The 57515-nt window shown below is 62.8% G+C and carries 52 protein-coding genes (1 of these 52 cut by a window edge); 41 read left to right on the top strand and 11 right to left on the bottom strand.

The features are described 5' to 3' along the window. The 8 genes from prmA to BFP93_RS20220 form a co-directional block, all read left to right on the top strand. Window positions 1-382: the 3' end of a 50S ribosomal protein L11 methyltransferase gene (gene prmA, locus BFP93_RS20255; protein ID WP_065894597.1), read on the top strand. 497 nt of this gene lie to the left of the window's left edge; 382 of the gene's 879 nt are visible here — the last part of the coding sequence; its start codon lies off the left edge, out of view; its stop codon occupies window positions 380-382. 30 nt (window positions 383-412) lie between these two features. Then, the gene (locus BFP93_RS20250) at window positions 413-1660 is read left to right on the top strand and encodes a DUF3426 domain-containing protein (RefSeq protein WP_065894595.1); all 1248 of its coding nucleotides are present in this window, start codon (window positions 413-415) and stop codon (window positions 1658-1660) included. Between the two features lie 185 nt (window positions 1661-1845). Further along, window positions 1846-2859 (top strand): tRNA dihydrouridine synthase DusB, encoded by a 1014-nt coding sequence (gene dusB / locus BFP93_RS20245; RefSeq protein WP_065883448.1) that lies wholly within the window; start codon window positions 1846-1848, stop codon window positions 2857-2859. Further along, window positions 2856-3176: a DNA-binding transcriptional regulator Fis gene (fis, locus tag BFP93_RS20240; RefSeq protein ID WP_007250933.1), complete on the top strand. Its 321-nt coding sequence runs from the start codon at window positions 2856-2858 to the stop codon at window positions 3174-3176. Before dusB ends, fis begins: the two co-directional genes overlap by 4 nt. A gap of 81 nt (window positions 3177-3257) precedes the next feature. Beyond that, window positions 3258-4865, top strand: coding sequence for a bifunctional phosphoribosylaminoimidazolecarboxamide formyltransferase/IMP cyclohydrolase (gene purH, locus BFP93_RS20235; RefSeq protein ID WP_065894593.1), 1608 nt, complete (start codon window positions 3258-3260; stop codon window positions 4863-4865). A 144-nt stretch (window positions 4866-5009) separates the two neighbouring features. Next, window positions 5010-6302 (top strand): phosphoribosylamine--glycine ligase, encoded by a 1293-nt coding sequence (purD, locus tag BFP93_RS20230; RefSeq protein ID WP_065883445.1) that lies wholly within the window; start codon window positions 5010-5012, stop codon window positions 6300-6302. A gap of 101 nt (window positions 6303-6403) precedes the next feature. Beyond that, entirely contained in the window at window positions 6404-9175 is a 2772-nt protein-coding gene (locus BFP93_RS20225; RefSeq protein ID WP_065894592.1) for a hybrid sensor histidine kinase/response regulator, read from the top strand. A 177-nt stretch (window positions 9176-9352) separates the two neighbouring features. Further along, window positions 9353-9949, top strand: a complete 597-nt coding sequence (locus BFP93_RS20220) for a MarC family protein (RefSeq protein WP_065883442.1) — start codon at window positions 9353-9355, stop codon at window positions 9947-9949. Here BFP93_RS20220 and BFP93_RS20215 read toward each other — a convergent pair. The 5 genes from BFP93_RS20215 to cobG form a co-directional block, all read right to left on the bottom strand. Next, entirely contained in the window at window positions 9946-10725 is a 780-nt protein-coding gene (locus BFP93_RS20215; RefSeq protein ID WP_065894591.1) for a hypothetical protein, read from the bottom strand. The two genes, BFP93_RS20220 and BFP93_RS20215, sit on opposite strands and share 4 nt — an antisense overlap. 238 nt (window positions 10726-10963) lie before the next feature. Beyond that, window positions 10964-12601, bottom strand: coding sequence for a precorrin-3B C(17)-methyltransferase (gene cobJ / locus BFP93_RS20210; protein WP_065894590.1), 1638 nt, complete (start codon window positions 12599-12601; stop codon window positions 10964-10966). Continuing rightward, the gene (locus BFP93_RS20205; RefSeq protein ID WP_065883437.1) at window positions 12601-13332 is read right to left on the bottom strand and encodes a precorrin-2 C(20)-methyltransferase; all 732 of its coding nucleotides are present in this window, start codon (window positions 13330-13332) and stop codon (window positions 12601-12603) included. Before BFP93_RS20205 ends, cobJ begins: the two co-directional genes overlap by 1 nt. Beyond that, the gene (locus BFP93_RS20200; RefSeq protein ID WP_065894588.1) at window positions 13332-13958 is read right to left on the bottom strand and encodes a precorrin-8X methylmutase; all 627 of its coding nucleotides are present in this window, start codon (window positions 13956-13958) and stop codon (window positions 13332-13334) included. The genes BFP93_RS20205 and BFP93_RS20200 overlap by 1 nt, the downstream gene beginning before the upstream one ends. Then, window positions 13951-15297, bottom strand: a complete 1347-nt coding sequence (gene cobG, locus BFP93_RS20195; RefSeq protein WP_065894586.1) for a precorrin-3B synthase — start codon at window positions 15295-15297, stop codon at window positions 13951-13953. The genes BFP93_RS20200 and cobG overlap by 8 nt, the downstream gene beginning before the upstream one ends. Before the next feature lie 38 nt (window positions 15298-15335). Here cobG and BFP93_RS20190 point away from each other — a divergent pair, with 38 nt between their 5' ends. From BFP93_RS20190 to ureC, 24 genes are all read left to right on the top strand, one after another. After that, entirely contained in the window at window positions 15336-16541 is a 1206-nt protein-coding gene (locus BFP93_RS20190; protein ID WP_065894584.1) for a bifunctional cobalt-precorrin-7 (C(5))-methyltransferase/cobalt-precorrin-6B (C(15))-methyltransferase, read from the top strand. After that, window positions 16538-17263, top strand: a complete 726-nt coding sequence (locus BFP93_RS20185; RefSeq protein ID WP_065894582.1) for a cobalt-precorrin-6A reductase — start codon at window positions 16538-16540, stop codon at window positions 17261-17263. Before BFP93_RS20190 ends, BFP93_RS20185 begins: the two co-directional genes overlap by 4 nt. Before the next feature lie 56 nt (window positions 17264-17319). Further along, window positions 17320-17652 (top strand): type II toxin-antitoxin system RelE/ParE family toxin, encoded by a 333-nt coding sequence (locus BFP93_RS20180; RefSeq protein ID WP_065894581.1) that lies wholly within the window; start codon window positions 17320-17322, stop codon window positions 17650-17652. A gap of 5 nt (window positions 17653-17657) precedes the next feature. Further along, complete coding sequence (locus BFP93_RS20175) at window positions 17658-17981, top strand: helix-turn-helix domain-containing transcriptional regulator (protein ID WP_065894580.1); 324 nt, start codon at window positions 17658-17660, stop codon at window positions 17979-17981. A 282-nt stretch (window positions 17982-18263) separates the two neighbouring features. Continuing rightward, window positions 18264-18656, top strand: a complete 393-nt coding sequence (locus BFP93_RS20170; protein WP_065894578.1) for a DUF2946 domain-containing protein — start codon at window positions 18264-18266, stop codon at window positions 18654-18656. Between the two features lie 47 nt (window positions 18657-18703). Beyond that, on the top strand, window positions 18704-19186 hold the full coding sequence (locus tag BFP93_RS20165; RefSeq protein WP_065894576.1) for a copper chaperone PCu(A)C: 483 nt from the start codon (window positions 18704-18706) through the stop codon (window positions 19184-19186). A gap of 10 nt (window positions 19187-19196) precedes the next feature. Further along, window positions 19197-19586 carry a DUF2946 domain-containing protein gene (locus BFP93_RS20160; RefSeq protein ID WP_065894574.1) on the top strand — a complete coding sequence of 130 codons (390 nt, stop codon included), beginning with the start codon at window positions 19197-19199 and terminating at the stop codon, window positions 19584-19586. Between the two features lie 93 nt (window positions 19587-19679). Further along, window positions 19680-21740, top strand: coding sequence for a TonB-dependent copper receptor (locus BFP93_RS20155; protein ID WP_065894571.1), 2061 nt, complete (start codon window positions 19680-19682; stop codon window positions 21738-21740). A gap of 140 nt (window positions 21741-21880) precedes the next feature. Beyond that, window positions 21881-23260, top strand: coding sequence for a PepSY-associated TM helix domain-containing protein (locus tag BFP93_RS20150; RefSeq protein ID WP_065894570.1), 1380 nt, complete (start codon window positions 21881-21883; stop codon window positions 23258-23260). A 158-nt stretch (window positions 23261-23418) separates the two neighbouring features. Continuing rightward, window positions 23419-25527 (top strand): TonB-dependent receptor, encoded by a 2109-nt coding sequence (locus tag BFP93_RS20145; protein ID WP_065894569.1) that lies wholly within the window; start codon window positions 23419-23421, stop codon window positions 25525-25527. Beyond that, window positions 25527-26315, top strand: a complete 789-nt coding sequence (locus tag BFP93_RS20140) for an ABC transporter ATP-binding protein (protein ID WP_065894568.1) — start codon at window positions 25527-25529, stop codon at window positions 26313-26315. Before BFP93_RS20145 ends, BFP93_RS20140 begins: the two co-directional genes overlap by 1 nt. Continuing rightward, window positions 26312-27259, top strand: a complete 948-nt coding sequence (locus tag BFP93_RS20135; RefSeq protein WP_065894567.1) for an ABC transporter substrate-binding protein — start codon at window positions 26312-26314, stop codon at window positions 27257-27259. Before BFP93_RS20140 ends, BFP93_RS20135 begins: the two co-directional genes overlap by 4 nt. Then, window positions 27256-28266, top strand: a complete 1011-nt coding sequence (locus tag BFP93_RS20130) for a FecCD family ABC transporter permease (protein WP_065894565.1) — start codon at window positions 27256-27258, stop codon at window positions 28264-28266. The genes BFP93_RS20135 and BFP93_RS20130 overlap by 4 nt, the downstream gene beginning before the upstream one ends. Before the next feature lie 183 nt (window positions 28267-28449). Next, entirely contained in the window at window positions 28450-29715 is a 1266-nt protein-coding gene (gene urtA / locus BFP93_RS20125; RefSeq protein ID WP_065894564.1) for an urea ABC transporter substrate-binding protein, read from the top strand. A gap of 138 nt (window positions 29716-29853) precedes the next feature. Next, window positions 29854-31356: an urea ABC transporter permease subunit UrtB gene (gene urtB / locus BFP93_RS20120; RefSeq protein WP_065894563.1), complete on the top strand. Its 1503-nt coding sequence runs from the start codon at window positions 29854-29856 to the stop codon at window positions 31354-31356. Beyond that, a complete protein-coding gene (gene urtC / locus BFP93_RS20115; RefSeq protein WP_065894562.1) occupies window positions 31356-32423 on the top strand; it encodes an urea ABC transporter permease subunit UrtC in 1068 nt (355 codons plus the stop codon). Before urtB ends, urtC begins: the two co-directional genes overlap by 1 nt. Continuing rightward, entirely contained in the window at window positions 32420-33253 is an 834-nt protein-coding gene (gene urtD, locus BFP93_RS20110) for an urea ABC transporter ATP-binding protein UrtD (RefSeq protein ID WP_163032567.1), read from the top strand. The genes urtC and urtD overlap by 4 nt, the downstream gene beginning before the upstream one ends. 47 nt (window positions 33254-33300) lie before the next feature. Next, the gene (gene urtE / locus BFP93_RS20105; RefSeq protein WP_065894560.1) at window positions 33301-33999 is read left to right on the top strand and encodes an urea ABC transporter ATP-binding subunit UrtE; all 699 of its coding nucleotides are present in this window, start codon (window positions 33301-33303) and stop codon (window positions 33997-33999) included. Window positions 34000-34030: 31 nt separating this feature from the next. Further along, window positions 34031-34870, top strand: coding sequence for an urease accessory protein UreD (locus BFP93_RS20100; protein WP_065894558.1), 840 nt, complete (start codon window positions 34031-34033; stop codon window positions 34868-34870). 144 nt (window positions 34871-35014) lie between these two features. After that, window positions 35015-35317: an urease subunit gamma gene (ureA, locus tag BFP93_RS20095; protein WP_003171437.1), complete on the top strand. Its 303-nt coding sequence runs from the start codon at window positions 35015-35017 to the stop codon at window positions 35315-35317. Between the two features lie 9 nt (window positions 35318-35326). Then, the gene (locus tag BFP93_RS20090) at window positions 35327-35839 is read left to right on the top strand and encodes a GNAT family N-acetyltransferase (protein ID WP_065894556.1); all 513 of its coding nucleotides are present in this window, start codon (window positions 35327-35329) and stop codon (window positions 35837-35839) included. A gap of 5 nt (window positions 35840-35844) precedes the next feature. Further along, the gene (locus BFP93_RS20085; protein WP_065894554.1) at window positions 35845-36378 is read left to right on the top strand and encodes a GNAT family N-acetyltransferase; all 534 of its coding nucleotides are present in this window, start codon (window positions 35845-35847) and stop codon (window positions 36376-36378) included. Further along, on the top strand, window positions 36375-36680 hold the full coding sequence (locus BFP93_RS20080) for an urease subunit beta (RefSeq protein ID WP_065894552.1): 306 nt from the start codon (window positions 36375-36377) through the stop codon (window positions 36678-36680). The genes BFP93_RS20085 and BFP93_RS20080 overlap by 4 nt, the downstream gene beginning before the upstream one ends. Before the next feature lie 118 nt (window positions 36681-36798). Further along, entirely contained in the window at window positions 36799-38499 is a 1701-nt protein-coding gene (gene ureC, locus BFP93_RS20075; protein WP_065894550.1) for an urease subunit alpha, read from the top strand. Between the two features lie 66 nt (window positions 38500-38565). On the opposite strand, the gene BFP93_RS20070 is transcribed toward ureC, so the two are convergent. After that, on the bottom strand, window positions 38566-44607 hold the full coding sequence (locus BFP93_RS20070) for an NEL-type E3 ubiquitin ligase domain-containing protein (RefSeq protein ID WP_065894548.1): 6042 nt from the start codon (window positions 44605-44607) through the stop codon (window positions 38566-38568). A 79-nt stretch (window positions 44608-44686) separates the two neighbouring features. Beyond that, window positions 44687-45625, bottom strand: a complete 939-nt coding sequence (locus BFP93_RS20065) for a DnaJ C-terminal domain-containing protein (protein ID WP_065894546.1) — start codon at window positions 45623-45625, stop codon at window positions 44687-44689. 238 nt (window positions 45626-45863) lie between these two features. On the opposite strand from BFP93_RS20065, the gene BFP93_RS20060 reads away from it, so the two are divergent. Further along, entirely contained in the window at window positions 45864-47132 is a 1269-nt protein-coding gene (locus tag BFP93_RS20060) for an Hsp70 family protein (RefSeq protein WP_065883383.1), read from the top strand. A gap of 124 nt (window positions 47133-47256) precedes the next feature. Here the strand turns inward: BFP93_RS20060 and BFP93_RS20055 are convergent, their stop codons facing one another. Together BFP93_RS20055 and BFP93_RS20050 are read right to left on the bottom strand one after the other, a co-directional pair. Next, the gene (locus BFP93_RS20055) at window positions 47257-48270 is read right to left on the bottom strand and encodes an AI-2E family transporter (protein ID WP_065883382.1); all 1014 of its coding nucleotides are present in this window, start codon (window positions 48268-48270) and stop codon (window positions 47257-47259) included. Between the two features lie 177 nt (window positions 48271-48447). After that, on the bottom strand, window positions 48448-48747 hold the full coding sequence (locus BFP93_RS20050) for a PsiF family protein (RefSeq protein ID WP_065883380.1): 300 nt from the start codon (window positions 48745-48747) through the stop codon (window positions 48448-48450). 138 nt (window positions 48748-48885) lie between these two features. Here BFP93_RS20050 and BFP93_RS20045 point away from each other — a divergent pair, with 138 nt between their 5' ends. Both BFP93_RS20045 and BFP93_RS20040 read left to right on the top strand, forming a co-directional pair. Then, window positions 48886-49776: a DMT family transporter gene (locus BFP93_RS20045; protein WP_065894545.1), complete on the top strand. Its 891-nt coding sequence runs from the start codon at window positions 48886-48888 to the stop codon at window positions 49774-49776. A gap of 97 nt (window positions 49777-49873) precedes the next feature. Continuing rightward, window positions 49874-50404, top strand: coding sequence for a ferritin-like domain-containing protein (locus BFP93_RS20040; RefSeq protein ID WP_065883376.1), 531 nt, complete (start codon window positions 49874-49876; stop codon window positions 50402-50404). 131 nt (window positions 50405-50535) lie between these two features. Here BFP93_RS20040 and BFP93_RS20035 read toward each other — a convergent pair whose 3' ends face one another. Next, on the bottom strand, window positions 50536-52602 hold the full coding sequence (locus tag BFP93_RS20035) for an AsmA family protein (RefSeq protein WP_065894543.1): 2067 nt from the start codon (window positions 52600-52602) through the stop codon (window positions 50536-50538). A 358-nt stretch (window positions 52603-52960) separates the two neighbouring features. Here BFP93_RS20035 and BFP93_RS20030 point away from each other — a divergent pair, with 358 nt between their 5' ends. After that, window positions 52961-53332, top strand: coding sequence for a hypothetical protein (locus tag BFP93_RS20030; protein ID WP_065894541.1), 372 nt, complete (start codon window positions 52961-52963; stop codon window positions 53330-53332). Between the two features lie 150 nt (window positions 53333-53482). Next, a complete protein-coding gene (locus BFP93_RS20025; protein WP_065883368.1) occupies window positions 53483-54115 on the top strand; it encodes a TetR family transcriptional regulator in 633 nt (210 codons plus the stop codon). A 5-nt stretch (window positions 54116-54120) separates the two neighbouring features. On the opposite strand, the gene BFP93_RS20020 is transcribed toward BFP93_RS20025, so the two are convergent. Continuing rightward, window positions 54121-54618: a C40 family peptidase gene (locus tag BFP93_RS20020; protein ID WP_065894614.1), complete on the bottom strand. Its 498-nt coding sequence runs from the start codon at window positions 54616-54618 to the stop codon at window positions 54121-54123. 349 nt (window positions 54619-54967) lie between these two features. Between BFP93_RS20020 and ureE the strand changes: the two genes are divergently transcribed. The 4 genes from ureE to BFP93_RS20000 are packed head-to-tail and all read left to right on the top strand — an operon-like array spanning window position 54968 to window position 57368. Then, window positions 54968-55468 carry an urease accessory protein UreE gene (gene ureE, locus BFP93_RS20015; RefSeq protein ID WP_065894539.1) on the top strand — a complete coding sequence of 167 codons (501 nt, stop codon included), beginning with the start codon at window positions 54968-54970 and terminating at the stop codon, window positions 55466-55468. Continuing rightward, a complete protein-coding gene (locus BFP93_RS20010; protein ID WP_065894537.1) occupies window positions 55465-56139 on the top strand; it encodes an urease accessory protein UreF in 675 nt (224 codons plus the stop codon). The genes ureE and BFP93_RS20010 overlap by 4 nt, the downstream gene beginning before the upstream one ends. Before the next feature lie 21 nt (window positions 56140-56160). Further along, window positions 56161-56775: an urease accessory protein UreG gene (gene ureG, locus BFP93_RS20005; RefSeq protein WP_017849719.1), complete on the top strand. Its 615-nt coding sequence runs from the start codon at window positions 56161-56163 to the stop codon at window positions 56773-56775. Window positions 56776-56795: 20 nt separating this feature from the next. Next, entirely contained in the window at window positions 56796-57368 is a 573-nt protein-coding gene (locus tag BFP93_RS20000) for a HupE/UreJ family protein (RefSeq protein ID WP_065883363.1), read from the top strand. The last annotated feature ends 147 nt before the right edge of the window (window positions 57369-57515 follow it).

Genomic DNA, 57515 nt, shown 5'->3' with positions numbered 1-57515 from the left:
CGGCTCGGGGATCCTGGCGATCGCCGCCCTGCTGCTGGGCGCCAACGAAGCCGTGGGCACCGATATCGACGTGCAAGCACTGGAAGCTTCCCGCGATAACGCCGGGCGCAACCACATTCCTGAAGGCAAATTCCCACTCTATCTGCCTGAGGACTTGCCGCAGGTACAGGCCGACGTGCTGGTCGCCAATATTCTCGCCGGGCCGCTGGTGTCACTGGCGCCGCAGTTGTCGAGCCTGGTCAAGCCGGGCGGGCGCCTGGCGCTGTCGGGCATCCTCGCCGAGCAGGGCGAAGAGGTCGCTGCCGCCTACGCCAGGGATTTCGAGCTGGACCCCATCGCCAACCGTGACGGTTGGGTGCGCATCAGTGGACGTCGGCGCTAGAATGAGCGCTTGCCTGAATCGGATGGCCGCATGACCGACAGTTTCGTCACCCAGTGCCCGCATTGCCAGTCGCGCTTTCGCGTCAGCCACGCTCAGTTGAACGTGGCCCGCGGCGTGGTGCGCTGCGGCTCGTGCCTGCAAGTGTTCAATGCCGCTCGCCAGTTGCTGGAGCAACGGGCGCAAATGCAACCTGGCCACGCTCCTGACCAAGCTCCTGACTATGCTCCCGACCACGCCCCGGTGCTTGAGCCTGCCGCCGAAGCCCCACGCGCCATCAGCCAGAAGCAGTGGACGGCCGAAGAACTGGACCTGGACAACCTGGACCTGGACGAAGAGCTGGCCAAACTCGAGCGCCGCGAGATTCAGCACACCCAGCCCGTCGGCGCAGAACGGCGCCAGCCGGGGGCCGACCGTCGGCACAAGGACGACGCCCTCAGCGCCAGCCGCCATACGGTCAAGGCCGAGGAAGAAAAATGGGCCGCCAGTCTGTTCAGCGAGCCGCCGCAGGAACGCGACCTGCCCGCCGAAGCGGAATCTGCGCCGAGCGCCCGCACCGAACCGTCCATGTCCTTTCACACCGACGATATCGACGACGAGCCGCCACTGCGTGAGACCCCGCCCGACGATGATGATCCGGACCCACCGTTCACACCCCTGACCCCGGCGGCGAACGCAGTCGACGAGCGTGCGCAATCGCGGCGCAAGCGAGTGCGCGCCGATTCCAGCGCCCACGACGACCTGTTCCAGGAGCTGGAAGACGATCCGCTGCACCTGTATGCGCACAAGCGCGCGTCAGGCTGGGGTCGCCGCCTGATCTGGATCGTGCTGGTACTGCTGGCTGCCGCCGGCCTGGCAGGCCAGTACATCGCCTACCAATTCGACGAACTGGCCCGCCAGGACACCTACCGCCCGTGGTTCCAGCAACTGTGCCCGACCTTGGGCTGCACCGTGCCATCGCGGGTCGACATCGCCCATATCAAGAGCAGCAACCTGGTGGTGCGCAGCCACCCGGAGTTCGCCGGGGCCCTTGTGGTGGATGCGATCATCTACAACCGCGCAACCTTCTCCCAGCCCTTCCCGCTGCTGGAACTGCGCTTTGCCGACCTCAACGGCGGCCTGATCGCCAGTCGGCGCTTCAAGCCCGCCGAATACCTCAGCGGCGAATTGGCCGGGGTCAGCGAAATGCCGTCGCAGGTGCCGATCCACATCTCCCTGGACATCCTCGACCCCGGCAACAAAGCCGTGAATTACAGCCTGACCTTCCATTCGCCCGAATGAAGCCACGCCGCAACCGTGGTTTGACGACGGATTATTGACTGCACCGGCGTCAACCAAACCGATGGCGATAAAAAAATAACTGTTCAGATTTTATCCAATTCAGCCTTTATCCAGTCATCGAGAGCGGGTATCATGCCAACCCTTTTTCGAACTCTAATGATCCGGCCCCACAACAGGGAAGTCCTATGTCGGCGGTACGCATCGGCCCATATACATTGCACAACGGCTTGATCCTCGCCCCGATGGCGGGCGTCACGGACCAGCCCTTTCGTCAGCTCTGCAAACGTTTGGGCGCGGGTCTAGTAGTCTCTGAAATGGTCACCAGCGACATGAGTTTGTGGAACACCCGCAAGTCGCGGATGCGCATGATCCACGAAGGTGATCCCGAGCCGCGCTCGGTGCAGATCGCCGGGGGAGATGCGCAGATGCTGGCGGATGCGGCCAGGGCCAATGTGGAGCTGGGCGCGCAGATCATTGATATCAACATGGGCTGCCCGGCCAAGAAGGTCTGCAACAAGGCCGCCGGTTCCGCCCTGTTGAAAGATGAGCAGTTGGTTGCCGAGATCCTGCAGGCCGTTGTCGCCGCAGTCGATGTGCCGGTGACCCTGAAGATTCGTACCGGCTGGGACCGGGACAACAAGAATGGCCTGACGGTGGCGAAGATCGCCGAACAGGCGGGTATTGCAGCGCTGGCGGTGCATGGCCGCACCCGCGCCGATCTTTATACCGGGGAAGCCGAGTACGACACTGTTGCCGCGATCAAGCAGGCCGTGTCGATGCCGGTGTTTGCCAATGGCGATATCGATTCAGCCGAAAAAGCCCGGCGCGTGCTGCACGCCACCGGTGCCGACGGCTTGTTGATCGGCCGGGCCGCCCAGGGGCGGCCATGGATTTTCCGTGAAATCGAGCATTTCCTGCGTACCGGCGACGTGTTGCCGGCACCGGGACTGACCGAGGTGGAACGTATTCTGCTGGAGCATCTGGCCGCCCTGCACGCCTTCTATGGGGACGTGATGGGCGTACGTATTGCTCGCAAGCATGTCGGCTGGTACCTCGCCACCTTGCCGGGCGCCAAGGAATTGCGCGCTCAGTTCAATCGTTTGGATGAAACGCAGGCACAGGTCGCCATCGTTCGTGAATTCTTCGCCGAACGTGACAAGAGCCTGGCAACAGGGGATGGAGAAGGGGTGGCCGCATGACCTTGATGACCGAGACTTTAGTGAGTGGAACAGCACCCGTGAGCGACAACGTCAATTTGAAACAGCACCTCAACACGCCGAGCGAAGAAGGCCAGACCCTTCGCGGGAGTGTCGAGAAGGCGCTGCACAATTATTTCGCCCACCTCGAGGGTGCTTCCGTCACGGACGTGTACAACCTGGTGCTCTCCGAAGTCGAGGCGCCCCTGCTCGAAAGCGTGATGAACTACGTCAAGGGCAACCAGACCAAAGCCAGTGAGCTGCTGGGCCTCAATCGTGGGACCTTGCGCAAAAAGCTCAAGCAGTACGATTTGCTGTAAGCATTCAATCAAACCAGAAAGGCGCCCGCGTAAAAACGGTCGCCTTTTTTGCTGACTCCTTTGCTTTTGATGGAAATTGAAATGACCGACCAGACTACCCGCCTGCCGATCCGCCGCGCCTTGATCAGTGTTTCCGACAAGACCGGGATCCTCGAATTTGCCCGGGAGCTGGAAGCCCTGGGCGTGGAAATCCTCTCCACGGGCGGGACCTTCAAACTGCTGCAGGACAACGGCGTGGCCGCAGTAGAAGTCGCGGATTACACCGGTTTCGCGGAAATGATGGACGGTCGGGTCAAAACCCTGCACCCGAAAATTCACGGCGGCATCCTCGGCCGTCGCGGTATCGACGACGCCATCATGAACGAGCACGGCATCAAGCCGATCGACCTGGTCGCCGTCAACCTCTACCCCTTCGAAGCCACCATCAACAAGCCAGGTTGCGACCTGCCGACCGCCATCGAAAACATCGATATCGGCGGCCCGACCATGGTCCGCTCGGCCGCCAAGAACCATAAAGACGTGGCCATCGTGGTCAATGCCGGCGACTACGCCAACGTCCTGGAAAGCCTGAAGGCCGGTGGCCTGACCTACGCCCAGCGTTTCGACCTGATGCTCAAGGCGTTCGAACACACCGCCGCCTACGACGGCATGATCGCCAACTACATGGGCACCGTGAACCAGGCGGCCGAGACCTTGAGCACAGAAGGCCGCAGCCAGTTCCCGCGCACCTTCAACAGCCAGTTCATCAAGGCCCAGGAAATGCGCTACGGCGAGAACCCGCACCAGAGCGCGGCGTTCTACGTGGAGGCAAAACCGGCCGAAGTCGGCATTGCCACTGCGACCCAGCTGCAAGGCAAGGAGCTGTCCTACAACAACGTGGCCGACACCGACGCCGCGCTGGAATGCGTGAAGAGCTTCGTCAAGCCGGCCTGCGTGATCGTCAAGCACGCCAACCCGTGCGGCGTGGCGGTGAGCCCGGACGCTGAAGGCGGGATTCGCCAGGCCTACGAACTGGCCTACGCCACCGACACCGAATCGGCGTTCGGCGGCATCATCGCCTTCAACCGCGAACTGGACGCCGAGACCGCCAAGGCGATCGTCGAGCGCCAGTTCGTTGAAGTGATCATCGCGCCAAGCGTCAGCGAAGAGGCCCGCGCCATCGTCGCGGCCAAAGCCAATGTGCGCCTGCTGGCCTGCGGTGAATGGTCAGCTGACCGCGCCGCTGCCTGGGACTACAAGCGCGTCAACGGCGGCCTGCTGGTACAGAGCCGCGACATCGGCATGATCGGCAGCGAAGACCTGAAAGTCGTGACCAAACGCGCGCCCACCGAGCAAGAGATCAACGACCTGATCTTCGCCTGGAAAGTGGCCAAGTACGTCAAATCCAACGCCATCGTCTACGCCAAGAACCGCCAGACCATCGGTGTCGGCGCCGGCCAGATGAGCCGTGTGAACTCGGCGCGTATCGCCGCGATCAAGGCTGAACATGCCGGTTTGCAGGTGGTGGGCTCGGTGATGGCGTCCGATGCGTTCTTCCCGTTCCGTGATGGCCTGGACAATGCCGCGAAAGCCGGCGTGACCGCCGTGATCCAACCGGGTGGTTCGATGCGTGATGCTGAAGTCATCGCGGCTGCTGATGAAGCCGGTATTGCGATGGTCTTCACCGGCATGCGCCACTTCCGCCACTAAACACCACTGCTTGATCGTTCCCACGCTCCGCGTGGGAATGCCTCTTGTGACGCTCCGCGTCACGCTTGGGACGCAGAGCGTCCCGGACTGCATTCCCACGCAGAGCGTGGGAACGATCAGCCCACAGAATTTGAGGTTTTTGAAATGAATGTTTTGATCATTGGCAGCGGTGGCCGTGAACACGCCCTGGCCTGGAAAGTTGCCCAGGACCCCCGTGTGCAGAAAGTCTTCGTTGCGCCCGGCAACGCCGGTACCGCCATTGAAGCCAAGTGCGAAAACGTCGCCATCGACGTGTTGGCGCTCGAGCAACTGGCGGACTTTGCCGAAAAGAACGTCTCCCTGACCATCGTCGGTCCGGAAGTCCCATTGGTTGCCGGCGTGGTCGACCTGTTCCGCAGCCGTGGCCTGGATTGCTTCGGCCCGACCGCCGGCGCCGCTCAACTGGAAGGCTCGAAAGCCTTCACCAAGGACTTCCTGGCGCGCCACAAGATCCCGACCGCCGACTACCAGAACTTCACCGAGATCGAGCCGGCCCTGGCTTACCTGCGTGAAAAAGGTGCGCCAATCGTGATCAAGGCCGACGGCCTGGCCGCCGGTAAAGGCGTGATCGTCGCCATGACCCTGCAGGAAGCCGAGGACGCCGTACGCGACATGCTCGCCGGCAACGCCTTTGGTGATGCCGGTTCGCGCGTGGTCATCGAGGAATTCCTCGACGGCGAAGAAGCCAGCTTCATCGTGATGGTCGACGGCAAGAACGTCTTGCCGATGGCCACCAGTCAGGACCACAAGCGCGTCGGCAACGGCGACAGCGGCCCGAACACCGGCGGCATGGGTGCTTATTCCCCGGCGCCGGTGGTCACCGCCCAGGTGCACCAGCGCGTCATGGACCTGGTGATCTGGCCGACCGTGCGCGGCATGGCCGACGAAGGCAACGTCTACACCGGTTTCCTCTACGCCGGCCTGATGATCGACAAAGCCGGCAACCCGAAAGTCATCGAGTTCAACTGCCGCTTCGGCGACCCGGAAACCCAACCGGTGATGCTGCGCCTGCAATCGAGCCTGGTGCTGCTGGTGGAGGCCGCGCTGGCCCAGGCCCTGGACAAGGTCGAAGCACAGTGGGACCCACGCCCGAGCGTCGGCATCGTGCTCGCGGCCGGCGGTTACCCTGCCGATTACGCCAAGGGCGATGTGATTGAAGGCCTGGACGCCGCGGCTGCGCTGGAAGGCAAAGTGTTTCATGCCGGCACTGCGCTGCAGGACGGCAAGGTCGTCACCGCCGGTGGCCGCGTGCTGTGCGCCACCGCGATGGGCGCCAGCGTCGACGCCGCGCAGCAGCAAGCGTACAAGTTGGCCGCGAAAATCGACTGGAAAGGCTGCTTCTACCGCACCGATATCGGTTACCGCGCCATTGCCCGTGAACGCGGCGAGAACCACTGAGTAGCTATCCGTTCGGGTAGGTAAGGGCCTCTGGCCCTTGCCGTACTCATGCCGCCCCGCGCATAGTTAACCCGTGCATTCACCTACGAAGGGACTTCGCCGTGCGCTGGCTCAGGATCGCCTTAGGTTTTACCGTCAGTCTGCTGACCCTGCTCTGCCTGGTCCCGGCTCAAGCCGCGGCGCAAGGCAGTGGTTGGGCAGTCTTGCTCGATGATCAGGCCGACCTGCAACTGAGCGACATCCGTTCCTCGCGCTACACCAATCAATTCAGCCCCATCGAACTGGACCGGATTACCGCCGCGCCGCCGGACGGTGCGTTGTGGGTACGCTTCAAGCTGCAACCCGGCAAGCATGAACAGGTGCTGCGGGTGTTCGCCCCGGACTTGTCGAGCCTGAGCCTGTATGTGCTGGACGGCAACAGCCTGGTGGAGCAGCAGACCACCGGCACGCGCCAACCCCAGGCCGAGCGCCCGCTGCCCAGCAGTGACTTCATGCTGCCGATGCCACAGAGCCAGCGCCCGCTCGAGGTTTACCTGCGCCTGGTGTCGGAACACGAGCTGCGCCCCTATATCACCCTGGAACCCGCCGTACTCGCCGCCGCCAACCAGAACCAGACGCTGGTCTACGGCTTGCTGTTCGGCGTCCTGCTGATGCTGATCCTGCATAACCTCACGCGCTTCGCCTACCACCGCTCGCGCAGCAGCCTGTGGCTGGCCGCGTGTGAGTTCCTGCTGATGCTCAGCCTGGCGCTGTTGCTCAACGTGGTGGGGCCGTGGTTGCCCAACTGGCACGCGATCCAGACCCCCGGCGCCTACCTCGCCCTGCTGCTGACCGCGCCGTGCGGGCTGATGTTTGCCTATCGCTTCTTCATGCCGCTGGGCCCGCACCCGCTGAACAAACTGTTGATGGCCGACATATTGGTGATCGTGCTGTGTGGCCTGCTGCTGTTGTTCGTCAACACCCTGCCGCTGAACATCATCACCTATGCCCTGGTGGCGCTGGCCGGCCTGAGCATGCTGTTTGTCTCGGCCTATCACTGGCAACGGGGCTATCGTCCGGCGCGCCTGTTCGTGGCGGGGATGGTGGTGTTCAACATCGGCACGCTGATCATTCTTCCCGCCCTGCTCGGCCTCACGTTGTTGGCACCGCAAGGCCTGATCATCACCCTGCTGAGTTTCATCTGCATCAGCGGCCTGCTGATGAGCCTGGCCCTCGGCGAACGCCAGCGCGCCATTGTTGAAACGCGCTTCAGCCTCAGCCGCGACCTGGCCGCGAGCAATGCCGAAATCGCGGCCAAGGCCGAGTTCCTGGCGAAGATCAGCCACGAAATCCGCACCCCCATGAACGGCGTGCTGGGCATGACCGAGTTGCTGCTGGGCACGCCGTTGTCGGTGAAACAACGCGACTACGTGCAGACCATTCACAGTGCCGGCAACGAATTGCTCACGCTGATCAACGAAATCCTCGACATCTCCAAGCTCGAATCGGGGCAGATCGAACTCGATGATGTGCAGTTCGACCTCAACGCGCTGATCGACGACTGCCTGAGCATCTTCCGCGCCAAGGCCGAGCAGCAGAATGTCGAGCTGATCAGCTTTATCCAGCCCCAGGTGCCGCGCGTGATCAGCGGTGACCCGACACGCCTGCGCCAGGCGCTGTTGAGCCTGCTGGAAAACGCCCTGCATAAAACCGACGAGGGCGAAGTGCTGATCGTCGTTGCCCTCGACGAGCGCAGCACCCAGCCACGCCTGCGCATTGCCGTGCAAGACAGCGGCGTGCCCATGGACGCCGCCGAGCGCGACGCCCTGATGCACAGCGAACTGCACAGCAAGAACTTCCTCTCGGCCACACGCTTGAGCGGCCACCTGGGCCTGGTGATCGCACGCCAGTTGATCCTGTTGATGAACGGCGAATTCGGCGTCAAGAGCGGCAGTCACCAGGGCAGCACCCTGTGGCTGACCCTGCCGTTGGACCCCGAACGCCTCGAGCACCCGACCTCCGATCTCGACGGCCCGCTCAAGGACGCACGGGTACTGGTGGTGGACGACAACGACACCTGCCGCAAGGTGCTGCTGCAGCAATGCTCGGCCTGGGGCCTGAACGTCAGCGCCGTGGCTTCGGGCAAAGAGGCCCTGGCCCTGCTGCGCACCAAGGCGCACCTGCGCGATTACTTCGACGTGGTGTTGCTGGACCAGAACATGCCCGGCATGACCGGCATGCAACTGGCGGCCAAGATCAAGGAAGACCCGAGCCTGAACCACGATATCCTGCTGATCATGCTCACCGGCATCAGCAACGCGCCGAGCAAGATCATCGCGCGCAACTGCGGGATCAAGCGCATCCTCGCCAAGCCGGTGGCCGGTTATACGCTCAAGACCACCCTGGCCGACGAACTGACCCAGCGCAGCAAAGGCGCCCCCCACCCTCGCCTCGCTCCCGCCGCGCCGGCAGCCATTACCGTGCCCAGCGACTTCCGCATCCTGGTGGCCGAGGACAACAGTATCTCCACCAAAGTGATACGCGGCATGCTCGGCAAGCTCAACCTCAACCCGGATACCGCCAGCAACGGCGAAGAAGCGTTGGAGGCGATGAAAGCCCAACGCTATGACCTGGTGCTGATGGACTGTGAAATGCCGATCCTCGATGGTTTCTCCGCCACCCAGCAGCTGCGCGCGTGGGAGGTCAGCCACCAACGTGTGCGCACGCCGGTGGTGGCGCTCACGGCGCATATTCTCTCGGAACATAAAGAACGCGCGCGCCAGGCGGGGATGGACGGGCATATGGCCAAGCCGGTGGAACTGTCACAGCTGCGCGAGCTGGTGGATTACTGGGTTGTGCAGCGCCAGCAACGCCCGGAACACGCGCCGTCCTGATTGAAATCCAATCAAATGTGGGAGGGGCGGTGCGACGATTCGACTTGCCCCCGATAGCGGTGGGTCAGCCACAGATGTATCTGCTGACACTCCGCAATCGGGGGCAAGCCCCCTCCCACATTTGACGCGCGTCGCCTGATAGACTCCTCCACACTTCCACCGCCCGCGAGTCCCCCCATGCTCCACGTGTTATTCAGCGTTTACCTGAAGATGCTGGTGCTCTACAGCCCGTTCTTCGTGCTGTCCTGCTTTATCAGCCTGACCCGTGGCTATTCCAGCAAGGAGCGGCGGCGCCTGGCCTGGAAAGTCGCGTTGGCGACGCTGGTGTCGAGCGTGCTGCTGTACCTGTTCGGCCGGGTGATATTCAGTGTGTTCGGCATCACCGTGGACGCGTTCCGCATCGGCGCCGGCAGCGTGCTGTTTATCTCCGCCCTGGGCATGGCCCAAGGCAAGTCGGCGGTGCAAACCGATAACGTGCAGCAGGACGTGACCATCGTACCGCTGACCATCCCGCTCACGGTCGGCCCCGGCACCATCGGTGCATTGCTGGTAATGGGGGTGAGCCAGCCCCATTGGGACGACAAGCTCACCGCCATCCTCAGCATCGCCCTGGCCAGTCTCACGGTGGGGGTGGTGCTGTACCTGTCCAATCGGATCGAACGCATTCTTGGCGACCAGGGCTTGCAGATTGTCAGCCGGTTGATGGGCTTGTTCGTGTGCGCCCTGGCCGCGCAAATTATCTTTACCGGGGTCCGTGGCTATCTGGTGACCTAGATCCGGTATTTGGCGATGGCCGACTGCACGTTGTCACCCGCACTGTCGCGCATCAGTTGCAGGGTCTGTTCATTGACCACCGAGGTGTTGAGCACCAGGCAGGTCTGCCCGCTGAAGGCCTCGAACGATGAGCTGTCCCATTCAAGGAACGGCAACCCCACCTGCTTGCTCACGCCATGGCTGCTGTAGGTCACCAGGACCATCATCACTTCGCCATTGGTTTCAGCGCAGGACGCCACGCCGAAGTCACCGCCCTGGTGCACGCTGCTGTTGCGTTTGAACAAATCGAAAGATGCCGGCAGTTGCTTCAAGGTCTCCAGCGCATCGGCGGCCAGTTTCGGCAGCAGGCTGAGCAACGGCCCCGACATGGACATCGAGGCGAGCATTGCGCCGATGATATTCAGCGCTGTCAGTTGCACCGTCAGCCCCCTGCCCGCGCGCGAGACGCGCTCGAAGCTGCTGCGCACCGGCAGCCAGCCGAGGCTGACCATCACTTTGATAAATTCGTCGTACCAGGCCTCGGTGCCCCGATGCACCTTCAATACATCGCTCACGTAACTGCTGGCCAGCAGGTAGCTTTTACGGATGTATTCGCGGTTAAGCCCGGACAGCCCCTCGGCAAAGGAAATCACACCGTTGTTGACCACCGCCGCATTGCAGTCATCTTCGGTGTCCAGCGGTAACGTCGCGGGCGTGCCCGGCGCGCCCGGCAATTTGTAGGCGGCAATCAGCTTGCGCCGTTTTGTACTGTTGATCCTTCTGTGGTGTCGCTCCATTTCCCAATTCTCCACGTACACCCCGACTCGGGGCTTGTAACCACACTAGTCCACTCAGCGACGGGCTTTCCAGGCAACAAACATCCCTTGGCGCGGCCCGGCAAAACGCGCCGACCCGCAATAACGCGGCATGCACGATGAGCCTCGTGGTTTCGTCGTGAAAAAAAGAAAAAGCCCCGAACGACAACAGAAAAATCCTGGAGTCATTCGGAGCTTTCGGGCCACTGCCGAGCTGTTTTCAGCCGGCGGGTTTATCGCCGTACCAGCGCGGGGTGTACACCCACTCACCGCCACCGGCACGCGCAAAGGTGCAGGTGGTGGACGAGCCGATCAGCACCATGGTGCGCATGTCCACCTGGTCCGGGGTGAGTTGCCCCAGGGTGGTGACGCACAGCGTCTGGCCCGGGCGACCGATATCGCGGCCCAGCACCACCGGCGTTTCAGGGGTGCGGTGCTGGGCGACGATCTCCAGCGCACGCCCCAGTTGCCACGGCCGCGCACGGGAAATCGGGTTGTAGAAGGCCAGGGCCAGGTCGGCCTGGGACGCGAGGTCCAGACGCTTTTCGATGATCGACCACGGCTTGAGGTTATCCGACAGCGACATCACACAGAAGTCATGCCCCAGCGGCGCCCCGGCCTGGGCAGCGGTGGCCAGGGACGCCGAGACGCCCGGCAGGATTTGCAGGTCGACCTGGTGCCAGGCCGGGTCGCTGGACTCATGCAACGCCTCGATCACCGCAGCGGCCATGGCGAATACACCCGGGTCGCCGGACGACACCACCACCACCGAGCGCCCTTGGGCGGCCAGCTCGAAGGCGTGCCGGGCGCGCTGCATTTCTTCGCGGTTGTCCGTGCAGTGCTGCACCTGATCTTCACGGAACGGCCCGGCCATGCGCACGTAGGTTTCGTAGCCCAGCACATCGGTGCAGCGCGCCAACTCGGCCTTGACCGCCGGCACCATCAAGTCAGCGGCGCCCGGACCGAGCCCGATCACGGCAAGGCGCCCACGTGGGCGGCCGACCTGTGACACGTCCAACGGCTGTTCAGCCACGCTGAGGGTGATGTCCGCCGGCGGCTCGACCTTGTCAAACCGCAGCGGTACGCGCAGTTCCAGCGCAGCCTCATGCAGCGACGCTTCGGCCATCTGCAGGTCGCTGGCAAGCAGGCACGCCAGCGACTGCACGGCAATGCCTGCCTCATGCAAGGCGGTGCGCACACGTGCGGCCAGGTGCGCGCCCGGCTTGCAGGTGGCGCAGACGGTTTTCGGATAGATCACTAATTCGTTGGCGGCCGGCACGCGCTCGGCACTGCCCACATGAATCGCCAGGCGCGCCTGTGCGGCCTGTGGCAAGTTGGCCTGCGCCAGCCAGGGCGCTTCGCCTTCAATGCGCACGCTTTCACCGGCGAGCAGGTCCGAGACGAAGCGCTTGCCCAACTCCAGGTCCGCCAACTCATAGCCCCTGGGCGGGTTGAGCAGGCAGGTGCCGAAGCGCAATTCGCCGCTGGTGGTGATCGCCGCCGCCACCCCCAACGCGGCGGCAATCTCCCGCGCCATCACATTCACACCGCCCAGCCCGCCCAGCAGGGGCACCACGGCGCTGCCGTCTTCGGCAACGGCCAGCACGGCCGGCTCCTCACCTTTTTCGAGCAGCAGCGGCGCGAGGGTACGGATGACGATGCCGGCGGCGCACAGCGCAATCAGCGGTGTTCCCTGTTGGTAGAGCTGGCGCAGTGTGGCGCCGAATTCGCTGTAGACCAGGTCCGCGCCGTCGACCCGACCGGTCAGGCCATGGATCTGCGCCGCCGGGTAAAGCTGCTGGATCCTGCGCGCAGTCGCCAGGCTGCCCTGGCCCAGAATGACAATCGCCGGGCTCATCAACCTTGCCACCGTTCACCGGGCACGATGATCAAGGAAAAATACGGTGACGACATCGGCTCCACCTGGTCCAGCGGCACGATTTTCTGATTGGCCATGGTGGCGCGTTCCACGTACAGCGCACGCCCGGCCAGACCGAGTTCCTCCAACACTTGGCGCACCTTGTGGAAGTTGCGCCCCAACTTCATGATCACCGCCGCGTCAGCGTCCGCCAGCCGGCGCTTGAGGTCGTCGTGCGGCAACACCCCCGACAGCACCGACAGGCTCTGGTTGCGATACACCAGCGGCGCACCCAACACCGAAGCGCCGCCCAGCATCGAACACACGCCCGGGATGACCTGCGCTTCATAGCGCTCGGCAAGGCGGTCATGCAGGTACATATAGGAGCCGTAGAAGAACGGGTCGCCTTCACAGATCACCGCCACATCGCGACCCGCATCCAGGTGCGCCGCCACATCGACGCTGGCGGTGTCGTAGAAGTCGCTGATCACTTGCTCATAGGACAGCGGCGCCGGCAGCGCCTCGGTGGTCACCGGGTACACCAGGGGCATCAGGGTTTGTTGCGGCACCAGATGGTCCTCGATGATGCCGAACGCATTGCCCTTCTTGCCCTTGGCCACGAAGTACGCCACCACGGGCGACTCGCGCAGCAGGCGCAGGGCCTTGAGGGTGATCAGCTCCGGGTCGCCGGGGCCCACGCCCAGGCCGATCAGACGTCCGCGTGGGTGCATTATTCGACCTCCGTGGCGAGCGCATTGACGGCGGCGGCGGCCATGGCACTGCCGCCCAGACGGCCCTGCATGATCACGAACGGCACGCCACGGCTGTCGGCGGCAAGCATCGCCTTGGATTCGGCGGCGCCGACAAAGCCCACCGGGAAACCGAGGATCAACGCCGGTTTCGGCGCGCCGGCGTCGAGCATTTCCAGCAGGTAGAACAAGGCGGTCGGCGCGTTGCCGATCACCACCACGCTGCCTGCCAGGTGCGGACGCCACAGCTCCAGGGCGGCAGCGGAACGGGTGTTGCCCAACTCCCGCGCCAGCTCAGGCACGCTGTCATCACGCAGGGTGCAGATCACCGCGTTATTGGCCGGCAGGCGCGCGCGGGTCACGCCTTCGGAGACCATCCGCGCATCGCATAAAATCGGTGCGCCCGCCGCGAGCGCATCGCGCCCAGCCTTGCCCGCGCCTTCGGAGAATTGCAGGCCGTCGATCGCCTCGACCATGCCGCAGGCATGAATCACCCGCACCGCGAGTTTTTCCAGGTCGGCCGGGATGCGGTCCAGGTTGGCTTCCGCGCGAATAATGGCGAAGGAGTTGCGATAGATCTCCTGACCGTCGCGGATGTAATCAATCATCGGTGTTGCTCCGTGGGCGAGCGCGTAACAGGGCGCCCGCCGCTTCAATGGAAAGAGTGCGCGCGTGCAGCCGGCCAAAACCTGGATGGGCGGCGTCGCGAAAATAAAGGTCGTAATGGCCGGGACTCACCGCCAGCAAGGTGACCGGCGCGGTGTGCGCGGCGGCGCAGGAGCGCGGGCAACCGGACAGGTGCACCTCCACGCCGGGTTGCAGGGTGGCCAATTGCACTGCGTCGGCCTTGGTATCGGCCAGGCCCTTGCCGCAACCGCTGGAACCGGTGCAGGCAATCATGCGCGCAAGGGGTTGCTCGATTGAACAGAGAAAGCCCAGTTGCCCCAAGCGGTCGGTGACGGCGCCAGGGCGTTCAATGTTGGGCAGCAGCACGCCTTGCCAGGGCGTGAAGCGCAACGTGCCATCGCCGTACTCGCTGGCCAGTTGCGCGGCGCCCTGAAGCATCCGCGAATCCAGACGGCCCAGAGGCGCGACTGCCGCGACGTAGAACTGATTCTTCCGGGGTTGGGGATAACTTCCGATGTGCAGCAGCGCACCACCGGCCGGGCGTTTGAAGCCCTGGGCCGACAGCAGCGGCAGGCTCAGGCGGCTCAATAACTTATCCACAGCCAGATGACGCATGCGCGTTTGCTCGGGCGTCGCCAGGTCGAGAAAGGCCTCCAGCACCGCCACCACCAGCGCATGGCCCTGGTCCAGCGGCACGGCCGCCACGGGCGCATTCAGGCCGGGGCAGCCGGCCAGGCCGAACGCCAGCAGCGTTTGCCCCTCGCGCACAAACGCCGACAGCCACAGGTCATGGTGATGCTCGAGCATCGCCAGGGCTTCACCGCCGTCCAGCTGCACGGCGAACTTGGCCGACAACTGATGAAGACGCGGATGACTGTCCAACGTGGCGAGAATCTGCGCGGCCAGCGGGCGGGTGTCGAACAGCATCTGCGGATCGATGCCGGCGCTGGGGCTGAGCATCAGGTTGCGCACGTCATCACCGGCCGCGTTGCTCGGGCCGAGGCCGGCCGCCAGCAGCATTGCGATCAAGGCGTCCTGCTCGGCGCCGATCCCGCGAATCTGCAGGTTGGCGCGGTTGGTCGCCTCGATCACCCCGCCCGCATACGCCTGGGCAGCGTCCGCCACGGCGTTGGCCTGGGCCGCGGTAAGCGAACCACCGGCCAGTTTGACCCGACAGATACCGCCGTCCAACGCCTGGACAATACGCAGCAACCCCGGACAGGCCGAGGGGCGCAAGGTATTTACAGCGGGCGTTGGGTTCACGGGGCTACCGGTTGACGGGTAAAGGCGCGGTATTATGCCTGCTTTGTCCGGCGGCATGAAAAGCCTGCCCGTCGGATGTCGTTCAAGGAATTGCTATGTCGCCCTGGCTGACGGTTGTAGGCATCGGTGAAGACGGCTTCAAGGGCCTGGGCAGGAATGCCCGGCACGCCCTGTTGCGCGCTACGCGGATTATAGGCGGCCAACGCCAGTTGGACCTGTTGCCATTGTGTATCAGTGGCGAGCGCCAGGCGTGGCCGAGCCCGTTTTCCCTGGAGCCGGTGTTGTCACGGCGTGGGGAGCCTGTGTGCGTATTGGCCAGTGGTGACCCGATGTTCTATGGCGTCGGCGCCAGTCTGGCGCGCCAGATTGCGGCGGATGAGCTGCTGGTTATACCGGCTCCGTCGTCGGTGTCCCTGGCGGCGGCGCGTTTGGGCTGGCCGTTGCAGGACGTGGTGACGGTGTCCGTGGTGTCCCGCCCCTTCGCGGCAATCAACGCGCACCTGGCCAGCGGTGTGCGCTTGCTGGTGCTGAGCAATGATGGTGGCAGCCCTGCGTTGATTGCCGCGTTATTGACGCAGGCAGGGTTCGGGCCCAGCCGATTGACGGTGTTTGAACACTTGGGCGGCGCGAACGAGCGGCGCTTGGACGGCCTGGCCGCAGACTGGCATCACCTCGGCACTGCCGATCTGAACCTGGTCGCCATCGATTGCCTGGCCTGCAGCGACACGCCGCCCTTGTCGCGCCTGGCAGGCCTGCCGGACTCGGCGTTCCAGCACGACGGCCAACTGACCAAACGCGATGTGCGCGCCATGACCCTCGCCCGCCTCGCCCCGATGCCCGGCGAACTGCTGTGGGATGTGGGCGCGGGCAGCGGTTCCATCGGCATCGAATGGATGCGCACGCACCCCAGCTGCCGTGCCCTGGCGATCGAGCACGACCCGGGCCGCCAAGGCCTGATCGAACACAATCGCGACGCCCTCGGCGTGCCCGGCCTGCACCTGATTCGCGGCAAAGCTCCGGACGCGTTGCACGGCCTGCCGGTACCCGACGCCATCTTCATCGGCGGCGGCGTCACCCGCGACGGCGTGCTCGACACCTGCTGGCAACACCTGCGCCCCGGCGGGCGCCTTGTCGCCAACGCCGTGACCCTGCAAAGCGAAATGACCTTGATGAACTGGCGCGCCGAGCACGGCGGCGAACTGACCCGCATCCATGTCGCCCAGGCGCAGCCACTGGGCGAGTTCGACACCTGGCGCCAGGCGTTGCCGATCACGCTGCTGGAAGTGATCAAGCCGCTATGAACAGGATTCTGTTGCTGGGCGGCGTGACGGAAGCGCTGGCCATTGCCCGCACCCTGGGGCCGGAGCATATCTACAGTTTGGCCGGCGTGGGCCGCGTGCCGACCGACCTGACCTGCCAGGTGCGCGTCGGCGGTTATGGAGGCGCTGAAGGGTTGGCGCAGTTTGTTCGCGATGAACGCATCAGCCTGATCCTCGATGCCACCCATCCGTACGCAGCGCAGATCAGCCACAACGCGGCCCGGGCTGCACGGTTGTGCGCTGTGCCGTGCTGGGCATTGCGACGTCCGGCGTGGCAGCCGCAGGCCGGGGATGATTGGCGCGAAGTGTCTGACTGGGCTGAGCTGATCCAAGCGTTGAAGCCCTTCAAGCGCCCGCTGTTCACCTTGGGTCGCGAACCCTTGCAGCATCTCGATGAAATCCCCGCCGACCAGTTCTGGACGTTACGCGCGCTGGACGTGTACCCGGGCAACGAGCGCTGTGAAGTGATCGGCGCACGCGGGCCGTTTCTGATCGAGGATGAGCGGGCGTTATTCGAACGACGCCGGATTGATGTGCTGATCAGCAAGAACAGCGGCAGCACCGCCACCGAACCGAAGCTGGAAGTGGCGCGGGAATGTGGGGTGCCGGTGTTGGTGTTGAAGCGGCCGGTGTTGGCTCATGTAGACCGTGAACTCTTGTCGCCTGAAGAAACACTCATCGCGTTGGCAAATTTCATTCGATAAGTCAGGATCTCTCGCTTGCTTGATAAGTAACCTATTTGTTACCTTCAGGACGGCGAATGATCGAGATTGAAGAATACCGACGTGACAACCTGTCCAGCCCGTTCGATGAGTGGTTTTCATCCTTGAGTGTGCCGGCGGCAACCAGAGTTACGACCGCTCTGGTTCGACTTGAAATGGGCAACACCAGCAACATCAAGTGGTGCGACGGGTTCGGTGAATACCGCATCGATTGGGGGCCAGGCCTGCGAATCTATCTGATACAGGAAGGCCTACGATTAATCATCCTGTTCGGTGGCGGGGACAAGTCCAGTCAAAAGCGCGATATCAAAGTCGTTAAGTCGCTGATCAATGAGCATCAGCGTGACAAGAAATTGAAACAAAAGAGGTAACCAGCATGGCGTTAACCCGTAGCTACAAGCACACCATCGCTGAACGTGCCAAGCGCGACCCTGCATTTGCCCAAGCTCTTCTCGACGAGGCCGCTACGCTGTTTCTCAACGGTGAGCCGGAAGTTTCCCGCGTGATTCTGCGTGATTTGGTCAACGCCACGGTGGGTTTTGAAGGACTTGCGAAAGAAACTGCCAAACCGAGTAAAAGCCTGCACCGAATGCTCTCAGCCAGCGGTAATCCAAGCATGGATAACCTCGCCGCGATTTTTGCAGTGATCAGAAAAGCCTTAGGTGTCGACATGCAGGTGCACGGAGTTCCCGCTGCATAATTGGTACAACAACCAGCATCAGCGATGCTACAGGCAATGTGGGAGGGGGCTTGCCGCCGATAGCGGTGCGTCAGTCACTGATTTTCTGGCTGATCCTCCGCACTCGGGAGCAAGCCCCCTCCCACAGTTGACCTGCGCAGCCTTGAAGTTCGGCACCCACTCAATTCCCCGTCTATCCTCAAACCCGACACTGCGACACCACACCACACCACGCGTTTTTACTTATCTCCCCCGATCAGGCTAAATACCCGCCTGATCGTTTAACCCTACGGATTATCCGCCATGGCCCGTCAACGCTTTGCAATTGCCTGGATCGCCTGCCTTGCAGTGCTGTTCAATGCGTTTGCCATGCCGCTGGCCAGTGCGATGCAGCAGACCGATGACCCGGTCAAGCGCCTGCTGTTGGGTGGGTTCTGTTCGTCCAATGGCGCCAGCCTGCAGGCCATTGCCCTGGGCCAGTTGGAAATCCCGGCAGCGCCGGACGATCACTCCGCCATGCAGCATTGCTGGTGTTGCTCGGGCTCGGCGCCGTGGGTGGCGTTGCCGGGGCATGCGCCGCAGTTGTATGTGACGCGCCAGCAAGCGCTGCAGAGCCTGCCGCCGCGCGTGTTGCGCAATCCCGCCCCGCGCCGGCAATGGCCGAGCCTCAATCCCCGCGCCTCTCCAACGGTCTGATCTTCTTCGCAAGTGAACTGCGTTTAGAACCGTTCCGGAGAACTGCCATGCTCAAATCTTCCCTGCTTCTGGCGGCGTTGCTGCTGCCGGTGTTCAGTGCTGCCAATGCCGAGGACTACAAGGCCGGTGACCTGTTGGTCAGCGACCCTTGGTCCCAGGAGTTGCCACCGAATGCGCCCACCGTCGCGGCGTACTTTGTGATTCATAACACCGGGACTGCCCCGGATCGCCTGCTCGGCGTTGAAACCAGCGTGGCCGAGAAAGCCGAGCTGCACGAGCATGTGATGCAGGGCGACCTGATGAAGATGCAGCAAGTGCCCAGCGTTGCCGTACCGGCCAAGGGCGAGCTGACGTTCGCGCCGATGGCCTATCACGTGATGCTGCTGGGCCTCAAGGACCGCAGCCTGTTGGCCGATGGCAAGCGATTCCCACTGACCCTGACGTTTGAAAAAGCCGGCAAGGTCGAGGTGAACGTATCGGTTCAGAAGTCGCCGCCGATGACCGCTCACGAGCATAAGCACGCCCAGTAGGACTCCCCCGATGGGCGCCCGCAGCGCCAGGTTGTCTCCACGCCGCCGCTTGATGCGCGGCAGTTGGGTCAGCCTGTTCGCCATGTTGATGATCTTTATCGGTCCGCTGATTTCCCAGGCGATGCCGATGGATCATCACGCCGGTATGTCCATGGACATGCCCGCGTGCCACGGCGAGCCCAAGCCGAGCAAAGCCCCCGACGAACATCATGTCCTCTGGGAAAAATGCGGCTATTGCAGCCTGCTGTTCAGTTGCCCGGCCCTGCCCGGCAGCGTCTCCTACATCACCCTCGGCACCCCGCCGCCCGCCAACGCGCTCATTCCCACCCCGCGCCTGGGTCATGCCCGGCAGAGCATCTTCCCCGGCGCGCGCAGTCGTGCGCCGCCCATCGCGTCGTAAGCCCTTCACCGCGCTACTTCACCCCGGCCGACTTCAAACAGACAGCCGCAGGCTGCTGGCCGTGTTGTTTACGACTGATTGATGGAATTTTTCATGTCCAGGTTTTCTGCTGACACCCGATTGGGCGCTGCCCCGGTTTTCGCCGTTCTGTGCGGCGCGCTGCTTGCGCCACACGCCCATGCTGACGAACACGAGCTGAGCCCCACGGTCGTCACCGCGATCGCCCCCAGCTCGCCGCTCACCGTTGTCACCCACCCCAAGGATCCACGCCAGCCGGTGCCCGCCAGCGATGGCGGCGATTACCTCAAGACCATCCCAGGCTTCGCCCTGGTGCGCAACGGCGGCACCAACGGTGACCCGGTGTTGCGCGGCATGTTCGGTTCGCGCCTGAATATCCTTACCAACGGCGGCATGATGCTCGGCGCCTGCCCGGGCCGCATGGATGCGCCCACCTCGTATATCTCGCCGGAAACCTACGACAAGCTCACCGTGATCAAAGGCCCGCAAACCGTGCTCTGGGGCCCCGGCGCGTCAGCCGGTACGATCCTGTTCGAGCGCGAGCCCGAGCAGTTCGGCGAGCTGGGTACCCGGGTCAATGCCAGTGTGCTGGCCGGCTCCAACGGGCGTTTCGACAAGGTCATCGATGCCGCTGCCGGAGGGCCGTTGGGCTATGTGCGGGTGATCGGCAACCAGGCCCATGCCGACGACTACAAGGACGGCAACAACGACCGCGTGGCCTCGCGTTATGACAAGTGGAATGGCGATGTGGCCGTCGGTTTCACCCCCGACGCCGACACCCTGCTGGAACTCACCGCCGGCCGTGGCGATGGCGAAGCGCGCTATGCCGGGCGCGGCATGGACGGCTCGCAGTTCCTGCGCGAAAGCCTCGGCCTGCGTTTCGAAAAGTCCAACATCGGCGAGGTGCTGGACAAAGTCGAGGCCCAGGTCTACTACAACTACGCCGACCACGTCATGGACAACTACAGCCTGCGCGTCCCCTCGGGCACCGGCATGATGGCCGGGCCCATGGCCTCCAACGTCGATCGGCGCACCCTCGGTGGGCGGATCAAGGCGACCTGGCGCTGGGCCGATGTGCAACTGATCGGCGGCCTGGACGCGCAGACCAACGAGCACCGCGCGCGCAGCAGCATGGGCATCGACACCTACAAGGACCTGCCGCGCAGCAAGGACGCCGACTTTCACAACTACGGCGTGTTCGGTGAACTGACCTGGTACGCCGCCGACACTGACCGCCTGATCACCGGCGCCCGCCTGGATCGTGCCTCGGCCAGGGATTTTCGCCAACGCACCGGCTCGGCAATGATGAGCCGCGCCAACCCCACCGCCGACGCCACCCGCGCAGACACCTTGCCCTCGGGCTTCGTGCGCTTTGAGCATGATCTTGCGGACACGCCCACTACCGTTTATGCGGGTCTGGGTCACGCTGAACGCTTCCCGGACTACTGGGAACTGTTCTCCCCCAACACCGGCGCGGCCGGCTCGGTGAATGCCTTCGACGGCGTTAAGCCGGAGAAGACCACCCAGCTGGATGTTGGCGCGCAATACAAAACCGCCAACCTTGACGCCTGGGCCTCGGCTTATGTCGGCCAGGTGCGCGACTTCATCCTGTTCGACTACCGGCCCGGGATGATGGGCACCACCTCCCAGGCGCGCAATGTCGACGCACGCATCATGGGCGGTGAACTGGGCGCGGCGTACAAGCTGACCACTCACTGGAAAGCCGATGCCAGCCTGGCCTACGCCTGGGGCAAGAACAGCAGCGACGGCAACGCCCTGCCGCAGATGCCGCCGCTGGATGCGCGCCTGGGCCTGACCTACAGCCAGGACGATTGGAGTGCCGGCGCGTTGTGGCGCGTGGTCGCGGCGCAGAACCGCATCGACCCGAACAAAGGCAACGTGGTCGGTAAGGACTACGACACAAGCGGCGGTTTTGGCGTGTTCTCGCTCAACGCCGCGTACCGCATCAATAAGCACTTCAAGGTCAGCAGCGGGGTCGACAACCTGTTTGGCAAGGCATACGCCGAGCATTTGAACCTGGCGGGGAATGCCGGGTTCGGTTACCCGGCAAGCGACCCGCAGGCCATCAAGGAACCGGGGCGTACGCTCTGGACCAAGGTGGATATGAGCTTCTAACAGCATCGGGGGCAAGCCCCCCTCCCACACTTGACCGGGTTCCCAAATCCAACTATGTGAACCCAATCCAATGTGGGAGGGGGCTTGCCCCCGATAGCGGTGTAACTGACACAAAAAATCAAAAGCCTTGCGGAGCCCTGATGAGCACTCAACAAAAAGTTTCCTTCTACAACCTGGCCTGGCGCTGGCACTTCTACGCCGGTCTCTTCGTCGCCCCCTTCATGGTGCTGCTGGCCCTGACCGGCATCATCTACCTGTTCAAACCCCAGCTCGACCCGTTGCTGTACGGCCACCTGCTCAGCGTTCCCGCCGCCGAACACGCGCTGAGCGCCGACGAGCAGCTGCAACGCGCCAGAGCCGCCTACCCCCAGGCTGCGATCAGCAAGTACCTGCCGCCTGCCAATGCCACCAGCAGCGCACAGTTTGTGATGCATAACCAGGGCCGCGAAATCAGCGTATTCGTCGACCCGTATCGCGGCACCGTCCTGGGTGAGCAGGACGCCAAATACAACCTGCAAGCCATCGCCCGCGCCCTGCACGGCGAGTTGATGATCGGCACCACCGGTGATCGCCTGATAGAGCTCGCCGCCGGCTGGGGCGTAATGCTCGTGGTGTCAGGCCTGTACCTGTGGTGGCCGCGCGGCAAGTCATCGGCCGGCATATTGTGGCCCCGACTCAACCGCCGTGGCCGCGTGTTCTGGCGCGACCTGCACGCCGTCGCCGGTTTCTGGGGCGCAGCGTTTTTGCTGGTGATGCTGCTCAGCGGCATGACCTGGACGGGCTTCTGGGGCAAGCAATACGCCGCCCTGTGGAACACTTTTCCGGCGGCGATGTGGAACAACGTGCCGCAGTCCGACCAGCAGGCACGCGTGCTCAACACGGCCACCCAACAGACCGTGCCCTGGGCCCTGGAAAACACGCCGATGCCGATGTCCGGCGACCACGCCGAACACATGAACCACGGCGCCATGCATGCAGGCCCCGCCGCGCCGACCGTGCGCCTGCAACAGGTGGTCGACCTGGCCAATGCGCGCAAGGTCGAGCCCGGCTACAGCATCACCTTCCCCACCACCGCCACGGGGGTATTCACCGTCGCGGTGTTCGCCAACGACCCGCGCAATGACGCCACCCTGCATGTGGACCAGTACACCGGCAAGGTCCTGGCCGATGTGCGTTGGGCGCATTACAACCTGGTCGCACGCGCCACCGAGACCGGCGTGATGTTGCACGAAGGCAAGATGTTCGGCTGGATCAATCAACTGATCGTGCTGGTGATCTGCCTGATGATTCTGCTCAGTGCGGTGAGTGGCGTGGTGATCTGGTGGAAGCGTCGGCCACAGGGCGGGTTGGGTGTGCCGCCGCTGCGTCATGACGTGCCGAAGTGGAAAACCGCGATGGTGATCATGCTCGGGCTGGCGATCATTTTCCCGTTGGTGGGCGCATCGTTGATTCTGGTATGGGCGCTGGATCGCCTGGTGCTGTCACGCTTTTTTGCCCAAGGTGAATCTGCCTCAGGTTAAGCATGAAACAGGCGAGATGCCCGACGCTGCGGGCTTGTGTAGCCTTGCGCGACTGTTGTCGCGCAGCCAATAAATGTTAACTTATAACACTTTCTGCGTTATCGTTGCTCGCCGCGCCCTGCGGCGAGCCCCCCTTCAAGAAGCGATTGAATCGACCGATGAACAACTCTCTAGCGTGCGGCCTGTGCCTGCTCGCCCTGCATACCAACGCCCAGGCCATGACCCTGCCCGAGAGCGCCATCACGGCACCGGCAGTGGATAACGAACGCGTCGAGCTCAATACGCCGACTACCGCCGGTTCGCGCCTGAACCTGACGGCGCTGCAAACTCCCGGCAGCGTAGAAAGCCAGACCGGCGCGCAGATCCGAGCACGTGGCGACGCCAGCGTGCAGGACGCCATCTCCCGCGCCACCGGCATCACCCGCACCGGCACCCCGGGCGACGGTGGCACCTCGCTGCAAGCCCGTGGCTTTACCGGCCAAAGCTCGGTGATGCAACTGTACGACGGTAACCGCATGTACACCGGCATGGGCACCTCGACCTTCCCGGTGGACACCTGGGCGGTGGAACGGGTGGACGTGCTGCGCGGCCCGGCCTCGGTGCTGTACGGCGAAGGCGCTACCGGCGCGGTGGTCAATACGGTCCCGAAAAAGCCTTTCACGGGCGCGATCGAAAACCGCATCCGCCTCGGCTACGGTTCCTACGACCGCCAGCAACAAGCCCTGGACAGTGGCGGCTCACTGACCGATACCCTGAGCTACCGCCTGAACCTCAACCGCCTGCGCAGCAACGGTTTCATCGACCGTGGCGACGCCAGCAGCGACTTCATCAGCGGTGCCCTGCGCTGGCAGGCGGCCGACAACCTGAGCTTCACCCTGGCCAGTGACTACGGCGACCAGCGCCCACAAAACTACTTCGGCACGCCCCTGATCAACGGCCAGTTGCACAAGGGCCTGCGCGACAAGAACTACAACGTCAGCAACGACACCCAGCACTACAACGACCAGTGGACACGCCTGACCAGCGAGTGGCAACCGAGCGATAACGTCAGCGCCACCAACGAGCTGTACTACCTGAAAAACCAGCGTCGCTGGCAGAACGCCGAGAACTACAACTTCACCAACGGCCAACTGACCCGCAGCGGCAACTTCGGGATCAAGCACGATCAGGAACAGGTGGGCGACCGCCAGACCTTCACCTTCAAGCACACCCTGTTCGGCCTCGACAGCCAGACCGTGGCAGGCGTGGAATACAACCGCATCCGCTTCCGCCTGGCGAGCAACACGCCGTTTAATGACGTGGCGCAAACCGGCCAACCCGTCGACCTGTATCACCCGGCGCCTGCGCCATTTGCCAGCCAGGACCCGTTCAAACCGGTGTTCGCCACCACCACCAGGACGGTGGCCGGCTTCGCGGAAAACCGCCTGCAACTCACGGATAAACTCGCGCTGGTCACCGGCGTCCGCCGCGACTACGCGCACATCGACCGCGACGATCTGCGCACCGGTGGCCAATCCGACAAAACCCTCACCGGCAATAACTGGAAAGCCGGCCTGGTCTACGCGATCACCCCGCAGACTTCGGTCTACGGCCAGTACGCCACCAGCACCGACGGCGTCGGCGGGCTGATTTCCCTGAGCCCGAGCCAGCAGCAGTTCGACCTGTCCAGCGCCAGGCAGACCGAGGTCGGTATCAAGCAAGCATTCTGGGACGCACGGGGTGAATGGACCCTGGCGGCCTACCACATCGTCAAGGATAAGCTGCTGACGGACGTGCCGGGCGTCCCGGGGTTCAAACAGCAAGTCGGCCAACAATCTTCCAACGGCCTGGAGGCCAGCCTCGACCTGCAACTGCCTCACGCCTGGCAGTTGCAAGCCAACGCCGCCATCGTGCGAGCGCAGTATGACGACTTCAAACAGGACGTCGGCGGCGTGCAGGTGTCGCGCGACGGCAACCGCCCAGTGGACGTGCCGCGCCGCACCGCCAACCTGTGGCTGAGCAAGGCCGTGACCGACAACGTGCGTGCCGGTGCCGGTGTGCGTTATGTCGATGCACGGTATGCCGACATGGCCAACCAGAACGAGTTGCCGAGCTACACCGTGGTCGATGCAACGCTGTCGTGGAACGCCATGCGCAACACCACACTGGGCCTGCAACTCAACAACCTGTTCGATCGCACTTACGCAGTCAGCCAGTACAACGATGGGCAGCAGTGGATTCTGGGTGTACCTCGTTCCATGTTCATTACTGCCGACTACACCTTTTAATGACCTCGCTCACCCTCACCGACCTGGCCTGGACTCCACCCGGCCACGACCACTGCCTTCACCGGTTCCAACTGCGTGACGCCGGCCTGCAGGTCGCTGCCGGGGAGTTTGTCGGCCTGATCGGGCCTAACGGCAGCGGCAAGACCAGCCTGTTGCGTTGCGCCTATCGATTCACCCGGCCGGAGCGCGGCGAGGTAATGCTTGAGCACCAGAACGTCTGGAAGCAAAGCGCCAAGTGGTGTGCGCGACGCATCGCGGTGGTGCTGCAGGAATTCCCCGACGCGTTCGGCTTGCGCGTGGATGAAGTGGTCGCCATGGGCCGCACGCCCCACAAGGGTTTGTTCGACAGCGACACCCAGCACGACCAGCAACTGATCCGCAACGCACTGCAGTCGGTGGGGATGCAGGGTTTCGCAGACCATGCGTTCGCCACCCTCTCGGGCGGTGAAAAGCAGCGCGTCATCCTGGCTCGCGCCCTGGCCCAGCAACCGCAACTGCTGATCCTCGATGAGCCGACCAACCACCTCGACCCGCGCTATCAGCTGGAGCTGTTAAGGCTGGTCAAGCAGTTGAACATCGGCACCCTGGCGAGCATCCACGACCTGAACCTGGCCGCCGCGTTCTGTGATCGCCTGTACGTGATCCATCATGGGCGCATCGTCGCCAGCGGTACGCCCCATGAAGTGCTGACCGCCGCGTTGCTGCGCGACGTGTTTGGCGTCCAAGCCCTGATCGACACCCATCCCTTGTCCGGCTACCCCCGAATCACCTGGATAACCCAACCATGATCCTGCGCGCCCTGCTGTCTCTCGCCCTGATGTTCGCCACTGCCCAAGCGCTCGCCGAAGCCACCCACTACCCGCTGACCATCAAGAGCTGCAACCGCGACGTGACCTTCCAGCAAGCCCCGCAACACGCGGTCAGCCACGACATCAACATGACCCAGATGATGCTCGCCCTGGGCCTCAAGCCACACATGGCCGGCTACAGCGGCGTGACGGGCTGGAAGTCAGTGCCGCCGGACATGGCCGCGATCCTCGACGGCCTGCCGGAGCTGGCGAGCAAGTACCCATCAGTGGAAACCTTGCTCAATGCCAACGTGGATTTCTTCTTCGCCGGTTGGGACTACGGCATGCGCGTGGGCGGCGACCTCACGCCGCACACCCTGCAACCCTTGGGTATCAACGTGTATGAGCTGACCGAGTCGTGTGCGTTCGTGATGAAGCGCCCCGCTGCCACACTGGAAGACACCTATAACGACCTGCGCAACCTGGGCAAGATCTTCGACGTACAAGACCGTGCCAACGCGCTGATCGCCCAGATGCAGGCGCAGGTGGCCGAGGTACAAAAAGACCTGCCCGCCGACAAGCCACGGGTGTTTCTTTACGACAGCGGCGAAGACCGCGCCATGACGTCAGGACGCCTGGGCATGCCACACGCGTTAATCGACGCCGCTGGCGGGCGCAATATCCTCGACAACGTCGACGCCAGCTGGACCCGGGTCAACTGGGAAACCGTGGTGGAACGCAACCCGCAGGTGATCGTGATCGTCGACTACAGCGAAATCACGGCCAAACAGAAAGAGCAATTTCTGCTCGATAACCCGGCCCTGCAATCGGTGGACGCCATCAGGAACCAGCGCTTTATCGTGATCCCGTACGTGCAGGCCACGCCGGGTATCGACAACGTGCTGGCGGTGCAAGCCCTGGCCAAGGGGTTCCACGGCGAATGATCGACCGTCGCTACGCCTTGCTGCTGAGTGCCATGGGCGCGTTTTTGCTGATCTCCTGCGTGATCTCGCTGGGGTTCGGCTCGGCGCGGGTGCCCGTGGACGTGGTGTGGCGGATCCTGCTGCACAAGACGTGCGGCATCGGTGAAGTGGATTGGAGCGCGGGCCAGGAACATATCGTCTGGCTGATCCGCGTGCCGCGCATGCTGCTCGGTGCCCTGGTGGGCGCCGGGCTGGCGTTGATCGGCGCGGTGTTGCAGGCCGTGACGCGTAACCCGTTGGCCGACCCACATTTGCTCGGCGTGACCTCCGGCGCCACCCTCGGCGCGGTGATCGTGGTGCTGCATGTGGGCGAAGTCATCGGCCTGCTGACCCTGCCCATTGCGGCCTTTATCGGTGCGCTGCTGAGCATGCTGGTGGTGCTGGCCGTGGCCAGTCGCAATGGCCGCCTGGAAAGTGATCGCCTGCTGCTGTGCGGCGTGGCGGTGTCATTCGTGATGATGGCAGTGGCCAACCTGCTGCTGTTCATGGGCGACCACCGCGCCGCCTCAGCAGTGATGTTCTGGATGCTCGGCGGCCTGGGGCTGGCGCGCTGGGAACTGCTGGCGATTCCCGCCGCCACGGTGGTGCTTGGGTTGGCCCTGCTATCGGGCATGGCGCGCCCGCTCAATGCCCTGATGGCCGGCGAACAGACCGCCGTGACTCTGGGCCTGAACGCACGCAACGTGCGGCTCAAGGTGTTTTTGATCGCGTCGCTGATGACCGGCGTGCTGGTGTCGATCAGCGGCTCCATCGGCTTTGTCGGCCTGATGGTGCCGCACATCGCCCGGCGCCTGGTAGGAGCCGAGCACCGGCGCTTGCTGCCGGTGTGCGTGCTGCTGGGCAGTGTGTTCCTGGTGTGGGTGGATGTTGCGGCACGCACCCTGATCGCCCCCGAAGACCTGCCGATTGGCGTAGCAACGGCGGCCATCGGCGGTCTGTTTTTTATCGGCTTGATGCGCAGGCGCTGAGCACGCCCCGTTGTAGCGCACCGCCACGCACCGACACTTGCGCCTGCCATTTTCTGGTGCGTCACGCCTGCAAAAGCGCGGGCAAACCAGGCATTTCATGGGGTTTGGCGACTCGGCACAGCGCTTGCAATCCCCTGCTCAACTTGTCCCTCACCCCCTTGTTGAGTTCACGGAGATCGCACTATGAAGCGTCGCAGTTTGATCAAGGCATTCACCCTGTCGGCATCCATTGCGGCCATGGGCTTGACCTGGACCGTGCAGGCCGCCGAGACCATCAAGGTCGGCATCCTGCACTCGTTGTCCGGGACCATGGCGATCTCCGAAACCTCGCTTAAAGACATGGCGCTGATGACCATCGACGAGATCAACGCCAAGGGCGGTGTGAACGGCAAGATGCTTGAGCCGGTGGTGGTGGACCCGGCGTCCAACTGGCCGCTGTTCGCGGAAAAAGGCCGGCAGTTGCTGACCCAGGACAAGGTCGCGGTGGTGTTCGGCTGCTGGACCTCGGTGTCGCGCAAATCGGTATTGCCGGTGTTCGAAGAACTCAATGGCCTGCTGTTCTACCCGGTGCAATACGAAGGCGAGGAAATGTCGCCGAACGTGTTCTATACCGGTGCGGCACCCAACCAGCAGGCGATCCCGGCGGTTGAATATTTGATGAGCGAGGAAGGCGGCAGCGCCAAGCGTTTCTTCCTGCTCGGCACCGACTACGTGTACCCGCGCACCACCAACAAGATCCTGCGCTCGTTCCTGCATGCCAAAGGCGTGGCGGACAAGGACATCGAAGAGGTCTACACCCCGTTCGGCCACAGCGATTACCAGACCATCGTCGCCAACATCAAGAAGTTCTCCGCCGGCGGCAAGACCGCAGTGATTTCCACCGTGAATGGCGACTCCAATGTGCCGTTCTACAAGGAACTGGCCAACCAGGGCCTGAAGGCAACCGATGTACCGGTGGTGGCATTCTCCGTGGGTGAAGAAGAACTGCGCGGCATCGACACCAAGCCGCTGGTGGGCAACCTGGCGGCGTGGAACTACTTCCAGTCGGTGGAGAACCCGGTGAACCAGAAATTCGTCGCCGACTGGAAAGCCTACGCCAAGAAACACAACCTGCCGGGCGCGGACAAAGCCGTGACCAACGACCCGATGGAAGCCACCTATGTGGGCATCCATATGTGGGCCCAGGCGGCGGAGAAAGCCAAGTCCACCGACGTCGACAAAGTGCGTGAAGCCCTGGCCGGCCAGACCTTCGCCGCGCCGTCGGGCTTCACCCTGACCATGGACAAGACCAACCACCACCTGCACAAGCCGGTGATGATCGGCGAGATCCAGGCCGACGGGCAGTTCTCGGTGGTGTGGCAGACCGAAGCGCCGATCCGCGCCCAGCCGTGGAGCCCGTACATTCCGGGCAATGACAAAAAACCTGACTACGCCGTGAAGAGCAACTGAAGCCCCACCACAGGCTAAAAATGTGGGAGGGGGCTTGCCCCCGATAGCGGAGTGTCAGACCTATATTCATCAACTGACACACTGCAATCGGGGGCAAGCCCCCTCCCACACTGTCCCCGCATGATCAGGACATTGTGTATGCCCACTGCCCTCCAACGCTGCTTCCTGGCATTGCTGCTGTTGCTGCCTTTGGCCGCACACGCCAGCGACGCCGACGACTTCCTTGCCGCCAACCCGGTGCAGCAAGCCAAACTCCTCCAGGCGTGGGCCGCCAACCCCGATCCTGCGCGCATCGAGCTGGTGGACGCCCTGCAGCAAGGCCAGCTCACGCTCAACGGCGAAACCAAAACCGTGCGCCTGAACAACCGCCTGCGCGGCCTGATCGACAATGTACAAGCCAGCCAGCAATTGCTCGCCGCCGACCCCAAGGTGCGCTTGAGTGCTGCGCGTACCCTGCAAAAAAGCGCAGTGCCTGCGCAACTGAAATTCCTCGACCAGCAGGTCGCCGCCGAAACCGATGAGGAGGTGCACAGCGCCCTCAGCCTGGCCCTGGCCAACCTGCAATTGGTCGACACCGACCCGGTGGTGCGCCTGGCCGCGGTGCGCTTGCTCGGCAGCACCGGCGACCCGCTGGCCCGCACGCGCCTGGAAGCCTTGCTCGCGCCCGGCGTCGAAACCGATGCCGCCGTGCACACCGCCGCCGAAACCAGCCTGGCCCAGGTCAAACGCAAGTTGATGTTCGGTGAGATCCTCGGCCAGGCCTTCAGCGGTATGTCGCTGGGCTCGATTCTATTGCTCGCGGCCCTGGGCCTGGCGATCACCTTCGGCCTGCTTGGCGTGATCAATATGGCCCACGGCGAGATGCTGATGCTCGGCGCCTATTCCACCTACGTGGTGCAGTTGCTGATGCAGCGCTACGTGCCCCAGGCCATTGAGTTCTACCCGCTGATCGCACTGCCGGTGGCGTTCTTCGTCACTGCCGCCATCGGCATGGCGCTGGAGCGCACGGTGATTCGTCACCTGTATGGCCGGCCATTGGAAACCCTGCTCGCGACCTGGGGTATCAGCCTGATGCTGATTCAGTTGGTGCGCCTGGTGTTCGGTGCGCAGAACGTTGAAGTGTCCAACCCACAATGGTTGTCCGGCGGCATTCAAGTGCTGCCCAACCTGGTGCTGCCGTACAACCGTCTTGTGATCATTGCATTCGCCCTGTTCGTGGTGGTGTTGACCTGGCTGCTGCTGAACAAGACGCGCCTGGGCCTCAACGTGCGTGCCGTCACCCAGAACCGCAACATGGCGGCCTGCTGCGGCGTGCCAACCGGACGGGTGGACATGCTTGCCTTCGGCCTCGGCTCCGGCATCGCGGGCCTGGGCGGCGTGGCGCTGAGCCAGGTCGGCAACGTCGGCCCGGACCTGGGCCAGAGCTACATCATCGACTCATTCCTGGTGGTGGTGTTGGGCGGTGTCGGCCAGTTGGCCGGCAGTGTGACGGCGGCCTTTGGCCTGGGGATCGCCAACAAGATCCTGGAACCGCAGATCGGCGCGGTGCTCGGCAAGATTTTGATCCTTGCGCTGATCATTCTGTTTATCCAGAAACGCCCGCAGGGACTCTTCGCACTGAAAGGACGGGTGATCGACTGATGAATCAGCCATTGATGCTAACGGCCACGCAAAAGGCCGGCCCCAAGGTGACGATTGCAGTGGGCGCGGTGATCCTGTTGCTGCTGCTGGCTCTGCCCTTGGGTTCGCTGCTGTCGCCGGAAAACCCGCTGCATGTGTCGGCCTATACCTTGACGCTGGTCGGCAAGATTCTCTGCTATGCCATCGTCGCACTGGCGCTGGACCTGGTGTGGGGTTACGCCGGCATGTTGTCCCTCGGCCACGGCCTGTTCTTCGCCCTCGGTGGTTATGCCATGGGCATGTACCTGATGCGCCAGGCATCGGGCGATGAGTTGCCGGCGTTCATGACGTTTCTGTCGTGGACCGAATTGCCCTGGTACTGGGTGGGCACCCAACACTTCTGGTGGGCGCTGTGCCTGGTGGTCCTGGCGCCGGGCTTGCTGGCCCTGGTGTTCGGCTTTTTCGCTTTCCGCTCGCGGATCAAGGGCGTGTATTTCTCGATCATGACCCAGGCCCTGACCTTTGCCGGGATGCTGTTGTTCTTTCGCAATGAAACCGGATTTGGCGGCAATAACGGCTTTACCAATTTCCGCAGCATCCTCGGCTTTGGCATCACTGAACCTGGCACGCGGGCGGTGTTGTTCGTGGCCACGGTACTGCTGCTGGTGGCCAGCCTGTACATCGGTTCGCGCCTGGCGCGCAGCAAATTCGGCCGCGTGCTCACCGCACTGCGTGACGCGGAAAACCGCCTGATGTTCTGCGGCTATGACCCGCGTGGCTTCAAGCTGTTCGTGTGGGTGCTGAGCGCGGTGCTGTGCGGTTTGGCGGGCGCGCTGTATGTGCCGCAGGTGGGCATCATCAACCCCGGCGAAATGTCGCCGACCAACTCCATCGAAGCCGCCGTGTGGGTAGCGCTGGGCGGGCGTGGCACGCTGATCGGCCCACTGCTCGGCGCGGGCGTGGTGAACGGCATGAAGAGCTGGTTCACCGTGGCCTTTCCTGAGTACTGGCTGTTCTTCCTCGGGGCGCTGTTCATCATCGTCACGCTGTACCTGCCCAAGGGCGTCATCGGCCTGCTGAAGAAATGAGGAACGTCATGCTTGAACCTATTTTCGATGCGGGCAGCGGCCGTGATGCGATCGGTATCGGCCAGGCGGCCGGCAAGGGCCTGAATACGCGCCACGGCACCATCCTGACCCTGGAAGACATCAGCGTCAGCTTCGACGGTTTCAAGGCGCTCAACGACCTCAACCTCTACATCGGCGTCGGTGAACTGCGCTGCATCATCGGCCCCAACGGCGCGGGCAAGACCACGCTGATGGACGTGATCACCGGCAAGACCCGGCCCAGCCACGGCAACGCCTGGTTCGGCGAAACCCTGGACTTGACCGGCATGAGCGAGGTGCAGATCGCCCAGGCCGGCATCGGTCGCAAGTTCCAGAAGCCGACCGTGTTCGAGGCGTTGAGCGTGTTCGAAAACCTGGAGCTGGCGCAGAAGACCGACAAGTCGGTGTGGGCCAGCCTGCGCGCACGCCTGAGTGGCGAGCAGAAAGACCGCATCGACGAAGTGCTCGACACTATCCGCCTCACCGCCTCGGTGCATCGGCCCGCCGGTTTGCTGTCCCACGGCCAGAAGCAGTTCCTCGAAATCGGCATGCTGCTGATGCAGGATCCGCAACTGTTGCTGCTGGATGAACCGGTGGCGGGCATGACCGACGCCGAAACCGAATTCACCGCCGAACTGTTCAAGCGCCTGGCCGGCAAGCATTCGTTGATGGTGGTGGAGCACGACATGGGCTTTGTCGGCTCGATTGCCGACCACGTCACCGTGCTGCACCAGGGCAGCGTATTGGCCGAAGGGTCGCTGGAACAGGTGCAGGAAAATGAGCGGGTGATCGAGGTGTATTTAGGACGTTGATCGTTCCCACGCTCCGCGTGGGAACGATCATTGAGGAGGTTTTTGGAATGCTGCAAGTCAACAAGCTGCACCAATACTACGGCGGTAGCCACATCCTGCGCGGGCTGTCCTTCGATGTGAAGATCGGCGAAGTCACCTGCCTGCTCGGGCGCAACGGCGTGGGCAAGACCACCCTGCTCAAGTGCCTGATGGGCCTGCTGCCGGCCAAGGAAGGCGCAGTGAACTGGGAAGGCAAACCTATCACCGGTTTCAAGCCGCATCAGCGTGTGCATGCCGGGATCGCTTATGTGCCGCAAGGACGCGAGATTTTCGCGCGCCTGACCGTGGAAGAAAACCTGCTGATGGGCCTTTCGCGCTTCCCAGGCGCGCAAGCCAGGGAAGTGCCTGCGTTCATCTACGAACTGTTTCCGGTACTGCTGCAAATGAAGCATCGACGCGGCGGCGACTTGTCCGGTGGTCAGCAGCAGCAGTTGGCGATCGGCCGCGCCCTGGCCAGCCGTCCGCGCCTGTTGATCCTCGACGAACCCACCGAAGGTATCCAGCCATCAGTGATCAAGGAAATCGGCGCCGTCATCAAGCAACTCGCCGCCCGTGGTGATATGGCGATCCTGCTGGTGGAGCAGTTCTATGATTTTGCCGCCGAACTGGCCGACCAGTACCTGGTGATGTCACGCGGCGAAATCGTGCAGCAGGGCCGTGGTGAAAATATGGAAAGCGAGGGTGTACGCGGTCTCGTAACCATCTAATCTCTAGCCTCCTGACGATAAGCACTCAGCCATGAACCTGCCCGTTTCCCCTGCCCTGTTCACCCCCAGCTGGCACGCCGAGCTGGAACTGGGCTATGCGCGTTTCGGCGACACCACGCGCCCGGTCATGCGCCGTCACCTTGGCCCGCTGCGGGTGCAAAAGCACCTGTATGCCGAAGGTCCCGAGGTATGCCAGCACATCATCGTGCACCCGCCCGGCGGGATTGCCGGTGGCGATCGCTTGGACATCAGCGCCCACGTCGGCGCCGGTGCCTGGGCACAGTTGACCAGCCCCGGCGCAGCCAAGTGGTACCGCGCCGGCAGCCCGGCATTTCAGCACGTCGAGTTGACCGTCGAGGCCGGCGCGACGCTGGAATGGCTGCCCCAGGAAACCATCGTGTTCAGCGCGGCCCAGGCCGAGCTCACCACGCGCATCGACCTGCAAGGCGATGCGCGGCTGTTCTACTGGGATGTGGTCGCCCTCGGACGCCCCGCCAGTGACGAGCGCTTCGACCTCGGGCACTTTCAATCGCACCTGGATATCCGCCGCGACGGCCAGTTGCTCTGGCATGAGCGCCAGCGCATTGTGGGCGCCGATGGCTTGCTGGATTCGCCCATCGGGTTGGACGGGCAACCGGTGTTCGCCACGTTGCTGGTGACCGGTGAGATCGATCCCCAATTGCTCGAACACTGCCGCTCACTGCCACACGCGGTGCGCGGCGACTTGACCCAATTGCCCGGGTTGCTGGTGGCGCGTTGCCTTGCCAGTGAAGCGCTGCTGGCGCGGGGGTGGTTGATTGATTTATGGCGGTTGTTGCGCCCGGCCGTACTCGGCAGGGAAGCGGTATCACCCAGAATCTGGAGCACATGAAGATCAAAATGTGGGAGGGGGCTTGCCCCCGATGGCGGTGGGTCAGTAACGGATGCAGTGCCTGACACACCCCAATCGGGGGCAAGCCCCCTCCCACACTCGATCTTCATTGTATTTAAGAATGCATTTAAAGGACCTTGAACCATGGACCTGACCCCACGGGAAAAAGACAAGCTGCTGATCTTCACCGCAGGCCTGGTCGCCGAACGGCGACTGGCGCGCGGTGTGAAGCTCAACTACCCGGAAACCATCGCCTATATCTCCGCCGCCCTGATGGAAGGCGCCCGCGATGGCCGCACCGTGGCCGACCTGATGCACTACGGCACCACCCTGCTCAGCCGCGAACAGGTGATGGAGGGCATCCCGGAAATGATCCCGGATATCCAGGTGGAGGCCACCTTCCCGGACGGCACCAAGCTGGTCACCGTTCATCAACCCATTGCGTAAGGTGCAGCGATGATTCGTGATGCAACCGAACACGACCTGCCGGCGATCCGCGCCATCTACAACGACGCGGTGCTCAACACCACGGCAATCTGGAACGAGCAACCGGTGGACCTGGCCAACCGCCAGGCCTGGTTCAGCGCACGCCAGGCGCAGCAGTACCCGATCCTGGTGGCGGTGGAAAACGATGAAGTCACCGGCTACGCCTCGTTCGGCGACTGGCGTCCCTTCGAGGGCTTTCGCTACAGCGTCGAGCACTCGGTGTACGTGCGCAACGACCAGCGCGGCAAAGGCCTCGGCCCGCAGCTGATGCTGGCCCTGATCGAGCGCGCCCGCATCTGCGGCAAGCACGTCATGGTCGCGGCCATTGAAAGCGGCAACCAGGCCTCGATCCGCCTGCATGAACGCCTGGGTTTCATCACCACCGGGCAGATGCCCCAAGTGGGCATCAAGTTCGGCCGCTGGCTGGACCTGACCTTTATGCAACTGACGCTGAATCCGGGCGCCAAACCGCCCAAGGAGTGAGATCGATGAGCGCTGCACACCTGCGTCGCGTCAATGCGGAAAGTTTTGCCCATTACCGCCTGGGCTTGATCGAGCTGTTGCTGGACGCGGTACAGCATGGCGCATCCGTGGGCTTTATGGCCGACGTCGATGAGACCCAGGCCCGCGAGTACCTGAACGGCGTGCAAGCCGGTATCGAAGACGCCAGCCTGCTGCTGTGGGTAGTGGTGCGCGAAGAACAAGTGGTCGCCAGCGTGCAATTGGCGCTGTGCCAGAAAGCCAACGGCCTGAACCGCGCCGAGGTGCAAAAGTTGCTGGTGCACAGCAGTGCCCGCCGCCATGGCCTGGGCCAGCAATTGATGAACACCCTGGAGCTCGCCGCCCGCCAGCACAAGCGCGGCCTGCTGTACCTGGACACCGAGGCCGGCTCCGGTGCCGAGGCCTTCTACCGGTCCCTGCACTACACCAAAGTCGGTGAGCTGCCCGACTACTGCCAAAGCCCGGACGGGCGCTACAGCCCGACCGCCATCTACTTCAAGACCCTGGGGCAACCTGCATGATTCCTGGTGAATATCAGATCCAGCCTGGCGAGATCGAACTGAATGTCGGGCGCCGCACCGTCACCTTGAGCGTGGCCAACAGCGGCGACCGGCCGATCCAGGTGGGTTCGCATTACCATTTTTTCGAAACCAATGACGCGTTGGCGTTTGACCGCACTGCAAGCCGCGGCATGCGCCTGAATATTCCGGCGGGTACGGCGGTGCGGTTCGAGCCGGGGCAGAGTCGCGAGGTCGAGCTGGTGGATTTAAGCGGCGGGCGACGGGTATTCGGGTTTGCCGGGCGGATCATGGGCGACCTTTAGGGCCTCATCGGGGGCAAGCCCCCTCCCACCTTTGAAGGTATTCACAGCTCCAAATGTGGGAGGGGGCTTGCCCCCGATAGCGGTTTCACATTCAACACATATTCTTCAGGGCACACACATGAAAATCACCCGCCAAGCCTACGCCGACATGTACGGCCCCACCGTCGGTGACAAGGTGCGTCTGGCCGACACCGAGCTGTTCGTCGAAGTGGAACGGGACTTCACCGTCTACGGCGAAGAGGTCAAATTCGGCGGCGGCAAGGTCATCCGCGACGGCCAGGGCCAGAGCCAGTTGCTCGCCCATGAGGTGGTGGACACCCTGATTACCAACGCGCTGATTATCGACCACTGGGGCATCGTCAAGGCTGATGTCGGCCTCAAGAACGGGCGTATCCATGCGATCGGCAAAGCCGGCAACCCGGATATCCAGCCCGGCGTGACCATGGCCATCGGCGCCAGCACCGAAGTGATCGCGGGCGAAGGCATGATCCTCACCGCCGGCGGCATCGACTCCCATGTGCATTTCATCTGCCCGCAGCAGATCGAAGAGGCGCTCACCAGCGGCGTCACTACCATGATCGGCGGCGGCACCGGACCGGCCACCGGCACCAATGCCACCACCTGTACCTCGGGCCCGTGGCACCTGGCGCGCATGCTGCAAGCCAGCGATTCGTTCCCGATGAACATCGGTTTTACCGGCAAGGGCAACGCCAGTCTGCCCGAGCCGCTGATCGAACAGGTCAAGGCCGGGGCCATTGGTTTGAAGCTGCATGAAGACTGGGGCACCACGCCCGCCAGCATCGACAACTGCCTGAGCGTGGCCGATGAATACGACGTGCAGGTGGCGATCCACAGCGACACACTGAACGAGTCCGGCTTCGTTGAAACCACATTGGCCGCACTCAAGGGCCGCACCATTCACACCTACCACACCGAAGGCGCCGGTGGCGGCCATGCGCCGGACATTATCAAGGCCTGCGGCTTTGCAAACGTACTGCCCAGCTCCACCAATCCGACCCGGCCGTTCACGCGCAATACCATCGACGAACACCTGGACATGCTGATGGTCTGCCATCACCTCGATCCAAGCATCGCCGAGGACGTGGCCTTCGCCGAAAGCCGTATCCGCCGCGAGACCATCGCCGCCGAAGACATCCTGCATGATCTGGGCGCGTTCTCGATGATCAGTTCCGACAGCCAGGCCATGGGCCGTGTCGGTGAGGTCATCACGCGCACCTGGCAGACCGCCGACAAGATGAAAAAACAGCGCGGCGCCCTGCCCGGCGACGGCCCCGGCAACGACAACTTCCGCGCCAAGCGCTACATCGCCAAATACACCATCAACCCGGCGATCACCCACGGTATCAGCCATATCGTCGGGTCCATCGAAGTGGGCAAATGGGCGGACCTGGTGCTCTGGCGCCCGGCGTTCTTCGGCATCAAGCCGACCATGATCCTCAAGGGTGGCGCGATTGCCTCAAGCCTGATGGGCGACGCCAACGCCTCGATACCTACGCCGCAACCGGTACACTACCGGCCCATGTTCGCCAGCTTCGGCAGCTCGCTGCACGCCACCAGCCTGACCTTTATCAGCCAGGCGGCACAGGACGCCGGAGTGCCCGAGGCCCTGGGACTGAAGAAGCAGATCGCCGTGGTCAAGGGCTGTCGCAACGTGCAGAAAACCGACCTGATCCACAACGACTACTTGCCCCACATCGACGTTGACCCACAGACCTACCAGGTCAAGGCCGACGGCGTGTTGCTGTGGTGCGAGCCCGCCGAGGTATTGCCCATGGCGCAGCGTTACTTCCTGTTTTAACGGCTTTTTGATCCACAGCAGGCCGGTGCCCGCCAGGTGGCGGGCGCAGGCAGGACCTCCTGGCCGCTACAGGTCAGTCGCTTCCTCCTCGGACGATTCACCGTCCAAGGGATGCTCCGCCAATTCCTGGCGACTCAAGGTCTCGATCAACGCCGCTTCCTTGACCGCCAGCCTGGCCTGCTCATCGTCGGCCTTTTGCTTGTACATGCCTTCGGTGAGGTCGCCCGCGTTGAAGCGGTCGGTCAGCGTGACCAACGCCTCCTGATGCGGCTGGCTCTGTGCTTCGAACTGCGGCCGATATTTATGGGCCAGATAGTCCTGCCAGAAATCCTCGGACACCAGCGACTGAAATTCCTGCGCCGAGTTATTCAGCGCCACGACTTTTTCATAGGCCGCATCGAGCATTGGCGCAGTGACCCCCACCATGCCGGTGAACCTGACATGGTCGGGTTGCCCGGGCAATTGCAGACGGTCCTTGAGGCCATGACGATAAGCCAGGCGGATTTCCACTTCCTCATTCAGTCGGCTTCTGTGGGGTTGTTTTTCGGCCAGGGACACCGCCGGGTCGTTAACGATGGCTTCACTGCGCTGGATATCCGCCGAAGCGATTTTATCGATCTCATGCAGACGGAACAGGCCTCTGGACAACTGCGACAAGGCGCGCCCCGGCGCCTCATCGAGCGCCTGCCCGCGAGCCCGGTGGACCAGCACCTGCACCTCCAGGTTGCTGAAGGTAAACGCCGCACGATCACAGCAACGCGGCTCACCCGCCCGATCAAACAGCTCCTGGCGCAACTGCGCCGATTGCGGGGTGTTTTCGCTGATCGCGTCCAGCATTTCCCAGACCCGACGCTGCTGCTCCCCCCGGTCAGCTCCAGCCAGATCGAGGCGCTCGAGTACACTGTTGAACAAACCATCGGCACCCGGCTGGTCGCGCAATGCAAACCACTGGGTTCGTCTGGCGGCGATTTGCTCCGCGGACAGGTTGGAGGTCCAGCGCAGGAACGGCGTTTCTTGCGCGGCCGTGATCACCCGGCCACCGCGAACCTGCCTGGCGGAATCCACCAACAGATTGATTTCCCCCGCCCCGGATGGCCCTGCCTGCCGCAGCCGGGCAGCATAATCCAGCACCCGCTGCTGGGTCTCTGCGGATAACGGGTTGTTGTTCACGCGGGTCACGCGGTTGATCCGGGTCATCTGCTCCAACTGCTCCGCCGGGGGGGCAATCACGGCGGCGGGAATGCTTGTGATCTGGTTGTCTTGCAGGTCGATGGTGTCCAGGGCCGGTTGTTCCGCCAAGCCGACCGGCCAGGTATCGATCTGGGTTCTGGCCAGGCTGAGGGTACGCAGATCGGTGATACGGCTGAAGTCCGGGCTGATACTCAGTGGGTTGTCATGCATCAGCAGCGCGCGCAGGGTCGTGCGTTCAGACAGGATACGCGCCGTTTGCGCAGTCAGACGGATCTGGTTTTTTTGCAGCATCAAGCGCGTCAGGCCGTGCATGTCCCCCAGTGCCGGGGGCAACTCGCGCAGTTGGTTGTTCGACATGTCCAGCCAGCGCAGGTGGCGATAGCGCGCGAGGAACCCCTCGGGTGAAGCGCTCAAGTGCATGTTGTTCAATTTGAGTGAGCCGACATGGCTGAAGTCCACGTCCAGATCCGGCAGGCTGGGCAGGTTCAAGCCGCTCAAATCCAGCTCCAGGCCGATAGGCGTGCCGTCATTGGCCAACTTCGGCGCGCTCTCGCGTCGCCAGCATTCGAGGATACGTTGCTGCGCGGTGTACCTGTCGGTCATCGCGGCCGTGTTGGCCTGCCGTTCGCCCATCCGCACGTAGCGCTGACGCTCACCGCCCCCGGAAAAGACCCAGGCACTCAACTGGTTTTGCAGCACGTTGAACTCCTGCTCCAGCCTGGTCAGCTCCGCACCCGCGTCCGCGCCTGACCGCCAGAGGAACTCCCTGGCTTGCTGGCTGCTTTTACCTGGGTACACCCGCCGATATTTTTCGACATCGGGATTACCACTGTCGAATGCATCGGATAGGGCGCCCTTGATGAGGTCTGGGCGGGTCTCGCTCAAGCGCTGCCAATAGCTGTCGAGCTCGCGCCAATACTCGGCGGGGAATGCGTTATCGCGCAGCAAGGTCACCCCATTGATCCTGGCGATCTTGTCGAGTCGGTCGGGTGCCGGCCTGAGATGTTGCTCCGGTACCTCACGCAGTTGGTTTTGGCTCAGATCGACCCGTTCCAGGCCTTCCTGACTGCTGAGGCCGGCTGGCCACTGATCAATGCCGGTGTTGCGCAGGTTGAGTTTTTTCAACCCCCGCATGCCGCTGAAGTCCGGCACGCTGCCCAAGGGGTTATTGGCCAGCGAGAGGTCCTCAAGCTGGACCATCGCACTCAGTTTTGCGGCACTTTGACGGGTCAGCTGGAGCCGGTTGCCGCTGATCCGCCCACGGTTTACGCGGTTGAATCGAGAAGATTTTCCGCTCAGGTCCAACGAGGTGAGGTGACGCATGTCACCCACCGCCTCCGGCAACTCGGTCAGCCCGCAATCGTCGATCCTCAAGCCGCGCAATTGGCCGAAGCCAGCCAGGAACCTGTGGGCCGTGTCAGACCAGGCGAATCGGTGCAGCTCCAGCGTCTGGACATGGCTGAAATCCGCGTCCACCGCTGGCAGCTCCAGCGTGCCGGTGCCGAACAGGTGCAGCGATGCCTCGCTCTCCCGGCGCCAGCACCGCCTGATAGTGTTCGCGATGCTGACGGCAGGGTCCTGCGCACGCGCCACTTCGCTGCTCGTGGGCTGCTCGTTGACCTTGACCCACTCTTTGAGCGTCTCATCCAGGCGCTTGTATTGCGCTTTGAGCTGGTCCAGTTTGCCCCCGGCGTCATCGCCCAAACCCTGGATAAATCGCGCCACTTCTGCGTCATCGAACGAGGGGTAAAGCGCCTTCACGCGGTCCTGCATACGGCTGCTGGAAGAGCGCAGCGCCCCACTCACCCGCTGGAGGATGCCGCGACCACCCCCGAGCAGGCGCATGGCCGGATCGTAAGCCGGCTTGCGCACCGGGTGCTCCAGCAGCACCGTACGCAATGGCTCCCGCGGCAGTGGAGTGTGTTGAATCGCCGCCTTCAATTGCTGCGCATCGGTGAACCCCAGGCCCTGGCGCTCGGGACCAGACAAAGCATCCCAGGCGCCAGCGTAGAAATCCCGTGGAGCCGGTGCCTGGAACAGGCCGTTGTCCATCTGCACCAGCACCCTGGTGTGGGGCCAGTCCGGCGAGCCGATGGCGTCGAGCAGCGGACCGGCAGCCGAATACCGACGCAGCTCCACCCGCGTCCCCCGTGGCCATCCCGGCAAGGTTTCAAGGGTGCGCAGGGCCAGGCGCTGGCTGTCGATGTCCGCCAGTGTGTCCAGGTGCAGCCCTTCATAGGCTTTGGCCACACGGGTTTCCTGCTCGCACCACTGCGCCAGTTCGGCGCTTTCCGGCGGCAGGCGCCCGGTGTCGCGCAGTGCCTCCAGTGCCGGCGTATCAAGGCGCTTGAGTAACTGCGCCGCGACCGGTTCGGGCAAGTGCGGGTAGCTGTCACGGATGAGCCGCACATCGGGATCATCACTGGTGCTCAGGGCGTTGTAACGCTCCTCGAGCAGCGCGCCCTTGAAGGTCTCGACCACACCGGCAATGTCCTGGCGCAACAGACCGGCCCGGGTCTGCAGTGAGTCCTCGCCAGTGCCGGGAATGCCTTTGAGCGCGGGGTCAACGCCTTGCAGGGTGTTCAGCACCTCTTCAAGCAACTCGCCACGGGCGATGTGCTGCTCACTGAGCACCACCACGCGCTTGGCCAGCGACGGCCGGGCATCGTCTTCCCACAACAGCGTGCCGTGGCGGTCGAGCACCCGCAGGGGCGGTTCCTGGGGCAGCAGGCCGCGCCGTCGCAGAATGTGCATTTGCAAGGCGATGTCGGCCTTGGCGTAGATCGCCGGATCGCTGCTGCGCATCTGCTCGATGAACGTCGTGAGTTGCTGGTGCAGCTTGAAACGCTCGATGCTCTGGTTGAGCAACACGGGCACCGGCTGATGCTCAACGAAGGTCTCGCGCAACGCGTCCACGCCGACACCGCTGGCGTCCCGGGCGTGCTCCAGGCGCTCGGCACTGAGGGGTTCACGCGTGAGGCCCAGGCGCCGCATCAGGGTGGGGGTGTCCCAGGTCAACGGCTCCTCGACTTCATGGCTCCAGGCACCGGCATGGTTATGCTCCAGCAGGGGTGTATAGGCCTCGGGGCGGCTCGGGTGCTGGATGCGGTAGTCGCCGGTGCGGGCCTCCTGTTTAACCCGGTAATAGTCGCCTTCATGGGGCAGGATCGTCTCACCCTTGTGCTGGTAAAGCCCGAGGCGATCCGGCTTGGCATCGGCGCCCAGGTCCACAGGGATTTTGTACGCCCCCATGTCCGGGTTCCATAGTTGCGACTGACCATCGGGCTGGGTGATGGGCCTGAGGTTATCGACCATGCTCGACACTTTCACTTGCGGCAGGACCTTGGAACCGGTGCCGATAAACGCCGCATTGAGCGCCACACTGGAAAAATGCGCCCACATCGATTTAACGTCGCCCTGCTCGTAGGCTTCAATGCCCTCGAAGGCTTCGCTGGCCATTTGCGCGGCCCCCACCGCCAGCATGATCGGCCCCAAGCCCGGCACCACGAACGCCGCCAGGTTGTACACGCTGATGACCGCATCCAGATAGCTCGACAAGCGCTCAAGCCGCGCGTTGCGGTCTTCATCGCCGGTGGGCACCGCCACCGCCCGCCCATCGGCCAGGATCTTGCGCACCTGGGCCTGGCGCAGTTGTTCCCAGAGATTGCCGCTGATCTCCATCTGCGCCAGCGGCAACCGCGCCGCCCTAGGCTTGATCGGGTAATCGGCGGCCGCGCCGTTGGAGGGTTTGTAGAGGGCGTCGAACTGCTTGAAAAACACCCCTTGCTCACGCTGTGGCACAAAACTGCTGAAAAACCGCCGATAGGACGCACTGTGCAAGCGCGTGCGCAGATCGACCATAAAGTCGGCGCTGGAGCCGTATTCCTTGACGGGCTGCTGGGGGTCATTGGGGATATACACCACCAGACGCTCGACCCGCTCGCTGTCCAGGCGGTTCGGGCCAATCAGCACGGGGCCCACCAGCGTACAGCCGAACACCTGCAACGCCGCAAACGCCACCGGCTTGCCGTCGAGCGTGGCGCTGGCGGGATCGGCCACCACCTGCTGGAGCATGCGATAAGCCGTGTCGCTGATGCCCCATCCCGTGCGGCCATTGGTGAGGCTGCCGGTGTATTGGCGCCGGGCGATTTCGCTGCCCAGGGCCAATGACTGACGGTGATATTCCTCTAATTGCTTCTCCAGCGCGTCACGCTCGGCACCGTCCTCGGGCTGCACAATCGCCTTGAGGTGCTGCTGATACTGCTCACCCAGATCAAGGGTGCGGCAGAGCCTGGCAAACGCATGGGGCGCAAGGCTGACCGCCTGGGCGTTTACGGCGTGGAAGGTGGACAACACCTCGCCGTCATAGCCACTCCACGTGGTAATGAGCTGGCAGTCGGTGCACGGCAGCGGTTGTTCCTCGTCGGCCTCGAAGTTGGCCAGGGCCGCCTCGAGCAGGGAAACACCCCGGTACTCGTAGCTCAGAGACCCATCGTTCTGCTGGTCGAATACCAGAAAACCATAAAGGTCATCGCGGCCTTTAAACGCGTACTTGCGCACCAAGTACACCTGGCGCACATCCAGATCCAGGTTGAACTGCTGCTTGAGCGCGTCTTTGAGCGGCTGCTCGGCGAAATCCAGTACATCCTTGATCGTGCCCAGGGTGTTCTCGACCCGGTTCAAGGCGTCGCGGTAACGAATATGGCTGGCCGCCAGCTCGCTTCTGGACTGCGCCGTGGCACTCAAGTACCAGCTGGGCAGCTCCATTTCGTGGTCAGCGAGTTCTTGCTGGCGCTGCGCAGCCGATTGGTTGAACCAGGCGGGCACGCGGTCTTTGAGGAAGTCGTAGTGAACGCCGCGCAGGTCGACGTTGAAGATCCCTTCGGCACTGGAAGGGGGAGGCAGAGAATCCGGCATGGCGGGTCGTCCTTGGTTGAGAGCAAAGCCCCCAGCCTATCGAACGACCCGTGTTGAAAAGCCTACATAGTTAACCGGTTCAGAAGTGCTCGCGTGGGTTGAATGCGGCTTTTTCCGCCAACGCCTGCCACAGCGCCTTGACCTCTTCATCGCTGGTTTTAGGCATCACCGCCTTGAGCTGCACGAACAGATAACCGCGCTGCCCGGCCTTGTTCAACAGACCGTGGCCCTTGGCGCGCATGCGCTGGCCGTTCTGGCTGCCGGCGGGCACCTTGAGGTTGATCCTGCCGGTCAGGGTCGGCACTGCCACTTCAGCGCCCAGGGCCAATTCCCACGGCGCCAGCGGCAAGTTGATGATCAGGTTTTCGCCATCCACCTCGAACCGGGCATGGGCCGCGAACTTGATAATCAGGTACAGATCGCCATTGGCCCCACCGCCAATGCCCGGCGCACCCTGCCCCTTGAGGCGGATACGCTCGCCGTCGGCCACGCCGGCGGGGATCTTCACGTTCAGGCTCTTGACCGTGTTGCTGACGTGCCGACCGGACGCATCGTATTGCGGCACCTGGAAGCTGATCTGCTTGGATTCGGTGGACAGGGTTTCCTCAAGGGAGATCGACAGCTGCATCTCCACATCCTGGCCCTTGCGCCCGGCAGGCCGACGCTGGCCGCCGCCAAACGCGTCGCCTCGCGAGCCGAAGATCGAGCTGAAGAAATCCGAGAAATCTTCAGTGCCTGCGCCACCGCCAAAGCCGCCACGGCTCTGCCAACCGGGCGGGCCCTGGAACGGCTGGCCATGCTGGCCATATTTGCGCAGCTCGTCGTACTCGGCGCGCTTGTCGGCGCTCTTGAGCGCTTCATAGGCTTCGGACGCGTCCTTGAACTTGGCTTCGGCGTCCTTCTCCTTGCTCACGTCCGGGTGGTACTTGCGGGCGAGCTTGCGATAGGCGGCCTTGATTTCCTTGTCGTCGGCGCTTGGCTCGACCCCCAGAATCTTGTAGTAATCTTTGAAATCCATCGGCGGTTCACCATCCTTAAATCGAGATCGCACAGCCTGGCCACAAGGTGCGCTGGTTTGCACGTGTTGAGTCTTGCGGCCCGGGGTGCGTCGCAGTGTCATTCGGCACATGCCGTATGCACCAGATGTGGGGGCAAATGTCGCGCTTTCAAGCAGTATTTAACAGATGGTCGGCCTACGCATCCGGCGTCGACTGGCATACACTGCGCGGCCGTTTTGCAACCGGAACCCGATAGACATGAAAAACGAATCTCCAGCCCGTGCCTGCGGCATCGACTTCGGCACGTCCAACTCCACCGTCGGCTGGATCCGCCCCGGCGAGGAGACGCTCATCGCGCTGGAGGACGACAAAATCACCCTGCCGTCGGTGGTCTTCTTCAACTTCGAAGAACGCCGCCCGGTGTACGGTCGGTTGGCGTTGCACGAATACCTGGAGAACTACGAAGGCCGCCTGATGCGCTCGCTCAAGAGCCTGCTGGGTTCCAAGCTGATCAAGCACGACACCAGTGTGCTCGGCACCGCAATGCCGTTCACCGACCTGCTGGCACTGTTTATCGGCCAGCTCAAGAGCCGCGCCGAAGCCAATGCCGGTCGTGAGTTCGAAGAAGTGGTGCTGGGCCGCCCGGTGTTCTTCGTCGATGACGACCCGATGGCCGACCAGGAGGCGGAAAACACCCTGGTCGACGTGGCGCGCGCGATCGGTTTCAAGGACATCTCGTTCCAGTACGAACCGATTGCGGCGGCGTTCGACTACGAGTCGACCATCGAGAAAGAAGAGCTGGTGCTGATTGTCGACATCGGCGGCGGTACCTCCGACTTCTCCCTGGTACGCCTGTCGCCGGATCGTCGCCACAACGACAACCGCCAGAGCGACATCCTCGCCACCGGCGGCGTGCACATCGGCGGCACCGACTTCGACAAACAGCTCTCGCTGGCCGGCATGATGCCGTTGTTCGGCTATGGCAGCCGCATGAAAAGCGGCGCCTACATGCCCACCAGCCACCACATGAACCTGGCCACCTGGCACACCATCAACTCGGTGTACTCGCAAAAATCCCAGCTGGCCCTGGGCAGCATGCGCTACGACATCGAAGACACCGGCGGCATCGACCGCCTGTTCAAATTGATCGAACAGCGCGCCGGGCACTGGCTGGCCATGGAAGTGGAAGAGACCAAGATCCAGCTGACCCAGGACGACAGCCGTCATGTGCCACTGGACCGTATCGAAGCGGGCCTGAGCGTGGACCTGAGCCGCGCGCTGTTCGAGTCATCCATCGACAACCTGCTCGAACGCGTGCGCGGCAGTGTCACGCAGTTGCTCAATGACGCCTCGGTGAGCGTGGCCCAGGTGGACACGGTGTTCTTTACCGGTGGCTCCAGCGGCATCCCGGCGCTGCGCCACAGCATTGCGGCGATGCTGCCGAATGCGCGGCACGTGGAAGGTAATATCTTTGGCAGTATTGGGAGTGGTTTGGCGATTGAGGCGAGTAAGCGCTACGGCAGCTGATTTCCAGCTCAAAACCGCGGCGCGCCTATCGGGGGCAAGCCCCCTCCCACAGTTTGATGTGTGAACACCTTCAAATGTGGGAGGGGGCTTGCCCCCGATAGCGTCAGCCCAGGCAACACAAGCCTTAAACCATCCCGCCGAGCTTCAACTCACTCTTGAGATACGCATAGTAAATCGGCCCCGCCACCACCCCCGGCAGGCCGAACGCTGCCTCAAACACCAGCATCGCCAATAGCAATTCCCACGACTTGGCACTGATCTGCCCGCCGACAATCCGCGCGTTGAGAAAGTACTCGACCTTGTGGATCACGATCAAATACCCCAGCGCCGCCACCGCCACCCAGATCGACAACGACAACGCGACTATGGTGATCAGTGTGTTGGACATCAGGTTGCCGATCACCGGCAGCAGGCCGAGCAGGAAGGTCAGTACGATCAGGGTTTTGGTCAGCGGCAGGTGGATGCCGCACAGCGGCAGGACCACGGCGAGGAACACGGCGGTGAAGGCGGTATTGAGCGCGGCGATCTTGATCTGGGCGAAGACGATATTGCGAAACGCCTGGACCAGCAGGTGCAGGCGGTCGAACAACGCCGCAGCCAGGGGTTTGCGCTTGGTCAGGTCAGGCACGCGTTGCAGGGCGATGATCGCGCCCAGCACCATGCCGATCAGCAAGGTGACGAACATGTGCGCGGCGTCCTTGCCGACCAGTTGCAGTTCGCTCAGGTGCTTGCTCAGCCATTGGCCGATGGCCACGCGAAACTCGGCGGCGCTGGCGGGCAGGTAGGCGTCCAAAAACGGCGGCAACTGGCCGCGCGCGCGGTCTACCACACCCATGAATTTGTCGAGCGAAGCGCCGGGGTTTTCCGCTTCATGGAGCAGAAAGCTGATGGCGCCGGCGAAGATCAGCGCGAGTACGCTGACGATCAAGGTGCCGAGCAGGGCCACCGCCAGCCAGCGCGCACGCCGCCCTTCGATCAGCCGTTGCAGTTGGGGGGTGAGCATGTTGACCAATTCATAGACCAACAGGCCGGCCAGCAGGCTGGGCAGCAATTTGAGCGGCAGCACCAGCAGCAGTCCGCCGAAAATGATGATGTAGCTGGCCAGCAACAACACATGACGCTGAGAAAACGTTGGCATACAGCCTCAAAACGAACGGCGTTAAAGGATGTTGTAGGAGCGAGCTTGCTCGCGAAAAACGAAAGGGCACCGCGTTTAGTCAGGGTGCCCGTTTGATCGTTCACGTTTTTCGCGAGCAAGCTCGCGCCTACAAAGGGACTGCGTGCGAGTGTCGCAGCCTTCTATGGCCTGGGGCTATTACTTCTTCAGGCAGGTGCTCATGAATGTTTTACGCGCATCGCCGGTCAACGCTTGGGTTTTCGCCGACGCATTGCAGTCTTTCATCTTTTGCTGCTGCGGGGTCAGGGTCTTGGCATCATTGGCCGCCGGGGCCGACAGGCAGGTCTTCATGAAAGCCTTGCGCTCATCGCCCTTGAGGGTCTTGGTGGTGGCCTCGGCGTTACAGGTGGTCATTTTGTTTTGCTGGGCGGTGGCGGCAAAACCCTGGGAACACAGCAGCAGGCCCATCATCAACAGCGGAATACGCAACATCTTCATGGAGTTTTCTCCCTGTTACCGTACCGAAGGGCACGGTCTACAACGCAGTGTAGTCAAAACCTGTTACAACTTCACCGGCGGCGAATAGTCGTCCGACGGTATCGCTTCCACCTCTTAAACACATTGGGTTTGCTTTCGATGCAATACGCGTATCCCCTGCTGGCCATCCTTATCTGGGCCGGCAACACCGTGGTCAACAAACTGGCGGTGGGTTCGATTTTCCCGGCTGAAATCGGCTTTTATCGCTGGCTGTTCGCGGCCCTGCTGTTCACTCCGTTCATGTTCAAGCCGGTGATCGCCAACTGGCCGCTGATCCGCCCGAACCTGGGCAAGATTTTCATGCTCGGGGTGCTGGGCATGGCCGTGTATCAAAGCCTGGCCTATTACGCGGCCACGCTGACCAGTGCCACCAACATGGGCATCATCCTCTCGCTGATGCCGCTGATGGCCCTGACCGCCGCCATTATCAGCCTCGGCCAGCGCCTGACCTTCGGCGCGCTGACCGGCGCGGTGCTGTCGTTCGCAGGGGTTGTGGTGGTGGTGTCATCCGGCAGCCTGGGCGCGTTGCTGCAACACGGGATCAACCTCGGTGACGCCATGATGCTGGTCGCCACCCTGGCCTACGCGGTCTACAGCACCTTGCTGAAAAAATGGCAACTGCGCCTGCCGCCGTTGGTGCTGCTGTATCTGCAGGTGCTGGTAGCGGTGGTGGTGCTGTTTCCGCTGTTCCTGTTCTCGGCCAAGGCAGGCCTGGGCTGGGCGAATATCCCGCTGGTGCTGTACGCGTGCCTGCTGGCTTCGATGCTGGCGCCGCTGGCGTGGATGCACTCGGTCAAAACCCTGGGGCCAAGCCGTACCACGTTGTTTTTCAACCTGCTTCCACTGATTACTGCTTTGATCGCGGCGGTGGTGCTGAAGGAGGCGCTGGCGCTTTATCACCTGGTGGGAGGGTTGCTGACTTTGGGTGGGGTGGTCCTGTCGGAGCGCTGGACCACGCCGGTCAGACCTCGTCGTGACACATCCTGTTAAATCCGATAAAACTTTTCGCCTCTCTCGCGACTCACAACTGGGAGCGATCACGCCGGCAGAGCGTGGCGTAAAACCGGATTAGCCCCAGGAGATTGAGATGACTGAAGCACACTTGACTGACGTTGCGACCCTGCGCAGCCGCGCCCGCCAGAACGTCGAAAACGGTGCCGTGACCGAAGGCTATGACGCCGACCGCGAAGAAATTATCCGCCTGCTCAACGCATCGCTGGCCACCGAACTGGTCTGCGTATTGCGCTACAAGCGTCACTACTTCATGGCCAGCGGCCTGAAAGCCAGCGTCGCCGCCGATGAATTCCTGGAGCACGCCACCCAGGAAGCCGAACACGCCGATAAACTTGCCGAGCGCATCGTGCAGCTGGGCGGCGAGCCGGAATTCAACCCCGACCTGCTGTCGAAGAACTCCCACGCACAGTACGTGGCGGGCAACTCGCTGAAAGAAATGGTCTACGAAGACCTGGTGGCCGAGCGGATCGCGGTAGACAGCTACCGTGAAATCATTCAGTACATCGGTGATAAAGACCCTACCACCCGTCGCATCTTCGAAGACATCCTGGCCCAGGAAGAAGAACACGCCGACGACATGGCGGATATTCTAGAAGGCCTGTAATCAGCCGCACAGCAACACCCATGTGGGAGGGGGCTTGCTCCCGATAGCAGTGGTTCAGCCAACGATGTTCAGGCTGATAAACCGCTATCGGGGGCAAGCCCCCTCCCACATTTGGTTTCGGGTGCAGTCAGTTACTTCACGGTCTTGGGCGCCTTGCCTTCTCTCATCTGTTGCAGCAACGGTGCGCACGCATTCGGCTCGCCGCCGCTTGGGGCAACCAGTGCGAGCAACCCGGCCGCAGGACCTGCGATCACACCCAGGGCGACCATGCCCGCGCCGCGCAGTGCCAAGGGAATGGCCTTGACGCCGGCATTGGGCTTGATGAACGGCCCGTTCACATACAACGGCGAGCGCAGGGAGAACAGGCGGAAGCCCTTGGACTCCGGCGTGATGGTCAGATCCAACTGCTCGGTCGCCATATTCGCCGTGCCATCGACGTAAATGATCGCGTTCTCGGTATCGAACACAAACAAGCGGGTCGTCGCCAGGCCAGTCTTGATGCCGAAGTCCGCCGCAGCGCAGTTGATCTTCACTTCCTTGTCGCCAAACAGGCGTCCCACCACGTAGTTGCCGACGTTGAGGCCGGCGATTTCCATCAGGCTACGGCTGATCGCACCGTCGTTGATCAGCATCTTCAGGTCACCGTTGGAGGTGCCCAGCAGCGCTGCCACGGAGTTGCCGCGCCCGGCAATATCGGCGTCGCCGTTGAGTTCGCCGAAGCTGGTTTTCATCGGCTCAAAGCTTGGGAACAACTGCTTGAGCTTGAAGTTACGCGCCGTGAGTTTCGCCCGGCCTTCCATTGGCGTGGTGCGGCCGTTCAAGCGGATCTGCGCATCGAGCTTGCCGCCGGCCACGCCGAAGCGCAGGGGTTCAAGGCTCAGCTCACCATCGTTGAGCACCAGGTGCGTATAGAGGTCGGTGAACGGCAGCTCGGCGCTGTGCACGATGCGTTTGCCGGTGAATTCCACGTCGGCATCCATGTCGCGCCAGCGCTCGGTGCGGAACTCTTCAACCGGCAACACCTTGGTTGCCGGTTGCTTGCTTTCACCGCCACGGGCTTTCTGCTTGGCGTTGGAGTCGGCGCCGATCAAGGGCGCCAGGTCGTCCATCAGCAGTTGATTGGACACCAGCGCGCCGCTGAGCTTGGGCCGTGGCTGGCTGGCCACGTAGGCCAGGTCGCCGTGGATATCGCTGTTGCCGATCTTGCCGTTGAAGTTTTCATAGCGGAACGACGCACCGCTGGCTTCATGCAGCTTGGCGATCAGATGACCGTCGGTTGAATAGGCCGGCGAATCGGGCAACGTCACGCCGGTCAGCGGGTAGAGGTTGCCCAGGCTGGCACCGGCGAGCTTCAGGCGCAGGTCCAGGGCGCCGAGGTTCAGCGGGTCGGTCAGGGTGCCGGCCAGGGCGATGCTGGTGTCGCCGATCTTGACCTGGGCCTGCAGCGGGAACGGCTTGGCCGCGTCCTGCAGGGCGAGCAGGCCGCCGATCTTGCCGGTGCCGGCGAGCGCCTGGCCGTGATACTGGCCTTTGACCTTGAGGCCGAACGCGTAGTCCTGGGGGGACGAGCCTTTTTCCAGGGCTTTTTTGGCATCCGCGTCGCCGACGATTGCACCGAAGGGGATCGGCTTGCCCAGCGGGTCGATGATCACATCGAGCCGGGTCTTGAGGGTCTGGTCGTCGAGGGTGACGTGGCCTTTGTCGAAGCCGATGGCGCCGATATCCACCACCCAGTTGGAAGGCTCGGCGTCGGGGTCCTTGGGGTCGAACTTGAAGGTCCAGTTGGCGCGGCCGTCCGCCAGGCGCTGCAGGTCGGCGCTCGGCTCGGTGAGGTCGATACGCGGGATCACCACGCGTTGTGCCAGCAACGCCAAGGGCGAAATACGCAACTCGACCTTCTTGAGCGTGACCATCTGCGGTTGTTTGGACCACTCGGGATTGCCCAGGCTCAGGTCTTCGGCAATCACGTGGGGCCAGGGCACCCAGGCCCGCCAGCCGCCCTCGTCGGGCTCACGCTGCCACACCACCGCCAGGTTGCCGTTGATGGCGAATGGGCGGTGCAACTCTTCGGAGACCTTGGCATTAAGGGGCGGTTTGATTCGGTTCCAGTCAAAAAACACCAGGACCAATACCGCGATGGCGATTAACAGAACGAAGCTGGCGCAGCACCAGGCGACGATTTTTCGAGTGCGCGTCATTGCACAAAACTCCTGATTACGACTGGCTGGGCAACAGCCTTTGAAACAGCTTATAGGACTACGACTGGCAAAGTGCCCGGGGGTTTAACGCAACGGCCGATTTAGCCGAAAAAAGCGATTTTCCTGATCGATCAGACCGTTTCCGCTCATCAACCACGCACCATTGTTACCCAGGTTCGTGTCGAAAATACCCACTACGGTGCAAAACCGCGTGCTTGAGAGGCGCGAGCTAGAGCCTTTCGTGAGAACAATCAATTCTGTTGATTATTACCATTGTGTTTATGAACTTTTATATCGACTTATCAAGAGTAGCATTAGCCCTGTACCCACTTTATCGCCCTCCCGAGGAGCAACCATCATGAAACGCCAAGTACTTGCTACCGTCCTGTTATCCGTCCTGGCTTCCAGTGCCTTTGCCCTGCCAGCCGCCGAACAGGCCACCCCACAGAACCAGTCCCAGGCCGTGCATTCGAGCCAGACCCTGGCCCGCAGCGGTTCGCAGGAAGATGAAAACCGTGACTACGCCAAAGGCGCTGTCGCTGAAAACGGTTCGGAGCAGGCCAACAAACGTGCCTACACCGAAGGCCTGACTGAAGGTGGCAACGACCGCCTGCAGGAAAAAGGTCTGGTAGAAGGCGGCGCTGAACAAGCCAATGACCGCGCCTATACCCAAGGTATCGCTGAAGGTGGTGCCGACCGTCTGCAAGAACTGCATCAAGCACAGAGCTGAGCCGGTGGTGGCCCAGAAAAAAGCCCGATCTGCCGATCGGGCTTTTGCTTTTCTATAGACCGCGTCACGTCTGCCCCCGTCAAGTTCGACGCCGGCAAAGCGCTTTTGCTAGAGTGCGTCGTTGTACTCGCCGACAAAGCCCATCCGCTCATGCTGCCCCGCGCCGAACAAAAGCAACAGACTCGCCTCGCCTTGATGGACGCTGCCCGCCATCTGATGGAGTGTGGCCGTGGCTTTGGCAGCCTGAGCCTGCGCGAAGTGGCCAAGACAGCGGGCATCGTGCCCACCGGCTTCTATCGCCATTTTGCCGACATGGACCAGCTTGGGCTCGCGTTGGTCAGTGAGGTCGGCCAGACATTCCGCGCCACGATTCGCCTGGTGCGCCACAACGAATTCGTCATGGGCGGGATCATCGATGCGTCCGTGCGGATCTTTCTCGATGTGGTCTCGGCCAACCGTTCCCAATTTCTGTTCCTGGCCCGCGAGCAGTACGGCGGTTGCCTGGCCGTGCGCCAAGCCATCGGCGCGCTGCGCGAAGACATCACCCGCGACCTGGCGGCCGACCTTACGCTGATGCCCAAACTGCAGCACCTGGACGCCGACGGTTTGCACGTGATGGCCGACCTGATCGTCAAAAGTGTATTCGCCACCCTGCCCGACATCATCGACCCTCCCGCCCAGGCCTTGCCTGCCCACCTCACGCCCCAGGCGAAGATCACCCAGCAATTGCGCTTTATCTTTATCGGCCTCAAGCATTGGCAAGGCCTGGGCAGCACCGAGTAATACGATCAGCCGGCCTTGTGAAAGCGCTTGGCGGTGGTGTAGTGCCTGTTCCAGTAGCTATTGCTCAACGAATCGATACGCACGTTCTTGCCGGTACGCGGTGAATGGATGAATTTGCCATCGCCGATATACAGCCCGACGTGACTCACCCGCCCCTGCCCATTGCCTTTGAAAAAGACCGCGTCGCCCGGCTTCAACGCCGTGCGCTTGATGGTCGCGGCCGTTGAACGGTGCATCGCAGCCGTGGTGCGCGGCAGCTGAATATTGGCTTGGGTCTTAAACAGATAGACCAGGAAGCTGCTGCAATCGAACCCTTGCTCGGTGGAGGTACCGCCCCACTTGTAGGGTGTACCGAGCAGTTGATGGGCGCGGTCGATCACATTTTCGACCGAAGACGGTGCATGGGTGGAAACAAACGTCGGCGGCTGTTGAAGAGTGGCCGAGGCTGAGGAAATAAGACAAGACAGGCTGACAATGACGGAACAGATAAGTGACTTGAACATGATGAACATCGCGACGGATTAAACACGGCGCGAATCTTAAAGAACCACCACGTAAGCTCACGAAGGCCAATTCTCTGGCTCTTGTAGGATTATTCCTTAAAGGCAGATGAAGAATTGTATGAAAGACGTTTCATGCAATTCATCGGCTTACTCCACGCAAAATGCCCCCTCCTGGTGCCGAGCGCCGCTCAAGCGCACCAAATTGCAACACGCTCGCCCTTTACGGATGCCCTGCCGTGTAGCGCTCGCGCCCTGCTGACAGGGATTTCCTACGCGCCTGCCGGGTTGGCAAGGCCCTTGCTCTACCACCTTTATAGCCCCTTTATCGTTAATAGCTGGAAACCCTCCGATGCTGGTGATCCACCGCCGAATCGCCCCCCAGGCCCTCTGGGCCGCCGAGCTGCTGCTGAACTTCGAAGCCCGCAGCAAAAGCCGCCTGCGCTGTTTCAGTGCCGACGGTGAAGACGTCGGCTTGTTTTTGGAGCGTGGGCAACCGCCGCTGCACGATGGCGAATTCCTGCAAGCCGAGGACGGACGCGTCGTACGTGTCTGCGCGCGCCCTGAACAACTGATGCATGTCACCTGCCGCAACGCCTTTGAACTGACCCGCGCGGCCTATCACCTGGGCAATCGCCATGTCGCCCTGCAGGTCGGCGATGGCTGGCTGCGCCTGCTCGATGACTATGTGCTCAAGGCCATGCTGGAACAGCTGGGCGCCGATGCGCACCCCATCGAGGCGCCTTTCCAACCCGAGCACGGCGCCTATGGCGGTGGTCATCATCACTCGCGCCATGGTGACGAAGACTTCAATTACGCGCCCAAACTGCATCAGTTCGGCGTGCGTCCATGAACCCGGCCTGGGCGCTGTTGCGCCTGGCCAGTCCGCAATTGCCGATTGGCGGCTACAGCTACTCCCAGGGCCTGGAAATGGCGGTGGAGAACGGCCGCGTCAACGATGCCGCCAGCGCGCGACGCTGGATCAGCGACCAATTGCTGCTCAATCTCGCGCGTTTTGAAGCGCCGTTGCTGCTCGCCCACTGTCGCGCCGCCGCGGAACAGGCCTGGCCGCGCCTGGCGCAGTTGTGTGAAGAACACCGTGCCAGCCGCGAAACCCGCGAGCTGTATCAGGAGAGCCGGCAGATGGGCTACTCGCTGCAACAACTGCTCAGTGGCTTGCCCGAGTTGGACGCCGACGCCCGTGATTTCCTTGACCAACAGCCTGAACCCCATCTGGCCCTTGGCTGGGCCCTGGCCGCACGGGCCTGGACCATCCGCCCCGACGACGCCCTCGCCGCCTGGCTGTGGAGCTGGCTGGAAAACCAGTTGGCCGTGCTGATGAAGACCCTGCCCCTGGGCCAGCAAGCCGCGCAGCGCCTGACCAGCGAACTGCTGCCGCTGTTGCAGCAGGCCCAGCACGAGGCAGGCCGCGTCGAACCCGATCACCTTGGCAGCGCCGCGTTTGGCCTGTCTTTGGCGTGCATGGCCCACGAGCGCCAGTACAGCCGCCTGTTCCGTTCCTGAGGCTTTTTTGGAGAACCCACCATGAACACACAACCCCTGCGCGTCGGCATCGGCGGCCCGGTCGGCTCCGGCAAGACCGCCCTGACCCTGGCCCTGTGCCTGGCGCTGCGCGACCGCTACAACCTGGCGGTGGTTACCAACGACATCTACACCCGCGAAGACGCTGATTTTTTGGTGCGCAACCAGGCCCTGGCGCCGGAACGCATCATCGGCGTGGAAACCGGCGGCTGCCCGCACACGGCGATCCGCGAAGATGCCTCGATCAACCTGGAGGCGGTGGACCAGCTCAACCGCCGGTTTCCAGGCCTGGACTTGATTCTGGTGGAGTCCGGCGGCGACAACCTGTCGGCGACGTTCAGCCCCGAACTGTCGGACCTCACCATCTACGTGATCGATGTGTCCGCCGGCGACAAGCTGCCGCGCAAGGGCGGGCCCGGTATTTGCAAATCCGACCTGCTGGTGATCAACAAGATCGACCTCGCGCCGCTGGTGGGTGCCTCGCTGGAATTGATGAACAGCGACACCCAACGCATGCGCAATGGCAAACCTTTTGTGTTCAGCAATCAGAAAACCGGCGTCGGCCTGGATGAAATCGTCGCCTTTATCGAACGTCAAGGCCTGCTGACCGCTGCCTGATTCCCCTACGGAGCCTGTTTATGAACCTCAAGAAACTGTTCGCCACCGCCGCGCTGCTGCTGGCCCCCGCCCTCGCCTTCGCTCACCCGGGCCACGGCGACAATGGCCTGGTCGCCGGTATCAGCCACCCATTGGGCGGGCTCGACCACCTGCTGGCCATGGTTGCGGTCGGCCTGTGGGCGGCGCAGCAAAAAGGCAACGCACGCTGGGCGCTGCCGTGTGCCTTCGTCGGCACCATGTTGATCGGTGGCATGCTCGGTTTTGAAGGCCTGCAACTGCCGGCGCTGGAAAGCGGGATCGCCGCATCGGTGCTGGCGCTGGGCCTGGCGGTAGCGCTGGCAGTGCGGCCACCGCTGTGGGTGGCGGTGGGGGCAACGGCGTTGTTTGCGTTGTTCCATGGCGTGGCCCATGGCCTGGAGCTGCCGGACATGTCCAGCCCCTGGGCGTACGCGGCAGGGTTTGTCGGCGCGACGGCTGCGTTGCATGCGGCGGGTTACGCGGTGGTGCGTTTCCTGCCTGCGGCGGCGGCACCGTTGGTGCGGGTGGCGGGGGCGGCTTCGGCGGCGACCGGGGTTTGGTTGTTGGCGGGCTGATCTTCAGCGCTGCTGAAGGCCTCATCGGGGCATCTACACAACTCTGTAGCGCTCAACCGTAACCACGATGCGAAGCGAGTCGCCCTTGATCTTGATCTGCTTTTGATCTTGATCTCAGGCGCCCCGTTAAACCACGCTGGCCGAACG

Origin of the sequence: Pseudomonas sp. 44 R 15, assembly GCF_900004965.1 — a bacterium.
GTDB classification, from domain to species: Bacteria; Pseudomonadota; Gammaproteobacteria; order Pseudomonadales; family Pseudomonadaceae; genus Aquipseudomonas; species Aquipseudomonas orientalis_A.
This window is presented reverse-complemented; position numbering and strand designations above follow the sequence as displayed.

Coding starts and splice junctions, on each gene's coding strand:
- BFP93_RS20250 (WP_065894595.1), top strand. CDS start 413: ATGACCGACAGTTTCGTCACCCAGTGCCCGCATTGCCAGTCGCGCTTT.
- dusB (WP_065883448.1), top strand. CDS start 1,846: ATGTCGGCGGTACGCATCGGCCCATATACATTGCACAACGGCTTGATC.
- fis (WP_007250933.1), top strand. CDS start 2,856: ATGACCTTGATGACCGAGACTTTAGTGAGTGGAACAGCACCCGTGAGC.
- purH (WP_065894593.1), top strand. CDS start 3,258: ATGACCGACCAGACTACCCGCCTGCCGATCCGCCGCGCCTTGATCAGT.
- purD (WP_065883445.1), top strand. CDS start 5,010: ATGAATGTTTTGATCATTGGCAGCGGTGGCCGTGAACACGCCCTGGCC.
- BFP93_RS20220 (WP_065883442.1), top strand. CDS start 9,353: ATGCTCCACGTGTTATTCAGCGTTTACCTGAAGATGCTGGTGCTCTAC.
- BFP93_RS20215 (WP_065894591.1), bottom strand. CDS start 10,725: ATGGAGCGACACCACAGAAGGATCAACAGTACAAAACGGCGCAAGCTG.
- cobJ (WP_065894590.1), bottom strand. CDS start 12,601: ATGAGCCCGGCGATTGTCATTCTGGGCCAGGGCAGCCTGGCGACTGCG.
- BFP93_RS20205 (WP_065883437.1), bottom strand. CDS start 13,332: ATGCACCCACGCGGACGTCTGATCGGCCTGGGCGTGGGCCCCGGCGAC.
- BFP93_RS20200 (WP_065894588.1), bottom strand. CDS start 13,958: ATGATTGATTACATCCGCGACGGTCAGGAGATCTATCGCAACTCCTTC.
- cobG (WP_065894586.1), bottom strand. CDS start 15,297: ATGCCGCCGGACAAAGCAGGCATAATACCGCGCCTTTACCCGTCAACC.
- BFP93_RS20190 (WP_065894584.1), top strand. CDS start 15,336: ATGTCGCCCTGGCTGACGGTTGTAGGCATCGGTGAAGACGGCTTCAAG.
- BFP93_RS20185 (WP_065894582.1), top strand. CDS start 16,538: ATGAACAGGATTCTGTTGCTGGGCGGCGTGACGGAAGCGCTGGCCATT.
- BFP93_RS20180 (WP_065894581.1), top strand. CDS start 17,320: ATGATCGAGATTGAAGAATACCGACGTGACAACCTGTCCAGCCCGTTC.
- BFP93_RS20175 (WP_065894580.1), top strand. CDS start 17,658: ATGGCGTTAACCCGTAGCTACAAGCACACCATCGCTGAACGTGCCAAG.
- BFP93_RS20170 (WP_065894578.1), top strand. CDS start 18,264: ATGGCCCGTCAACGCTTTGCAATTGCCTGGATCGCCTGCCTTGCAGTG.
- BFP93_RS20165 (WP_065894576.1), top strand. CDS start 18,704: ATGCTCAAATCTTCCCTGCTTCTGGCGGCGTTGCTGCTGCCGGTGTTC.
- BFP93_RS20160 (WP_065894574.1), top strand. CDS start 19,197: ATGGGCGCCCGCAGCGCCAGGTTGTCTCCACGCCGCCGCTTGATGCGC.
- BFP93_RS20155 (WP_065894571.1), top strand. CDS start 19,680: ATGTCCAGGTTTTCTGCTGACACCCGATTGGGCGCTGCCCCGGTTTTC.
- BFP93_RS20150 (WP_065894570.1), top strand. CDS start 21,881: ATGAGCACTCAACAAAAAGTTTCCTTCTACAACCTGGCCTGGCGCTGG.
- BFP93_RS20145 (WP_065894569.1), top strand. CDS start 23,419: ATGAACAACTCTCTAGCGTGCGGCCTGTGCCTGCTCGCCCTGCATACC.
- BFP93_RS20140 (WP_065894568.1), top strand. CDS start 25,527: ATGACCTCGCTCACCCTCACCGACCTGGCCTGGACTCCACCCGGCCAC.
- BFP93_RS20135 (WP_065894567.1), top strand. CDS start 26,312: ATGATCCTGCGCGCCCTGCTGTCTCTCGCCCTGATGTTCGCCACTGCC.
- BFP93_RS20130 (WP_065894565.1), top strand. CDS start 27,256: ATGATCGACCGTCGCTACGCCTTGCTGCTGAGTGCCATGGGCGCGTTT.
- urtA (WP_065894564.1), top strand. CDS start 28,450: ATGAAGCGTCGCAGTTTGATCAAGGCATTCACCCTGTCGGCATCCATT.
- urtB (WP_065894563.1), top strand. CDS start 29,854: ATGCCCACTGCCCTCCAACGCTGCTTCCTGGCATTGCTGCTGTTGCTG.
- urtC (WP_065894562.1), top strand. CDS start 31,356: ATGAATCAGCCATTGATGCTAACGGCCACGCAAAAGGCCGGCCCCAAG.
- urtD (WP_163032567.1), top strand. CDS start 32,420: ATGAGGAACGTCATGCTTGAACCTATTTTCGATGCGGGCAGCGGCCGT.
- urtE (WP_065894560.1), top strand. CDS start 33,301: ATGCTGCAAGTCAACAAGCTGCACCAATACTACGGCGGTAGCCACATC.
- BFP93_RS20100 (WP_065894558.1), top strand. CDS start 34,031: ATGAACCTGCCCGTTTCCCCTGCCCTGTTCACCCCCAGCTGGCACGCC.
- ureA (WP_003171437.1), top strand. CDS start 35,015: ATGGACCTGACCCCACGGGAAAAAGACAAGCTGCTGATCTTCACCGCA.
- BFP93_RS20090 (WP_065894556.1), top strand. CDS start 35,327: ATGATTCGTGATGCAACCGAACACGACCTGCCGGCGATCCGCGCCATC.
- BFP93_RS20085 (WP_065894554.1), top strand. CDS start 35,845: ATGAGCGCTGCACACCTGCGTCGCGTCAATGCGGAAAGTTTTGCCCAT.
- BFP93_RS20080 (WP_065894552.1), top strand. CDS start 36,375: ATGATTCCTGGTGAATATCAGATCCAGCCTGGCGAGATCGAACTGAAT.
- ureC (WP_065894550.1), top strand. CDS start 36,799: ATGAAAATCACCCGCCAAGCCTACGCCGACATGTACGGCCCCACCGTC.
- BFP93_RS20070 (WP_065894548.1), bottom strand. CDS start 44,607: ATGCCGGATTCTCTGCCTCCCCCTTCCAGTGCCGAAGGGATCTTCAAC.
- BFP93_RS20065 (WP_065894546.1), bottom strand. CDS start 45,625: ATGGATTTCAAAGATTACTACAAGATTCTGGGGGTCGAGCCAAGCGCC.
- BFP93_RS20060 (WP_065883383.1), top strand. CDS start 45,864: ATGAAAAACGAATCTCCAGCCCGTGCCTGCGGCATCGACTTCGGCACG.
- BFP93_RS20055 (WP_065883382.1), bottom strand. CDS start 48,270: ATGCCAACGTTTTCTCAGCGTCATGTGTTGTTGCTGGCCAGCTACATC.
- BFP93_RS20050 (WP_065883380.1), bottom strand. CDS start 48,747: ATGAAGATGTTGCGTATTCCGCTGTTGATGATGGGCCTGCTGCTGTGT.
- BFP93_RS20045 (WP_065894545.1), top strand. CDS start 48,886: ATGCAATACGCGTATCCCCTGCTGGCCATCCTTATCTGGGCCGGCAAC.
- BFP93_RS20040 (WP_065883376.1), top strand. CDS start 49,874: ATGACTGAAGCACACTTGACTGACGTTGCGACCCTGCGCAGCCGCGCC.
- BFP93_RS20035 (WP_065894543.1), bottom strand. CDS start 52,602: ATGACGCGCACTCGAAAAATCGTCGCCTGGTGCTGCGCCAGCTTCGTT.
- BFP93_RS20030 (WP_065894541.1), top strand. CDS start 52,961: ATGAAACGCCAAGTACTTGCTACCGTCCTGTTATCCGTCCTGGCTTCC.
- BFP93_RS20025 (WP_065883368.1), top strand. CDS start 53,483: ATGCTGCCCCGCGCCGAACAAAAGCAACAGACTCGCCTCGCCTTGATG.
- BFP93_RS20020 (WP_065894614.1), bottom strand. CDS start 54,618: ATGTTCAAGTCACTTATCTGTTCCGTCATTGTCAGCCTGTCTTGTCTT.
- ureE (WP_065894539.1), top strand. CDS start 54,968: ATGCTGGTGATCCACCGCCGAATCGCCCCCCAGGCCCTCTGGGCCGCC.
- BFP93_RS20010 (WP_065894537.1), top strand. CDS start 55,465: ATGAACCCGGCCTGGGCGCTGTTGCGCCTGGCCAGTCCGCAATTGCCG.
- ureG (WP_017849719.1), top strand. CDS start 56,161: ATGAACACACAACCCCTGCGCGTCGGCATCGGCGGCCCGGTCGGCTCC.
- BFP93_RS20000 (WP_065883363.1), top strand. CDS start 56,796: ATGAACCTCAAGAAACTGTTCGCCACCGCCGCGCTGCTGCTGGCCCCC.